Origin of the sequence: Xanthobacter sp. NM-59 (assembly GCF_021401125.1) — a bacterium.
Taxonomy (GTDB): domain Bacteria; phylum Pseudomonadota; class Alphaproteobacteria; order Rhizobiales; family Xanthobacteraceae; genus Xanthobacter.
The window spans coordinates 173,015-228,812 of sequence record NZ_JACBFQ010000007.1; the positions used below are offsets into that span (position 1 = coordinate 173,015).

Below are 55,798 nucleotides of genomic sequence, written 5' to 3' on the forward strand. Positions count from 1 at the left end.
GCTCGGAGAACCGGCTGTTTTCCCTGTCCGGCTCCTCCACCATTGTCGCACCCTATCGCGACGGCCAGGGCCGGGTGCTCGGCGTGCTGGGCGTGATCGGGCCGACCCGGCTCAATTACGGGCGCATCGTGCCCATGGTGGACTTCACCGCGCGGCTCGTGAGCCGGGTGCTCGGCGCGCCCGGAAGCGTGGACGCAGCCTGAGATTGCGCCGCGCCCGCCTGTGCGGACTTGATTTTTGCCGGCAGGGCTCCGATATCCCGTGTAACTCACGGAAGGTCCAAGAGGACCCAGATCCAGCCAAAAGGAAAGACCGGATGAGCGAGCAGACGCGCGCGCCCGAGACCGGCGACGGTGTCAAGGACCCCGAATTCAACGCCACGGCCTCCGCCGAGGCGGACGCCGCCGCCCAGGCCTCGCCAGAGGCCGACAAGGAGCGCATGGAAGCGGAGATCGCCGCGCTGAAGGACAAGTATCTGCGCGCCTTCGCGGAAGCCGAGAACATCCGCCGCCGCGCCGACAAGGAAGTGGCCGACGCCAAAGTCTACGGCATCGCCTCCTTCGCCCGCGACATGCTGACCGTCGCCGACGATCTCAACCGCGCCCTGGCGACGGTGGACGACGAGGTGAAGGCCCAGGCGGAAGGCCCGGTGAAGGCGCTGCTGGAAGGCATCGAGATCACTGAACGCGCTCTCGCCCAGGCGCTCGAGAAGCACAAGATCCGCAAGATCGAGCCGCGCGGCGAGAAGTTTGATCCCAACCTGCATCAGGCCATGTTCGAGGTGCCGGACCCGTCCGTGCCCAATGGCACGGTGGTTCAGGTGGTGCAGGCCGGCTACGTCATCGGCGAGCGCGTGCTGCGCCCGGCCATGGTGGGCGTCGCCCGCGGCGGCCCAAAGGCCGATGCCCCGGCCGAGGCCAAGCCCCAAGGCGAGGCCTGATCCTCCACCGCGAGAATGGGCGTGCCACGGCGCGCCCATTTTTCCGTGCCCGGGAAACCGAAACCTGCCGATGCGCCGTGAACGGAGCCGAGGGGTTTCGCATTGCATGGCCCTGCCCTGCCGCCGACCGCGAACGGGTCGCAATGTTTGCGGACAGGCACACCGGCCGCGGTGCGCGCACCTTAGACGTGTGAAGCGCGACAGGCCCCCGGCCCTTGCGATCCCTCAGCAGCTGTCTTGAGGCCGCATTCGCCGGACGTGTTGAGGGGCCGCCTCGTGCGAACCCGCGAACGTGCGCACCTTCAAGCCGGCGGAAGTTCGGCGCGCGCGAAAAGTACATGTTAAATCAATAATCTAGATGACCCTTCACTTCCGCGAAGCCCGCCAGTGCTCCAGCTGCATGCGTGGAGCGGAAGCACGCGCGGGGTGCAGCCCCTGCGGGGGATGATGACTTTCCGTTGGGCACCCCCGCAAGGCGTGGCGCGCTGCTGATGAGGCCCATGCGCGCAGAACGCGATTTCCGCTTTGGCGGGGCCTGAAAAGCCGATCTCTTTTATGGCGCTGGAGTGCCTTTGCGCGCACCGGGCTTCGCGCAACTCAAAAACGCTCGCAATCCGGCCCGAGAGCATTCCCAGACGGCTCAGGCGCGTGGAACGCACCAAGGCCGGCCTCTTCCCGCCTGCCAACCCGGCGCATCAAAATCACGACATTCCCGGCTCCCGAGCCGCCCGCACCGGCGGCGCGGCGCGGCGCGCGCGTCCATCGCGCCCAGTTTTGCGGTGGGCAACGTCGGGCCGCCCTGCCCCGCCGGCCATCACGACGCTGGCCAACGCGGCGATGATCATGGCTCCGGTGAAAGGCTTGGCCACGCGGGGCCGATCCGCAAACCGGCGCGGGACGGGCTCAGGGCTCGTGAAAGCGGAGCAGAAAACGAAGGGCACGCCCCGCGCGGCCAGAATGGCGGCGGCGGGAAACACGCAGTCCCGCCCCAGGCTCACATCCAGAAGGGCGGCATCCAGCCCCTCGTTACGCGCGACATCCAGGGCCACGGAGAGATTGGCGACCGGCCCCACCACATCGCAGCCCAGGGCACGCAATTCACCTTCAAGGCCGAGAGCGACCAGGAACTCGTCCTCTACGACGAGAATGCGCAATCCCGCGAAGTTCATGTTCCGCGCCTTTCGCCCGCCCCTCGGAAGCGCGCGCGCATTCCGAACGGCCCCGCGGCCCATCCGCCCGCCCACCATCCGCCCGGCAAAGCGCCGGAACGGACGGAACGAGGCAGACTTCGGCTGCTTACCGCTCAACGGGCGGCGCGGGCGAAAGTTCCCCTGCCGCGGCTCCACCCGTGTCCGGGGAGATGCCGCGAAAACGCCCGCGACGCGGTGCGGGCGCGGTGACGGCCCCTCGGCAGGAGCCGCGGGACATCAGTCCTTGGCGCGCTCCACATAGGAGCCGTCGGCGGTCATGATGACCACGCGGGTCCCGGCGGAGATGTGGGGCGGCACCATGGTGCGCACACCGTTCGAGAGCACGGCCGGCTTGTAGGAGGAAGACGCGGTCTGGCCCTTCACGGTGGGCTCGGTGTCCACGATCTCCAGCACCACGCGGGCCGGCAGCTCAATGGCGATGGGATTGCCGTTGTGCGTGGAAAGCATGCACTCCATGCCTTCCTGCAGATACACGGCGGAATCGCCCATCACTTCCTTGGAGACGGTCACCTGATCGAAGTTATCAGGGTTCATGAAGGTGTAGCCGTCCGAATCCTCATAGAGGAAGGTGTGGGGGCGATCCTCCACGAAGGCGCGCTCCACCTGCTCGGTGGTACGATAGCGCTCGGAGATCTTCACACCGTCCGAGATGCGGCGCATGTCGAGCTGCGTGACCGGCGTGCCCTTGCCGGGGTGAATGTTCTCGGCGGTGAGCACCACATAGAGCTTGTCGTCGATATCGACCACATTGCCTTTACGCAGGGAGCTGGCGATGACCTTGACCACGTCGCGTCTTCCTTGAACTTTTCGCGGCGTCGTGCCGCTCGTCTTCGTTGGCGGGCAACATACCCATCTTCGCGCCGAGCGCCACCCTCGCGGCGGTGTTTCAGGCGCCCAAAGCGGCTTGTGAAGGACGTTTCCCCGTGAAATTGGTATCAGGATCCGGTCAAAGCCCGTGGTGGGACCGGGACGTGCACGCTGACCGCCGCCCCTTCCTGCTGGCACGCGGTCGCATCACGGCGATGGTGCGGGCGTGGTTCCTGGAGCAGGACTTCGTTGAGGTGGAAACCCCCATCCTCCAGCTCTCGCCCGGCAACGAGGCGCACCTGCACGCCTTCGCCACGGACCTTATCGCGCCCGACGGCGCGCGCCACACCCTGCATCTTCGCACCTCGCCGGAATTCACCGCGAAGAAGCTGCTGGCGGCAGGCGAGCCCCGCATTTTCGAGCTGGCGCGGGTGTTCCGCAATCGCGAGCGCGGCATGGCGCACCATCCGGAATTCACCATGCTTGAATGGTACCGGGCCGGCGCGCCGTACAGCCAGCTGATGGAGGATTGCACCGCGCTGCTGCGGCTCGCAGCCCGCATCGGCGGCGCTTCCCGCTTCACCTACCGGGGCGCGGAGTGCGACCCCTTCGCGGAGCCCGAGCGCCTCACCCTCACCGCGGCCTTCGCGCGGCATGCGGGCATCGACCTTCCCGCCGTGGTGCCCGCCCCCGGAGCGCCGGCCGATCCGGCACCACTGGCAGCGGCCGCGCGCGCGGCGGGCATCCGCGTGGCCGAGGACGACAGCTGGGCGGACATTTTCTCGAAGGTGCTGGTGGAGCGCATCGAGCCTCACCTGGGCATGGGCCGCCCCACCCTCCTGTGCGACTACCCGCTGAGCGAGGCGGCATTGGCGCGGCCGAAGCCTGAAGACCCGCGCTTTGCCGAGCGGTTCGAGTTCTATGCCTGCGGGCTGGAGCTGGCCAACGCGTTCGGCGAGCTCACCGATGCCGACGAGCAGCGCCGCCGTTTCACCCACGAGATGGAGCTGAAAAGCCGCCTTTACGGTGAGCGCTATCCCCTCGACGAGGACTTCCTGGCCGCCCTGCACCAGATGCCCGAGGCTGCCGGCTGCGCCCTGGGCTTCGACCGGCTGGTGCTGCTGGCCACGGGCGCGCGGCGCATCGAGGACGTGCTGTGGGCACCTGTGGCGGCGCCCTGAGACGGGTTGTCGCCGGGAGCGCCGGCCTCAGGAGATCTCGAACAGGGTCGAGAATCCGGAAATGTCGAACACCTCGCGGATCTGCGGCTGCAGGGAGGTGAGGGAGAGGCGGCGCTTGGAATTGCGCATGGCCTTGCCGGCCACCAGCAGCGCGCGCAGGCCGGAGGAGGAGACATAATCCACCCCGGCCAGATTGATGATGATCGGGCCGTCTGTCATGGACAGCACGTCCATGAGGCTGGTCTCGAACGGCTTAGCGTTGGGCGTGTCGAGTCGCCCGGCCACCTTCAGCAGCACCGCGCCGTCCGCCTGTTCACGCTCAATGTGCATGGACGTCATTCCGCTCCGCCGACATCAATCCGTCACTGGGATTATCGTCATTCGTCGCAGGGCGCAACGCCACCGCGGTCCGACGAATCAACCAGATGGCGCGCTCGAACAGGCTGGTGGCCAAGAGCAGGCGGCGCGCATCCTCCCCCGCCCCAAGGGAAGCGCCCACCAGGCTCCGGCGGATATCGTTGAGCAGCTTGCTGCGATCGGCGGTCAGGGCGGCGATCACGTCATAATCCTCCGCGCTCGATGCGTCGGCCAGCAGCAGCACGTTCACCCGCAGCGATTCGGAAAGGTTGAAGGCCAGCTGCGGCGGCCGCTCATAGCTTTCCACCACCTCGGCGAAATCGTGCAGCGTGTCCTGCAACACACAGATCATTTCCAGCAGGGATTGCTGGCTCAGCGCGATATCGAGGCTCTCGCGCTCCGGAGCGCGGCCGATGAGATCGGTCAGGAAATGCTCGGTGCTCCGCGCGATGCTGGCCGCGCCGCGCCACAAGGCCAGGCGCTCGCCGGCGCCCGCGCTCTCCGCCACGTCGAGGTCGGGCAGCAACGTGGGCAGGAGCTGGATCAGCCGCTGGATCTCCCTTTCCGAAAGGTCGAGCGCGGTGGCCGGCGCCTCCATGGCCCGATCATGGATATAGCGCGGCCGCGAGGCGCCATCCTCCAGCGTCGGCGGGCTGAGGCGGATGGCGATCGTCTCGGTGACGCCGCGCCCGAACGCCACCGGAACGGCACCGGCGAGCTGCAGCGCGAGGAACAGCAGCGAGAGCGAAACGGCGGGCTGCCCGCCGCCCACCGCGGACAGCCATTGGGCGGGATCGGCCCCGGCACTCCCCACCGCCAGCCACAGTGCGAACACGGCCGCGCAGCCGATGGCCTTCACCAGGATATGCACATAGCAGAGCTGCCGCCCCGTGCCCTCAAGCCCGCCGGCGGCGATCAGCGTCGCCAGACCGGAGCCGAGATTGGCGCCCAGCACCACATAGAACGCGCCGTCGAGCCCCATGACCGAGGATTGCAGCAGCGCCAGAACCAGGATGGTTGGCGTGGAGGACGACTGGCTGAGCGCCGCCGCCGCCAGCCCTGCCGCGAAGCCCAGCAGCGGCGAAAAGCCGGCATCGAGCGCCGCCCCCAGCACCGCCGGATCGATGGCTCGCGGCCCCTGCTTGATGAAATCGAGCCCCAGCAGTGCCAAGGCGAGGCCGAGCGCCACCCCCATCCATTCGCGCCACGACGGCTGGCGGTCCAGCCGGAGCTGGAAGCCGAACCCCACCAGCGCCACCAGATAGAGAACCACCAGCCGGAAATCGATGGCGGCCACGAACACCAGCGCCGCCGTTCCCACATTGCCGCCGGCCACCACCGGAATGGCATCACGCGTGGTGAGCACGCCGCCGCGCACCAGGTTGCCGCAGATGATGGCGACCGCGTTGCTCGACTGGGTGGCCGCGCCGGCCAGGGTGCCGGAAAGAAGGCCCGTCAGCGGCGAGCGGGTGGCGCTGCGCAGCATCCGGCGCACGCCCCGACCCGTGGCCTGCTGGAGGTGGGAGGAGAGGGACTTGAGCCCCACGAACAGAAGGCCCAGCCCCGCGAGGATTTCCGCCAGAATGGTCATGCGCGCATCGCGGGCTCCCCGGCCCAGAACTCCGGCCACCACAGCCGGACGACTTCAACAGGCCCACCTCAACACGCAGTGTCGCCCAAGCCTCAGGCGGCGGCCTCACGCGATGAGCCCACCCGGTCAGCCTTGCACCGGCGCCAGGGCCGCAGTCGCGACGTGGCCTCAAAGATTTAAAACGGAAGCGATAGCGAGCCGATGTGTCAGTGATGCGACAGCATTGCCCCCCTATCGCGGAACTCCGGACACCACGGACCGCCGCCCGCGCGCCCGCCTTCGCACGCTGGCGCAACGATCATTCCCGTGGCCGGAGCCTCGTGAACCTGTTCGCCGTAAGGGGCACGCGCCTTCCCCGTGGCGCGGCACCTCTCCCGCGCGCCAGGGCGGACTGTGGAGGGGAAACGTTGGGGCCCCCTTTCTCCACAGCGAGAGGAAGGGCAGTGCCTTGAAAGCGCGGCATCCGCGCCGCAACCGCTCCCGGCTCTCCCCCACCCAAATGCGCGAGCGGGAAGGCGCCCATGGGCACCCTGTCTCTTGAATGCTGGTCAACCCGCGGCGCGGGCGGGCGCGGCCACCAGGGTCAGGTGGTTCTCGTCCCCCTCGCGGCGATAGGTGAGGCTCTCCAGGAAATGGCGCATCAGCTGCACCCCGTGCCCACCGATCCGCGCATCCTCGATGGAATCGACGGCCTCCGGCTCGGCCAGGGTGGTCGGGTCGAAGGCGACACCGTTGTCGATGAGATGGACCGCGATGCGCCCCCCCTCCAGGCCATGCACCTCGACGCGAATCAGCGGCTCGCGCGGGGACTGGGCAAAGCCGTAGGAGATGACATTGGTCAGCGCCTCCTCGACACTGAGCTCAAGGCCGAAGCGCATGGCCGGCGGCCAGTCATGTTCATCGGCCAGGTCGCCGAGCCAGGATGTCACCTGCGCGATGGAGGCGATGTCGGCGCCGACCCGCAGCGCAGAAATCAGGGTGTCGGCGGCGGGCGGCATGGTCATGGCCCGCGGCTTAGGTGGTCGCGCAGCAGAAGATTGCATCGCGCCCCAAGCGGGCCGCGCCCGATGCCGGCCGGCGGTGCTGATGGACGCTGACCGCGATGCGCGGCGCCCGGGATGGGATCTCGATCTTCATGTCCGCCGTACTTTCGGAGAGGGACCCCGCGCGCGCAAGGGGCATCGCGACACCCTCAGCGCTCGACTGCCGCCAATCTAGAGCATTTCCCCGGCGCGTTGAATCGCAAAAATGCTCTATGCCGTTGCTTTGGCGGGCCTTCTTCAGGCGTCCCTAAAACGTGGGCGGGCGAACATCACCCCCGGCTCGCCGCCGGGCAGGCGCCGGCGCTCATAGCCCCGCCAGCCTTCGGCGAACAGGGCGCGCTGGCGGTCGAAATCCCGCGGGTCCACCACCACCACCTGCTCGGGATCGTAGGACGAGCCGTCGCGCAGCATCACGTAGCGCGCATAGCCGCCGAAGAAGAATTCGATGCCGACAATGGGAAAGCCGCCGGCCAGCAGGTTCGACCAGCTCGGCGTATTGATGGGCGCGGCGGTGGAGAACAGCACCATGCCGGCCGGGGCCGAGGCCACACGCTCCGCGATCACCGCGCGCTGGAAGCCGCGACCGCGATGGTCAGGGTGCACGGAAGCCCCGGCGAGCCGGCCAATCGAGGTTTCCGGCGGCAGGTTCAAGAGCCGGTGCGGCCCGTCGGCGGGGGTGTGCTCGTGCTGGAGGATGCCATAGGCAACGAGGGCTTCCCCGTCGAAGATCCCCACGGCGGAGCCGCGCCCTTCGGCAACGACGCTCTGGAAATAGCTGCGGCTTTCCGGCTTCACCACCTCGGGGCGGGTGACCGGGCCGATGGCGACACGATGGAGCGCCTCGATGGCATCCACATCGTCCGCACCCAGCGGGCGGGCGTGAACCGACATTGCCGCGGGCGCGGCGCTGCGAGCCGTGGTCACGTGATCACCTCAGCATAATTAAGCATGGCGATGGGCGGATAGACGCCGAGCTGCTTGGCCACCGACATGTTGATGATGAGCGCGAAGCGCTTCAGCGTCTCAATCGGGATATTCTGCGGCGGCACATGATCCACCAGGATCTCGACCGCCTTGGAGCCGGCCAGCTGGCCTACGGAATAATAGCGGCTCACCAGCCCCACCAGGCCCAGCCCCTCCCGCAGGAAGAACTCGGTGGCGCCGAAGGTGGGCAGCTTGGCCTGAAGGGCCGCCGGGCCGACGCGGTCGAAGATGGAGGCGAGGAAGGTATCCGCCGGCAGATACAGCCAGTCGGCCCCCTTCTCCTTCAGGTCACGCACGAACCCCTCGACCCCGTCGCCGGTGGCGCGGGTGCCGTCCATCTTGAGCGGCTGCGCCAGCACCTCCACCCCGATGCCGGCGCAGAAGGCGCGCATCTCCTCGATGATGACCAGTGAGTTCTTCTCGTTGGGCGAATAGATCACGCCCACTTTCTGGAACGGGCGATAGCTCTGCATGGCGCGCATCTGCACGTCGGTGGGCACCACATGCACGGCGCCGGTGACGTTGCGGCCGGAAGAGGAGAGCGAGGGCGCGATCTTCACCTGCACCGGCGCCGCCACCAGCGCGAACACCACGGGAATGTCGTGCACGAACGGCGCCGCGGGTGGCGCGTCATAGGGCCCCACCACCGCCAGGGTGTTGGGCGTGCCGTAGGTGTAGATGAGGTCCGGCTTGAAGGTGGGCAGCACCTCCGCCAGGATGGGCTTCACCTTGGCCGCATCGCGCTCCACATCGCGGGTGAGGAAGTCCACCGCGATCTCATTGGCGGCGAAATAGTCGCGGAAGCCGCGCTCCACATCGGTCTCGCCCCGGAAGGTGAGCATCAGGATGCGGAACGGGCGGGCTTGGCTGTTGGCGGAAGCGGCCTGCCCGAGCAGGCTCGCGGCCCCGGCGCCCAGGCCCAGGGAAAGAAGCGTACGTCGGTCCATCACACAGGGCTCCCTTCCGAGGAGGCCGCGCGGGTGGCGCGGCGTGAAGCAGACGGCGCGGAAAAGCTGCGTCCCGATAGCGCAAACACCACCGCTCCCGCCACAACCACCGCGCCCATCATGGCGGTTGTAAGCGAAAATCCCACCGCTGCCAGCAGCGCGCCCGCCCCCGCCGGCCCCGCCGCATTGCCGGAACGCTCCACCAGACGGAACAGGCCCAGCACCCCGGCGGAGGAAAAGCCGGAATTGGCGGCCGTATCCGCCACCAGGGCGGACTGGGAGGCGATGGAGAGCGCCTGCCCCAGCCCCAGCATGGCCAGAGCGAACACGATCAGCATCACCGAAGGATGGAGCGGCACCGTCAGCGCCCCCAGCCCCGAAACCAGCCCGCCCGCCACCACGAATGTGGCGCGGGCGTTCCAGCGGTCGGCCAATGCCGCGAAGATGGGCACCGCCACCACCATCAGCAACGGATAGATCATCTGGAAACGGCCGATGGCGGCGGAGGAATAGCCCTGCCGCTGCAATTCCAGCGGCACCAGCAGCAGGCAGAGGGCCGCGAACAGCAGCTTGGCGGGAAAGGCGCAGCCCACCAGCAGCGCCATCAGGCGCGGCGCGCGGGTGGCCTTCACCAGATCGCCCACCCCGATGCTCACATGGGCGGCGCGGCGCGGCGCGCGCGGCACCACCATCAGCACCACGCCCATGGCGATGACCGCCACCACCCCCGAGGCCCCCAAGGCGGCGGAGGTTCCCAGCCGGTCGGCGATGACGCCGCCGATGGGCGGCCCGCACAGGCACGCCACCATGATGGCCCGCACGAACACTGCCAGCGCCGCGCTACGCCCCGCCCCCTGGGAATGATCCACCACATGCCCCTGGGCCGAGACGAACACCAGCGCATAGCCCGCCCCGGACACGATGCGCGCGGCGAGAAACAGCAGGTAATGCTCGCTCACCGCCGCCAGCCCATAGCCGGCGGCCGCCGCCAGCGCGCCGAGCACGAAGCCTGAGCGCCGCCCCAGGCGCTCGGACAGGCCGGCGAACGGAATCTGGCACAGGGCCACCACGGCCATGAAGGCGACGATGGGAAGGCTCGCCGCCGTGTCCGGGCTGATGACGCCATCGGAGGGGGCGAGCGACTGGGCGAGGCGCGGCAGGAACGGCCGCGTCAGCTCTTCCGAGAGCATGAACAGGAACAACGCCGGCCGGATGGCCGCCGCCAGCCCGCTCTCGCCCGCCTCGGTCTCACCAATTCCAGTGCGCTGGGAGAGCGCGTCGAGGCGCGCCAACACTGCGGCGTCGCCGCTGGCGCGGGCACGTTCGCGCATGGCTTCGTGCCGTGTGCTCAGGCGCGCCACCTGCGCGTCCACGGGGTCGACAAGGCCCTCTGCCTCGGTCCCGGCGCCACTGCGGTACAGCGCAAGGCGCCCGCGCGCCAGGGCGCGCACCCGCTGCTCCACCGCGGCCACCGCCTCGATGCCGCGGGTGCCGACCACCAGGGCCACCAGCTCCAGCGCCACCAGCAGCGCCACCACACCGATGAAGGCCACGTCCACCAGCACCGCCGCCACCTGCTGCCACACCACCGAGGGGTCGATGGTGATGGCGATCTCGCCCACGGTCGCGCCCTCGCGCAGCACCGGCACCCGCACCACGGTGGGAGCGTCGAGCCCTTGCACGGAGCCGGAAGAGGCGCCCGCGCCGGAGGGCAGCAGCAGCCGGATCTGCGCGAACTCCCCGTTGGCGGCCCGCAGCTCGTCGAAATAGCCGCTCACGCCCACCAATTGGTCCAGCGGAATGCCGGTGGCGTCGGCCCGTTCCACCAGGGCCGCGGCGGAGCGGCCGACGCTTTCCGCCTTCACCAGGATGGCGGGAACAATGGTGTGCTCCGCCGCCCGGTGGGCCCCCCAGGCGATGAGCGCCAGCGCCGCGCACAAGATGAATGCGATGGCAACCGTGATCCCTGCCCGAAGCCCCATCATCGGCCGATCTTTCCTGATGCGCCGGCCAGGGTCGGCGATCCGTGCCCACCCGCGCCGCGCGCGGCAGCCTGCCCCACCAGTTCCTGCCCCGCCAGTTCCTGCCCCGCCAGTTCCTGCTCGACCCTGGCATGGGCGCTCTGGGCCTCAGCCAGGGCCGCGCGCGCCGCCGGTGGCCAGCGCGCGGGATCGGCCGCCTTCAGGGCCGCGCGGCGCAGAGCCACCGCCAGGAGCAGGCCGATGGCGATGGTGGCGAGGCACGCCCCCGCCAGGGCCGGCCAGGCGATTCGCCACAGGTCCCGTTGCAGCGCGCCCTCCCCCTCCGCCAGCACCTGCGGGTCATAGCGCAGCACCACCTGCCCGATGGGCGCGTCAAAATCGTTGAGGACCACGCGGCGCACCGAATGGGGCGGCTTCTTCTCCGACGCCGCGCCCACGCGGGAAGCGACGCTGGAGAAGACCACCACGCCGCGCTCGTCCACCAGGTCGATGGACTGCAGCGCCGGCTCGATCCGCGCCTCGCGTTCCAGCAATGCGGGAAGGGTCGCCTGGGCCGGCAGGGCGATGCCGAGGGAGGAGGCCCGCTCCACCACCGCGGCAAGGCGCGATGCCGTCACCGCGAATCGCGCTTCCACCGCGGAGCGGTAGGCATTCACCAGCGTGACGGACGAGAAATAGGCGCCAAAGGCGACGCAGGCGGCCGCGATCAGCGCAAACACGCCAATGAGCCACAGCGCTGTGCGCGTCATCCGGGGATTCCTCCAAATGGAGTACACGACACCATGTCAGGCTCGCAGAATGATGAAAAGCATCCTGAGATTGCAGGTTTTTTTAAACCTTGCGCGGTTTTTTTCTGGTTTGGTCCGGCTGGGGCGGTTAACGTCCCGCCCGTCCGCACAGCAAAGCATATTCCATGACGTTCGTAAGCCGGCTGGCATTTGTCGTGATCTTCGCGGTGATCGCTACGGTGGTGGCGGTCGCCGTGATCTGCTTCGCCGCCAGCGAGCGTGTCAATTTCCAGATCGAGCGCGCGCGGGTCGCCAATCTGCTCACCAACCTGCGCACGGCCACCGAGGCCAACCTGTCCATCGGCCTCGCCCTCGACCAGGTCTCGCCGCTCCAGGAGCGCATTGAGCGTGAGAAGGCGAGCGACCCTTCCGTGCTCGCCATCGACATCTTCAATTCGGCAGGCCGCGCCTTCTATTCCACCGACCGCAGCGTCATCGGCGAAAGCGTGCCCACCGACTGGGTGCGGCGGCTGGCCGACGCCGGGATCTGGCAGACGGTGGAGCGGGGAGACACCGTGTTCGGCACCCATTTCGAGAACGACCTCGGCGTTGCCGGCGGCATTTCCGTCACCACCTCCGATCGTGGCCGCATCGCCCGCTCCGACTCGCTCGGCCTCAGCCTCACCAGCCTCGTCGTCCTGCTGGCGGCGGTGGGCGGGGCGACCGCCGCCCTCGCCGCCGGCATCTTCAACCATGTCATGTCGCGCCCGTTCGAGCGGGTGGCGCGAATCCTGTCCGGCGAGGCCGTCAGCACCAGCGGGGATGTGGGCCTGCCACGCCTGGCCACGGCCGCGCAGCACAGCTGGACCCAGGCGGCGGCCCGGGTCGACCGGGGCCTGAGCCAGCTCGGAGCACTCGACGATGCGGCCTGATCCCGGGCGGGCGCGCCTCATCACCAGCCTCGCCGCCTTTCTCGTCACCCTGATCGTGGGCGGCATCGCCGCGGCCATTCTCACCACCAGCTATCGGGCGCGGGTGGAAGACGGTGCCCGGCGCGATGCGCTCGTGATCGGCACCTCGGTGGCGCGCACGCTGGCCCAGCAGTTCGAGAAGGCCGAGCGGTTCGGCGTCCCGCTCAAGCTTCTGCCCGGGGTGGAAGACCACCTGAAGGCGACCCTGGCGGGCACACCCGCCATCACGCAGATCATCCTGCGCGGGCCCGATGGCCGCGAGATCCGCAGCGCCACGGGCGACCAGCCCAGCGTCGATTCCACCAGCGCCCCGGTGGTGGTGAGCGGCAACACGGTCGCCACCGTGGAGGTCGCGACCAATCCGGTGGCCCTCACCGACCAGTTCGGCGGCGTGGGCGTTCAGGCGGCGCTGGCGGTGTTCATCTTCGCGGCGCTGGCGGCGCTGGCGGCTGGCGTCACCGCCGGCCTCACCCTGGACCGCAGCGAGGCACGCCTCACGGCGGCGCTGGCGCGGGCCGCCGCGGGCGATTTCGAGCCCGAGCCGGGCAGCTCCGGCCGCCCTGAGCGCGCACGCGGGGCCATCGGCCGCGCCTTCCGCGCCCTGGCCCAGGGCAACCGGCACATCCGCGAACGCCGCGCCGTGTTTGACGCCTATGCGGAGGAACTGCTGGCGGTGGATTTCGACGGCAGCATCCGGCCCGACGTGGAACGCCTGCGGCGCGAGGTGCTTCAAACACCTCCGGCCGCCGACAAGGACGGGGCCCGCCATCAGGAGCGGGGCGAGTGATGCTTCTGCGCACCCGGATCACCCTCATCGTCGCCCTCGGCTTCAGCGTTCTCATGCTCGGCATCTGGGGTGCCACCGTGCTGCGTGACCGCGTGGCGGAAGCGCGCGAAGGCGAAGTCGCCATTGCCGGCCAGAGCGTGCTGTGGCGCGAGATCGTGGCGTTCCAGACCTCGAACCTCTCGCGCATCCTGGAGCGGGTGGACCGCTCGGCCCCCTTCCGCACAGCCCTCGTCGCCGCCGACCGCCCCGGCATCGCCTCCGCATTGAGTGACCTGGGCGTGGATGTTTCCGACCCGGACACCGCGCTTGAAGTGGTGGGCGCCGACCGCGAGCTGATCTACAGCGCCGGCGGCGCGAGCCCCACCCGCAGCGTGCTCGACGCCGGCAGCCTCGACCGGGCCCTGAAGGGAGAGGCCATCCTCGGCCTGCGGCAGGTGGCGGGCAATCGCATCCTGGTGCTCGCCACCCGCACCATCGAGCTGCCGGGCAAGGGCACCGTGGTGATCGTGCTCGGGCGTGACGCCAGCATCGGCATGGACCGCTTCGCCCGCGGCATCGGCGCCTCCACCACCCTCGTCACCGTGCGCGGGCGGGTGGTGGCCTCCACCGACATGCGCCTGTGGGAGCGGGCCAAGCTCGACATCGCCCCGCGCCATGCCCTGTCCCGGCGCATCGAGCTCGACGGGCATGATTGCAGCGTCACCTCCATCCCCGTGGAGGACATCAACGGCAGCACCATTGCCGCGCTGGTGAGCCTCATCGACAATACCGAGACCCTCCAGGCCACCAGCCTCATTCGCCGGTCCGCCATCATCGGCGCCATCCTGATGGCTGTGCTGGGCGTGATCGGCCTCAACATGTTCCTCTGGTACAGCTTCCGCCCGCTGGAGGAGGCCATCGACGTGCTGCAGGCCCTGGCGCGCGGCGACACTTCGGTGACCGTGGAGCATACGGGCTCCGACGAGATCGGGCGCATCGCATCGGCGGTGCTGGCCCTGCGCGGCAATGTCCAGGCCCTGGCCGAGGCCCGCCGCCAGCGCGAGCGGGTGCGCCGCCGGCAGGGCATCGTGATTTCCGGTGAGCTCAAGTCGCTGGCCGATTCCATCGACCCCACCGACCGCGAGGAGGTGCTGGCGCTGCTGGCCAACAGCTCCCGCCTGGAGAAGGACGACGAGCTGAAGCGCGTGGCGCGGGTGCTGCACGACCTCTCCCGCCGCATCATCGAGCAGCATACGCGCCTGAGCTCCATGGTGGTGGAGCTGCGCGAGGCCCTCATCACCAAGACCAAGCTCGCCGGCCTGCAGCAGGAGCTGGAGATTGCCCGCCAGGTGCAGCTCGCCATCCTGCCCAAGGAATTCCCGCCCGACGCGCGCGTGGCCGTGCACGGCCAGATGACGCCGGCCCGCGAGGTGGGCGGCGACTTCTACGACTACTTCATGATCGACGAGCGCACCCTCGGCTTCGTGGTGGCGGACGTGTCGGGCAAGGGCGTGCCGGCGGCCCTCTTCATGGCCATTTCGCGCACCCTGCTGCGCTCCACCGCGCTATTCGAACGGTCCCCCGCCGGCTGCATCCGCCGTCTCAACGACCTTCTGGCCGTGGAAAACGAGCAGATGCTGTTCGTCACCCTGGTCTATGGCGTGATCAACCTGGATACCGGCCAGGTGACCTATGTGAATGCCGGCCACAACCTGCCTTACATTGTCCACCGCGGCGGCGAAGTCATCACCCTGCCCAGCACCAAGGGCATGGCGGTGGCGGTGATGGATGGCTTCATCTACACCGAAGGCACCTTCAAGCTGGAACCCGGCGACACGCTCTTCCTCTATACGGACGGCGTGACCGAGGCCTTCGACGTGGACGAGAACGCCTATGGCGAACGCCGGCTGGAAACGCTGCTGGCCACCGGCGCGGCGGACTGGTCGGTACCGGAGCTTTCGGAACGGGTGCTGGCCTCGGTCCACATCTTCGAGCGCGGCGCTCCCCAGGCGGACGACATCACCTGCCTGACCCTGCGCTATTTTGGCAGCAAGAGCGCCCGCCACAGCACCTGAGCATGCGCCGCGGAACGCCCGGCGCCGGGGCGAACATGCGGAGAGCGCGCGGAGATAGAGTCCACGCAAGTCTTTTCGCGCATCGCGGGCACCCGCTTATGCAAAAAAGATGCGCCAATTCAATGAATAAGGCCACTTCTGCGAGGCGATGACGCACACAGAGACACGGGGAGGCCTCCGAGCAAGGCGGGACCGGGCCGACCTAAACTAAACGAATGGGAACAAAGGATAGAGTGCGTCGCAGTTTCCAAGACGCGCCGCGGCAGCCCAACTCAATCCGAAAGAGCCTTGCTCCGTCGCCGTGGAACGGGACCGGACCGGGCGGCGCCCTTCGCAACAACTCAAAAGCACCACGCCACATCCGGCGCCCATAAGGCCTGGAAATGCGAAACGGCGAGCCGAGGCCCGCCGCTATCGCTTTTCATCCTGCCGACCGCTGCGCCCCTCACTCCGGAGGCAGCACCTTGCCGGGGTTCATGAGGTCGGCCGGATCCAGCGCCTTCTTCAGGGCGGCCATCAGCTCGATGGCGACCGGATCCTTGTAGAGCCGCAGTTCCTCGCGCTTCAACAGGCCGATGCCATGCTCCGCCGAGATGGAACCGCCCATGCTCGCCACCAGATCGTGGACGAGGCGGTTGAACTCCTCCCAGGTGTCGAGATAGGCCTGCTTGTCCATCCCCACGGGCTGGCTGATGTTGAAGTGGATGTTGCCGTCGCCCATATGGCCGAACGGACAGGGGCGCAGGCCCGGCATGTGGTCCACGCACAGGCGGCTCGCCTCCTCCACGAATTTCGGCACCAGCGACACCGGCACTGAGACGTCGTGCTTGATGGAGCCGCCCTCGAACTTCTGCGCCTCCGAAAGGGACTCGCGCAGCTTCCACAGGGCCTGGGACTGTGCCTCGCTGGAGGCGATCACCGCATCCTCGATCTCGCCGGCCTCGAACGCCTCGCCCAGCACGCCTTCCGCCAAGGCCGCCAGGTCGTCGTCACGGCGGGTGGAGGTCAGCTCTGCCAGCACATAGAAAGCGTGCTCGCCGGCGAACGGGCGCGTGGTGCCGGGCACATGCTTCAGCACCGTGGCCAGCCCGAACTCGGAGAGGAACTCGAAGCCGGTGAGCGCGTCCCCGGCCACGTTCCGCAACCGGTTGAGCAGCGCCAGCGCCATATGGACATCGGCCAGGCCCACGAAGGTGGTGGTGCGCTGGCGCGGCGCCGGGAAAAGGCGCAGCGAGGCGGCGGTGATGATGCCCAGCGTGCCCTCGGCGCCGATGAACACGTCCTTCAGGTCGTAGCCCGTATTGTCCTTCCTCAGGCGGGAAAGGCCGTTCCAGATCCGCCCGTCGGGCAGCACCACTTCCAGGCCGAAGGCCAATTCGCGCATGTTGCCATAGCGCAGCACGGCAGTGCCGCCGGCATTGCTGGAGAGGTTGCCGCCAATCTGGCAGGTGCCCTCCGAGGCGATGGAGAGCGGGAACAGGCAGCCCTTTTCGGCCGCAGCCTGCTGCACCTGAAACAGGGTGCAGCCCGCCTCCGCCACCACGGTGAGGTCGGTGGCATCCAGGCTGCGGATACGGTTGAGCCGCGCCAGAGACAGCAGCACCGCGCCGAACGGGGTCTGACCACCGACGAGCCCGGTATTGCCGCCCTGCGGCACCAGGGCCACGCCCGCCGCCGCGCATTCGGAAACGATGAAGGCCACCTCCGCCGTATCCGCCGGCTTCAGCATGGCGGGCGTGGTGCCGTGATAGAGGCCTCGCCCCTCCACCAGATGGGGGGCGAGCTCGGCGGCGTCGGTCACGACATTGCGCGCGCCGATGCGGGCGGCGATACGATCGAGCAGCGCCTCGAGGCGGCTGGCATCGAAGAGAAGGGGTGCGGGAGCAGCGGTAGACATGGCGGCAAAGTGCCCGAGCCCTCGCGCCTCCGCAAGGGCGGACAATGCCGCGGCGCAAGATCTCTCCCACCGGCGCAACCGGCCCCGCCCCAGCGCGCGGGGGAGCCGCCGCGGCCGCCCCGCCACACCTGCGGGCTTTCATTTTTCCGCGTGTTGGGGAAGAACAAGCGCCTGTTTCATTGCATCGGAGATCCCCGTGACCGAACGCATCCTCGTCGCCCGCATTGGCGCTCCCCACGGCGTGAGGGGCGAGGTGCGGCTGTTCATCTTCACCGAGGACCCCGGGGCGGTGCTGGATTACGAGCCGCTCACCGATGCTGAAGGGCGGCGGAAATTCGCCATCACCACACTACGCCCGGCCAAGGACCACTTCGTGGCGCGGCTGGCCGGCGTGGATGATCGCAACGCCGCCGAGGCCCTCACCAATGTGGACCTCTACGTCCCGCGCGATGCCCTGCCCCCCGCCGAGGACGACGACACCTTCTACCATGCCGACCTTCTGGGCCTGCGGGTGGAGAACGAGGCCGGCGAGCCCATCGGCACCGTCATGGCCCTGCATGATTTCGGCGCGGGCGACGTGCTGGAATATGCACCCGCCGGCACCGGGCGCGGGCGCACGCTGATGGTGCCCTTCACCCGCCTCGCCGTGCCGGTGGTGGACGTGCCCGGCGGCCGGGTGGTGCTGGCGGCGGACTTCATCGACAAGGGCAACGAGCAGCCCGAGCCCGGCGAAGATACCGCCGACGGCTGACGGCGCATGCCGCCCCATCGGGCCGGCACGCCCTGACAGACCAGGAGCGGCCCAAATGAAAACGCCGGCCCGAAGGCCGGCGTTCGCATGTCTGGGATCGGGTGCGATCAGTAGCGATACTGGTCGCCCTTGAAGGGGCCGGCCTGCGGCACGCCGATATAGTTGGCCTGCTGCTCGGAGAGCTGGGTCAGCTTCACGCCGATCTTCTCCAGGTGCAGCGAAGCCACCTTCTCGTCGAGGTGCTTGGGCAGGGTGTACACCTTCTTGTCGTAGGCGCCGGGCTTGGTGAAGAGCTCGATCTGCGCCAGCGTCTGGTTGGTGAAGGAGGCGCTCATCACGAAGCTCGGATGGCCGGTGGCGTTGCCGAGATTCACCAGGCGGCCTTCGGAGAGCAGGATGATGCGGCGGCCGGTGGGGAACTCCACCTCATCCACCTGCGGCTTCACATTGTGCCACTTGAAGTTCTTGAGGCCTGCGACCTGGATCTCGCTGTCGAAGTGGCCGATGTTGCACACGATGGCGCGATCCTTCATCTCGCGCATGTGCTCCACGGTGATCACGTCCACATTGCCGGTGCAGGTCACGAAGATGTCGGCGCGGGGCGCGGCATCTTCCATGGTGGTGACCTCATAGCCTTCCATGGCGGCCTGCAGGGCGCAGATGGGATCCACCTCGGACACCATCACCCGGCAGCCCGCATTGCGCAGCGAAGCGGCCGAGCCCTTGCCCACGTCACCGAAGCCGGCGACCATGGCGACCTTGCCGGCCATCATCACGTCGGTGCCGCGGCGGATGCCGTCCACCAGCGACTCGCGGCAGCCATAGAGATTGTCGAACTTCGACTTGGTGACGCTATCGTTCACGTTGATGGCGGGCCACAGCAGCGTGCCCTTCTTCTGCATCTCGTAAAGACGATGCACGCCCGTGGTGGTCTCTTCCGTCACGCCGCGGATGGAGGCGGCGAGCTGGCTGTACCAGCCGTGCTTGTGCTTCAGGCGGCGCTTGATGGCCGCGAACAGCACTTCCTCTTCCTCATTGGTGGCGCCGTCGAGGAAGGCGGTATCGCCTTCTTCCGCGCGCTTGCCCAGATGGACGAGCAAAGTGGCATCGCCGCCGTCGTCCAGGATCATGTTGGGCAGGCCGCCGTCACCCCATTCGAAGATGCGGTGGGTGTATTCCCAGTAGTCTTCCAGGCTCTCGCCCTTCACGGCGAACACCGGGGTGCCGGCCGCAGCGATGGCGGCAGCGGCATGATCCTGGGTGGAATAGATGTTGCACGACGCCCAGCGGACATCCGCGCCCAGCGCCTTCAGCGTCTCGATGAGGACGCCGGTCTGGATGGTCATGTGCAGCGAGCCGGCGATGCGGGCGCCCTTCAGGGGCTGCGCGGGACCGTATTCGGCGCGGGTGGACATGAGGCCGGGCATCTCGATCTCGGCGATGTCCAGTTCCTTGCGGCCCCAGTCGGCAAGGTTGATGTCTTTGACGACGTAATCGTTGCTCATGGCTTACTCCGCTGGAAATCGGCCGGGCCGAACGGGCGCGAGGCAAGGATCGGTCGCGGCATCAAGTTCGGCCCGCGGGCCATTAGCACGGAGAGAGGACGGCAGCAATCAAGACATAAAGAAATGTTTATATGGCCGACATGAAAAGCCCTTTCGGGGTCTGAGTTCCGCAGCGCACACAACGCAGGCTGGTCGGAAGCCCGACAAGCGCGCTTTGATTCTTACAAAAATTGTGATATACGGCACTTTACAGTCGATTGCTTCCACCAATGCTGCAAGCGCGTACACCTTCGCGCAGTCTGGGAATACCCCTCTTTCGGCACACAGGCTTTTCGAGATCACAGGAGCCTCTGGAGCACCGAGGTGAGATTTGCGTGTCAACCGCCGCATCGTAGGCGTCGGCGGCGTGACGCGGCAGCTTGTTATGGCCATCGGCTGGCAGAGCGGGTCGTCGGGCGTCCGGCCGCGACCCATGTCCACAGCGCACGGCGCCCCGCGCCCCGGTGACCGGACCGGGACGTGACACGCGCCAACAGATCCGGCCTCCGGGGCGGATCGGGAGTGGTCAAGAGCATGTCGACCAAGAAGAACGCGCAGACCCGTCTCGGCTTCAAGACGGGTGAGCACATTGTCTACCCGTCGCATGGCGTCGGCCGAATCATGGCCATTGAGGAACAGGAAGTCGCCGGTTTCAAGCTCGAACTTTTCGTGATCTCGTTCGAGAAGGATAAAATGACGCTGCGGGTGCCCGTGCCCAAGATCGCCAGCGTCGGCATGCGCAAGCTTTCCGAGACCAATATCGTCGAAAAGTCGCTCGAGACCCTGCAGGGCCGCGCCCGCATCAAGCGCACCATGTGGAGCCGCCGCGCCCAGGAATACGAAGCCAAGATCAATTCCGGTGATCTTGTCGCCATCTCCGAGGTGGTCCGCGACCTCTACCGCTCCGACACCCAGCCCGAGCAGTCCTATTCGGAGCGCCAGCTCTATGAGGCCGCTCTCGACCGCATGGCCCGTGAGCTCTCGGCGGTGCAGAACATCACCGAGACCGAATCGGTGAAGCTCATCGAGCAGAACCTGCTCAAGGGTCCGCGCCGCGGTGCCGCCAAGGCCGCCGACGAAGCGGAAGTCGACACCGACATGGACGCCGAAGAGGCGGCCTGATCTCGGCCCGGTTGCTTCACGTGTGCTGCAAGGCCCGGCAATGCCGGGCCTTTTGGCGTTCTACCCCCTTCCGGCGCCGGATCTGACCGGAAGGGGAACCCGCCCGCCCCACCGGCGTTGTGGCGTGGGGCTCGAGCGGGAGAAGTGAAGATGACCAGCCGCGATCAGGACCAGCGCGCGTCGCAGTCCAACCCCAACCAGAAGTCCCAGCCGCAGGGCGGACAACGGGGTGCCGAGCGCCAGCAGCAGCAGGCGCAGATGCCTGGCCAGAAGGGCGGGCAACCTCAGCAGGGCGGGCAACAGACCCCCCAGCGCAAGAATGAGGAACACCGCGGCCAGCGCTGACGCACCGCTCTTCACGGGCAAAGTGCGCGCGGGGCCGCAAAGCGCCGTTACATGCGCATCGCCCGCGCACCTTGAATTCAGCGTGCGCCTTGCATGAGACGCCCCGGCGGCGGCGCCGGAGACCCGGCGCCGCCGCCAACGTGGGAAAACCCGCAGCGCGGCAACCCGCGTCGTTTCTGAGCGGAAGCGCCGAACGGAGCCGACATCAGATGCCCGCAGCGCCACCATCGGCACGCGGGTCGTGCGCGCCCTCAAGTCCACCGCGAGCATGCAGCACCACGGCGCCCGCATGGCCCATGGTGTCCGAATACGCCTCCGGCAGCACCACCAGATCGTGCCCCGCCGCCTCCAGGCGTTCCACGAGTCCCTCTTCGAACCGCGATTCGAGGCGCAGCCGCGTTTCGGGCGCGCCCCAGGTGCGCCCCAGCAGCCAGCGTGGCCGAGCGATGGCTTCTCCCAGCGGAACCCCGAACTGGACATGGCGCGTGAACACCGCGGCCTGGGTCTGTGGCTGCCCTTCCCCGCCCATGGTGCCGTAGCCGATGACACGCCCGTCCTTCAGCACCGCCAGCGCCGGATTGAGAGTGTGGAACGGGCGCCGCCCCGGCGCCAGCGCGTTGAGTGCCCGGGAATCCAGAGAGAAGCTGGCTCCGCGATTCTGCATGAGCACCCCGGTGGAGGGCAGCACGCAGCCCGAGCCGAACTCGAAGAAGATGGATTGGATGTAGGACACCACCAGCCCCGAGGCATCCGCCGCGCCCAGCCAGATCGTGTCTCCGGCCTGAGAGGGATGCGGCCAGCGCAGGGCGCGCCGGGGGTCGATCCGCGCGGCACGCGCCTCCAGATCCGCGTCCGAGAGCAGCCGCCCCAGGTCCATGGTGACCCGCTCCGGGTCGCACACCACCTTGTCGCGCACCAGGAAGGCCTGCTTGGTGGCTTCCACCAGTCCGTGCACATGGCTGAATGTTTCCGCCCCCTCGCTCTGCAGACGCGAGAACAGGCCAAGGATCATCAGCGACGCCAGCCCCTGGGTGGGGGGCGGGGCGTTGAACACATCGCCCTGGGGCAGTTTCACCCGCAGGGGCTCACGCTCGCGGGCGGAGAAGGCGGCCAGATCCTCCCGTCGCACGGGGCTGCCCATGTGCTCCAGATCGGCGGCCATCTCCCGCGCCACGTCGCCCTGATAGAAGTCGCCGAGCCCGGCGCGCGAGAGGTGCTCCAGCGTGTCGGCCAGGCGCTCCTGGCGCAGCGTTTCCCCCGCCTGCGGCGCTTGGCCGCCCGGCAGGAACACCGCCGCAAAGCCCGGCAGGCCCTTCAGCTCATCCAGCTTCTCCTGCGTCAGCCGCGCCTGGGAGGCGGTGACGGGCATTCCCTGGCGCGCATAACGGATCGCTTCTTCCATCAGGCGCGAGAGCGGCATGCGACCGCCATGGCCGCGCGCAGCCTCAAGCGCCAGGCGCCAGCCCCCGACGGCGCCGGGAACCGTCAGCGCCGCCAGCGGGCCGCGCGGTGGAATGCTCTCCAGGCCCAGATCGCGGTAATGGGCAATGGTGGCCTCACGGCCCGCAAAGCCGCAGGCTTCCAGGTAACGCACACGGCCGGAAGGCTCCCGCACCAGCCAGAATCCATCGCCCCCAACATGGTTCATATGGGGGTAGACCACCGCGATGGTGGCAGCCGCGGCCACCGCCGCCTCGATGGCATTTCCCCCCTCCGCCAGCACCTGGCGTCCCGCTTCCACCGCCAAGCGATGGGGCGCGGCGACGATGCCGCTGCGGGCGTGGACACTCTCATGGGCGGCGGCGGGCAGCATGGAACACACTCCACGGAAGGGAAGGACCGGGAAACGCCGGGCGCAAGCCTTGACCCCGCCCCCCCGGTCGGGCCAAGGTCCGCCCCCCATAAAGCGTTTTCGCAGGGTTTGGGTAGCGCTCGCGCGAAAGTGCCTGATCGCGCCGCCCCACAGCGAAAGGCGGATCCATGGCGCGCAAGCATTCGCCAGGGATGACGAGGAGAGAGTGATGACGCAGCCGGCGGTTCCTGGCTCGGTGAATTGGACCAACGTGCTCACCGTGGGCAGCGCGGCGATTCTCATCGCCACCCAGGCCATCGCCACCGCCATCGCGGCCGGCTGGGCGGTCGCCGGCCTGTTCTCTTTGGGTGATGTCGGCGAATACGCCCTCATGGGCCTGTTCGCCCTTTTGGGCATCTATGTCTCGGTGCTCTATTTCCGCCGGGCCGCCAAAGCGGAACCCCTGCGCCACTGAGCGTTCCGCCGCCGGCTAGGGCGCAAAACGCGTCACGATTTGGTCAAGGGCCGGGCGTGGACGATCCGCAACGCGCTCCGCCGGACGCCCGATGTGGAAGAAGCCGGCCACCTGTTCACCGGCGCCCACGCCCAGCAGCGCGGCGGCATCGGCATCCCGCCCCGGCCACTTCAGCAGCCACAGCGCCGAGAATCCCAGCGCCTCCGCCGCCAGCATAAGATTCATGCCGGCCGCGCCGACGGACAGCAGCTGGTTGAACACCGGAATTTTCGCCTGCGGATCAGGCCGGCTCACCAGCACCACCGTCACCGGCGCCCGCAGGAGATAGTCCCGCCACATGTGCCCCTTCTCCGCCGGAAGCTCTCCCATCTGCCGCACATAAAGCGCATCCAGCCGATCACCGGCGACGGCCCGCGCCTCGCCCTCGAGCACGATGAACCGCCACGGCACGAGGCGGCCATGGTCCGGCACCCGCGCAGCAATGGTCAGCATGCGGTCCAGCGTCCCCCCATCGGGCCCCGGCCCCACCAGAGACCGCAACGGTAATGAGCGCCGATGCTCCAGGAGTCCAAGGGCCTCCGGGAGGGGCTCCGTCGGCAGCGGCGTGCCATCATGGCTGGGCGCCGAACCGTGATGGCCCTTCGGCTGTTGCTGTGTATTCATAACGATACCTCTCAAGCGTCCCGCACCCCGGACCGGGCGCCGCCGAGCGGACCGCCCTCCGGCGCGCCTCACCCGTGTTCAACTTTTTGTGATCAGATGAACACGAGTATCTCCCAGCCTATCCTTCGCTGCGCTGTGGCCCGACATGATTACCGCCAGCAGTCCGGGCTATGCCCCCTGCCCCCGACGCGGACGCCTGCCTTGCCGCAGCGCCCCCACCACCGCGCCGCCCGCGCGCGAGTGCGACCAGAGCGCGAAACGAAGCGGCCCCGCACCGTATTTTTCTGCCGGATCATCGTCTTGCATGAGCGTGCCCAGCGTAAAGCCCATCCGGCATGCGGCGAAACGACCGCGCGCGCTCCCGCACTGCGGGGCGTTCGCGCGATATCCTTCGCCGGTGCAGAAATCCTGACGCGGCAGCGCGCGGCGCGCTGCCCATGGGGCGTGCAAGACTTCAACATTCATGTACCAAATGGAACCAAATGTGTGTTAGTGTCCTTCTTGGCCGGCAAGCGCGTGCTCCGCAGAATTGTTTGGACGCGATTTTTCGGCCTTGTCCATTAGGCTACGAGGCAAGAAGCGGGTGGCTGGGTTGAACGTCGTGCGAAGGCGGAGGTCAAATCGCCCGGGACGTGCAAGTTAATCTGCACATGAGACGCGTTTGAATTCAGCAGTGGTGGATGGCCCTAAGCCCAAATTGGCGACTGACCTCAACGGAAATACACATGAGCCGTAACCGAGACTTCCGAGAGCCGCGCCGCCGTGGCTTTGACGACGACTTTGCGCCGCCGCGTGATCGCGGCTTCGGAGGGGACCGTCCGTTTTCATCGCCGAGCAGCTTCAGCGCCCCCGCTCCCTCCGGCCCGCCCATCGACGCGACCGTGAAGTGGTTCAACCCTGAAAAGGGTTTCGGCTTCGTGGAGCTGTCCGACGGTTCGGGCGACGTCTTCCTGCACGCCCGCGCCCTTGAGGCCGCCGGCCAGGAGAGCGTGCCTCCCGGCTCCAAGCTCTCCGTCCGCGTGGGCCAGGGCCAGAAGGGCCGCCAGGTGACCGAGGTGCTCGAAGTCGACACCTCGACCGCTGAGGCCGCTCCCCCGCGTCGCACCAGCTTCGGCGGCGCTGCCCCGCGCATGGGCGGTGGCGCCGGCGGGCCGCGCGCTGCGTCCGGCCCCACCGAGGAGCGCGTGGGCACCGTGAAGTGGTACAACCCCGACAAGGGGTTTGGCTTCATCGCGGTGGAAGGTGGCGGCAAGGACGTGTTCGTGCACGTCACCGTGATCTCCCGCTCGGGCCTCACCGACCTTGCCGAAGGGCAGCGGGTCGTGGTGCAGGTGGGCCAGGGTCCGAAGGGCCCCGAGGCTCGCGGCATCGAGCTGGCCGACTGATCCTGGATCAAGTTTTGCGCGCACCATCGGAAACGGTGGTGCGCGCAAGCGTTTTAAGGTCTCGTCAGCGCCGGGCGCCACGCGGGTGAAACCCTGCTTCCCCCAAGTGGGCGGCGCCCGTTTGCCCCGCCATGAGCCCCATCAGATCGGGTTATGCGCCATGCGGCCGATCCAGGTCCTGAACCGAGATCCCCCATGCCAGACTTGGTCGCTCGCGGCGTTTGGCGAGAGAACCGGCGATTGCTGAGCAGGGTGCGCACGGGCGTTCTCTCCCTGCCCGGCTCGTGTCGCCCATGAGCCAGATTCGCGACGTGGATCGACGCGTTAGAGTGACAGATTTCCTGGCGACACCGACAGCGGGCGGCTGAAACGGGCGCCTTATTCAGTTCTTTGGAGTACCAGAATAAAATGACGCAAACGGTAGAGGCCGACCTCTCGAGCCTCCTCGAACGTCTCAAAACGGCCCAGCGTGACCTCCTGCTGACCGCCGCCAAGGGCACGACCCTTCCGTCGGATGGAATGCTGCGCAAGATCTCGGAGCTGGAAGGCGCCATCGCCGCCACCGAAGCGCTCATTCAAGAGGAGCGCGACGGGCACTGAGCCGGGAGACGGCTGGGCATGCGGCAGTATGATCCGCAATCCCAGCCTTCCCGATTAGAAGTCCGCAGCCGACGTGCTCGCCCGTTCCGATTTCTGCAGGCTGCCCAGTTTCACTCGACAGCGCTCGCGCCATGGCCGCGATGCCGGGCGACACCCATTCCCCGGAACCGAAGCGCACCCGGCCTCATCTGACAGCGACACCGTCACGCGCCCTCCGGGGAGTGGATGCGGGCTCAAAGGCCCGCCCCCTTGCGAGGCTGCGCTGCGCTCGGCTTAGGCCTGCGCAGAACCGGTTGAGTCTTCGCCCCAGCGCCTCAGCTGCGTTCAGCCACAAGCCTCGCAATTGCGGCGCGGAGCTCGGCGAAGCCCTCACCCGTATTGCTGGACGTGGGAAAAACCTCCGGATACGCCGCCGGCCGCTTGCGGATCTGCTCCTGAACCGCTGCGATCACATGGGGACGCGCGGTGGGCTTCACCTGGTCAATCTTGGTGAGCACCAGGGCGTAGGACACCGCGGCCTTGTCCAGCAGGTCCAGAATCTCCTCGTCCACCGGCTTGATACCGTGGCGCGAGTCGATGAGCACGAACACACGGCCGAGATTGACCCGCCCCCGCAGATACGCACGGATGGTGCGCGTCCAGGCATCCACCTTGTCCTTCGGCGCCTTGGCGAAACCATAGCCGGGCATGTCCACCAGCGTCAGCTCGGGCTCCGCGCGAAAGAAGATGAGCTCCTGCGTGCGGCCTGGGGTGACCGAGGTGCGCGCCAAGGCCTTGCGCCCGGTCAAGGCATTCACCAGAGAGGATTTGCCGACATTGGAGCGCCCCGCCAGCGCCACCTCCACCCCCAGCATGGGCGGCAGAACCTCGATGGTGGGCGCGGCGGCAATGAACTGCCAGTCGGCGGCGAACATGAGTCGCCCCGTTTCCAGGAAGGGGTCGGCTGCGGGCGTATTGGAAGCGCGTTCGGTCATGCAGCCTTATCTCCAAGGCGGCCCTTCGGCGCAAGCGCTCGCCGACAGACGGAGCAAAACGTCCCGCTCTTCGCGTCTGAGCGCGGCGGTCTGAACCCAAACCGCCGCAGCTCCGTGACAGGGTGAGCGCTCCGCTCAGGCCACCTTCAGATCGGCGATGAAGCGGCGCACCTTGTCCTGCAGGGTGGCCGATTCAGAGCCGATGGTGGTGGAAGACGTCAGCAGGCTGCGCGCCACGCTCTCCGTTTCGCCGGCAGCCTGGGACACATTCGAGATGTTCTCGGTCACCACATGGGTGCCATCGGACACCTGGCTGATGGAGCGCACGATCTCGCGGGTCGCGGTGCCCTGCTCTTCCACCGCCGAGGCGATGGAGGTGATGGCGTCGTTGACCTGTCCGATGGTCTTCAGAATCCCCTCGATGGCGGCGGCTGCGCGGGTGGTGGAATTCTGGATGGCCGTGACCTTGGTGGAAATCTCGGAGGTGGCCGAGGCCGTCTGGGAGGCGAGCTGCTTCACCTCGCTCGCCACCACGGCGAAGCCCTTGCCGCTTTCCCCCGCCCGGGCCGCCTCAATGGTGGCGTTAAGAGCGAGGAGGTTGGTCTGCCCGGCAAGGCCGGAGATCAGCTCGACCACGTTGCCGATGCCGGCGGCAACGGTGCTCAGCTCAGCCATGATGCTGGCGGTGGCCTTCGCCTCCGTCACCGATCCCTTGGACAGTTCCGCGGAAAGCTCTACCTGGCGGCCGATCTCGTCCACCGAGGCGCCCAGCTCCTCGGACGACGAGGCGACGGCGGAGATGTTGGCCGCCGACTCCTCCACGGTGGACACCACGACCACCGATTCGTCGGACGTCTTCTTGGCCGCGCCGGCGAGCTGCTTGGCGGCGGCCTGCAGATCCTGCGAGGTGGTCTGGAAGGTGTTGATGAGCGAGAAAACCTCAGTCTCGAAGCGGGCGGTGAGCTGCTCGATCATCTGCACGCGCTTGGTGGCCGCCTGCTCGGCTAGAACGCTCTCATGGATATCCACCAGCGAGCCGCAGGCGCGCACGGCCTTGCCGCTCGCATCATGCACCACGCCGCCGGTGGCGCGGAACCAGCGATAGGCGCCGTCCTTCATCTTGAGGCGGTAGGTGATGTTGTAGGCGGAGCCCTTGCCCGACTTCTTCAGCGCGGCGCCAAAGGCGGCAAAGGTCGGTCCGGCATCCTCGGGGTGCAGCTTGTCGGCCCAGGAACCGACCACGTTTGGAAAGTCGTATTCCCCGTTGTAGCCCAGGAGACGACGAAACTCGTTGGTCCAGGTCCACTTGCTCTGCGGGTTCATGGCGTCCTCATTGACGAGGACGGCATCCCACAGGCCAACACCGCAGTGATTGCCCAGGACCGAAATCAGTTCATCGCTCTTCGTCTTCTGCCCGAACATGGTGTGTTTCCCAGATATGGAAAGCTACGCGACAGGGGGAGTTGTCTGGAAAAGGCCGAATGCCGGGTCTCATGCGGGCTCATCGGATGCGCCGCCTCATCCCTGGAAATCACCGCTTCAATCCCGCCACCGGCGGGTAGCATATTCATGGGGCATTTGAACGCGAAGCGAATTTTCGGCGACAGAACCGGCGCGGAGGGGCTGTATCCACAGCTGTCCACAGGGCCGGCGCCGCTGCGAAATCTGACGGAGCGTCACCGACAGCCCCCATGCCCGCAGCCCTCCCGCCGCCGTTCTATGCGGCCAGGAACATCGCACGCGCCTTGTGCACCTCGGCGGCGATGAAGTCCGCCGCAACGCGGATGCGCGCAAGGTCGCGCATGTCAGTGTGGCTGATGAGCCAAAAGGTGCGGGTGATGCTCACCTCGTGTTGCAGCACCGGCATCAGTGCATCCGCGCCCTCCCCCGCGAAAAGGTCACCCATGAAGCACGGCAGCACGCACACGCCCGCCCCGCCCCGGGTGGCCGTGAGCTGGGCCACCAGGCTGGAACTTTTCACCTTCACGCGTAGGTCCTTCCCCACCAGGGGCGCATAGTCCAGCTCCGGCGTGTAGATCAGATCGTCGACATAGCCCACGAAAGCGTGCCGGGAGAGGGCCGAGCGGCTCTCGATGGGCCCGTGCCGATCGAGATAGGCGCGCGCGGCGTAAAGGCGAAGGCGGTAGTCCGTGAGCTTGCGGGCCGCCAGCCGCCCCTCCTTCGGCCGGCTGAGGGAGATGGCAATATCCGCCTCCCGCTTTGAGAGCGAGAACACACGCGGCATGGCCAGAAGCTGAATGTCGAGATCCGGGTGCATCTGCGCCAGCGCGGCGATGCGCGGGGCGAGGAAAAAGGTGCCGAACCCGTCGGGCGCGCCGATGCGCACCGTGCCGGCCACGCCCAGGTCCGCCCCCGCAATGGTGCCCTGGGCCGAGAGGGCGAGGCTCTCCATGCCCTCCGCCGCCACCATCAGCCGCTCGCCGGCGGCCGTGAGCGCATAGCCCTGGGGCTGCCGATCGAACAGCTTGGCCCCGAGCGTCGCCTCCAGCGCGCCGAGCCGGCGACTGACCGTGGAATGCTCCACCCCCAGCCGCGCCGCCGCCGCCGTGAGCCGGCCCGCCCGGGCCACGGCCAGGAAAAAGCGTAGGTCCGACCACTCGAAATCCGCCATCGGCCGCTTTGCTTTCTTATCGATTTTCGCACATTGAGCGTGCGAAGATTGCCCTTTATGTGCACAAAAGGATAGGGCATTGTGCCGGCCAACAAAGGCTGGACACGCCGGCCGCAAGATTTTTTGGAAACGCATCCACCCGGGAAGGACACGCACCATGCGCGATATTGGCCATTTCATCGGCGGCAAGCACGTGCCGGGCACTTCGGGCCGCAAGGCTGACGTGTTCCAGCCCATGACCGGCGAGGTCATCGCCTCCGTCGCCCTCGCCAGCAAGGCCGAGATGCGCGCGGCGGTGGAGAATGCCAAGGCGGCGCAGCCGGCCTGGGCCGCCACCAATCCGCAGCGCCGCGCCCGCGTGATGATGAAGTTCCTGGAACTGGTGCAGCGCGATTACGATTCCCTGGCCGAGCTGCTCGCCCGCGAGCATGGCAAGACCATTCCCGACGCCCGCGGCGACATCCAGCGCGGCCTTGAGGTGATCGAGTTTTCCTGCGGCGTCCCGCACCTCATGAAGGGCGAGTATACGGACGGCGCCGGCCCGGGCATCGACCTTTATTCCATGCGCCAGCCTTTGGGCGTGGTGGCGGGCATCACCCCGTTCAACTTCCCCGCCATGATCCCCATGTGGAAGTTCGGCCCCGCCATCGCCTGCGGCAACGCCTTCATCCTGAAGCCGTCCGAGCGCGACCCCGGCGTGCCCATGCACCTGGCCGAGCTGATGCTGGAAGCGGGCCTGCCGGCCGGCATCCTCAATGTGGTGAACGGCGACAAGGAAGCCGTGGACGCCATTCTGGATGATCCGGACATCCACGCCATCGGCTTCGTGGGCTCATCCTCCATCGCCCAGTACATCTATTCGCGCGGTGCGGCCAACGGGAAGCGCGTGCAGGGCTTCGGCGGCGCCAAGAACCACATGATCATCATGCCGGATGCCGATCTCGACCAGGCGGTCGACGCGCTGATCGGCGCCGGCTACGGCTCGGCCGGCGAGCGCTGCATGGCGATTTCCGTGGCGGTGCCGGTGGGCGAAGCCACCGCTGACCGGCTCATCGAGAAGCTGGTGCCGCGCGTGGAGAGCCTGAAGATCGGCCCCTCCACCGACCCCACCGCCGATTTCGGCCCCCTCGTCACGCGCGAGGCCGTGGAGCGGGTGAAGGGCTATGTGGACATCGGCGTGCAGGAAGGCGCCAAGCTGCTGGTGGACGGGCGCGACTTTTCCCTCCAGGGCTATGAGAACGGCTTCTATATGGGCGGCTGCCTGTTCGACAATGTGACGCCCGACATGCGCATCTATAAGGAAGAGATCTTCGGGCCCGTCCTCTGTGTGGTGCGCGCGCCGGATTATCACGAGGCCCTGCGCCTGCCGACCGAGCACGAATATGGCAATGGCGTCGCCATCTATACCCGCGACGGCGACGCGGCCCGCGACTTCGCCTCCAAGGTGAATGTGGGCATGGTGGGCATCAACGTGCCGATCCCGGTGCCGCTCGCCTACCACACCTTCGGCGGCTGGAAGCGTTCGGGCTTCGGCGATCTCAACCAGCACGGGCCGGATTCCATCCGCTTCTACACCAAGACCAAGACGGTCACCTCCCGCTGGCCCTCGGGCATCAAGGACGGCGCCGACTTCGTCATCCCCACCATGGGCTGAGGCGGTCACCCGCCCATCGAGCCGGCCGCCGCGCGCGGCCGGCATCGCCGGCTCTTCCGCCAACGCGACGGGGGCGGCCGCCCCCGCTTACCCCACGACCCCGGGCGCGAGCGACATGTTCACCCTTTCCGACGACCAGATCGCCATTCGCGACATGGCCCGCGACTTCGCGGAAGCCGAGATCGCCCCCCATGCGGTGGAGTGGGACGAGAAGAAGTTCTTCCCCATGGAGACCCTGCGGGCCGCCGCGGCGCTGGGCATGGGCGGCATCTACGTGCGGGAGGATGTGGGCGGCTCCGGCCTCTCGCGGCTCGACGCCGCGCTCATCTTCGAGGCGCTGGCCACGGGTTGCCCCGGCACCGCCGCCTATCTCTCCATTCACAACATGGCCACCTGGATGATCGACCGCTTCGGCGATGACGATCAGCGCGCCAAATGGGTGCCCAGGCTCGCCAGCATGGAGCATTTCGCCTCCTACTGCCTCACCGAGCCCGGTGCCGGCTCCGACGCCGCGGCGCTGAAGACGCGCGCGGTGCGCGACGGCGATTATTATGTGCTCGACGGGCAGAAGCAGTTCATCTCCGGCGCCGGCGCCTCCGACATCTATGTGGTGATGGTGCGCACCGGCGGCGATGGGCCCAAGGGCATCTCGACCCTGGTGGTGCCCGCCGACACCGCCGGCCTCTCCTTCGGCGCCAATGAGAAGAAGATGGGCTGGAACGTGCAGCCCACCCGCGCCGTCATCTTCGAGGGCGCGCGCGTGCCCGTGGCCAATCGCCTGGGAGCGGAGGGCGAGGGCTTCAAGATCGCCATGGCCGGGCTCGATGGCGGGCGGCTGAATATCGGCGCGTGCTCCCTGGGCGGCGCCCAGGCGGCGCTCGACAAAACCCTGGCCTACATGCGAGAGCGCAAGGCCTTCGGCAAACGGCTGGACGAATTCCAGGCGCTGCAATTCCGCCTCGCCGACATGGCTACCGAGCTGGAGGTGGCGCGCACCTTCCTGTGGCGCGCGGCGGCGGCGCTCGACGCCAAGACGCCGGACGCTACCAAGCTGTGCGCCATGGCCAAGCGCTTTGCCACCGATGGCGGCTTCAACGTGGCCAATGAAGCCCTGCAGCTCCATGGCGGCTACGGCTATCTGGCTGATTACGGCATCGAGAAGATCGTGCGCGACCTGCGGGTGCACCAGATCCTGGAAGGCACCAACGAGATCATGCGGCTCATCGTGGCCCGCACGCTGATGGGCTGAGGCCGGAGCGCGGAGTGCGACCGCCCCCCGCCTCGAAACGCTCCGCAGCGGCGCAGGCGTGCGACCGCTGGCGCATGAACGCGCTCCGATCAACAGGACGCGCGCACCACCGAAATCGGGAACGCCGCAACGAGCGTTCAGCAGGGAGGAACCACATGGCCAGCATTGCATTCATCGGCCTCGGCAATATGGGCGTGCCCATGGCCGCCAATCTCGTCAAGGCGGGCCACACCGTCACCGGCTTCGACCTGGTGCCGGCCGCGCTCGAAGCCGCCAAGGCGCGAGGCATCGCCGTGGCCGACAGCGCCAAGGCCGCCGTGGCCGGGGCCGAGGTGGTGGTGACCATGCTGCCGTCCGGCAAGCATGTGGTGGGTGCCACCACCGGTGCCGACGGGCTGTTCGCGGCGGCCAAGCCCGGCACGCTCTTCATCGATTCGTCCACCATCGACGTCGCCTCCGCCCGCGCCTTCCATGAGGCAGCCAAGGCGGCGGGCCACGAGAGCGTGGATGCGCCCGTCTCCGGCGGCGTGGGTGGCGCGGAAGGCGCGACCCTCACCTTCATGGTGGGCGGCACCGACGGCGCCTTCGCCCATGCCCGGCCCTATCTGGAGGCCATGGGCAAGAAGATCGTCCATTGCGGTGGCGCCGGCGCGGGACAGGCGGCGAAGATCTGCAACAACATGATCCTCGGCATCTCCATGATCGCCGTTTCGGAAGCCTTCGTGCTGGGCGAGAAGCTTGGCCTCTCCCATGAAGCGCTCTACGAGGTGGCCTCCACCTCCTCCGGCCAGTGCTGGTCACTCAACACTTATTGCCCGGTGCCGGGCCCGGTGCCCACCAGCCCCGCCAATCGCGGCTACCAGCCGGGCTTCGCCGCCGCTCTGATGCTGAAGGATCTGCGCCTGTCGCAGGAAGCCGCCGGCACGGCCGGCGCGGCCACCGCCCTGGGCGCCGCCGCCACCGCCCTCTATACGGCGTTCGCGGAAGCCGGGAACGAAGGCAAGGACTTCTCCGGCATCGTGGAATGGATCCGCGAGCGCGACGACACCTGAGGGCGCGGACCTTCGCTGACCCATAAAAAAGGGGCGGACGACCACGGTCGTCCGCCCCTTTTCTATTCCCTCGGCCTGCCGATCTCAGACCGGCGGCAGCAGCGGGTAAGGCGCGGAGCCAAAGGCATTGTCACGCGGCTCGGACGGCTGCACCCACCAGAACAGCAGCACGAGGAAGCCAATCAGCGGAATGAACATGATGAGCAGCCACCAGCCGCTGCGCCCCACATCATGCAACCGCCGCACGCCCACGGCCAGATTCGGCAGGAACAGAGCGAGGGACACGAGGTGCGGCAGGAAGCCGAAGCCATAGCTGCCCCACATGGCCATGCCCCAGCCATGGCCCATAGGCCCGAACGTCTCGGTCTGCATGCCCCCCACCATCGGCCCCATGAACAGGGCGACAATGATGGAGACCGCAATGGGCAGCAGCAGGACGAACAGCTCAAACCACCAGAACTCGCTCCGCGTGGCGCGGCCGTCGAACGCCACATATTTCGACAGGCAGGTTTTGACCGCAGTCGAGAAATTCATTGCCCCATCTCCATTTCCGCTGCGACGGTAAAGGTTCCAAGCGCAGGCGGAAAGGGCCTTTGTCGGCTGCGAGTGCCGTCATGCGCCCGGACGCGACAATGCAGGGGCCGAGCCGGCCGACGCTCTCGCCTTAGTCCTGGCGCTCGACTTGGCGCTCCACTTGGCGCTCCACTTGGCGCTCCACTTGGCGCTCGACCTCGAGATCGAGCCACCGGGAGATAGGCCTCGGCAGAAGGGTGTGGTTTTCTCGCGCGAAGGCGATCAGGGCATCCTTCTCGATGATGGTCACGTTACCGGGGCGCGCCTCGCCATAATTTCCGCTCGCCGCGAAGAGAAACACGGTGTCCACCTGTCCGTCGCCCGCATAGATGGCCGGATCCAGGACGCGCCATCCGATCTGCTTGACTTGAACTCCAGCGGTGCGCCCGTCCGCCCGCACCAGCGTGCATTCATAGCGCGGCGTGCTGCGAGCGTGGCTGCTCAGCACCACGCGCCATCCCTGCTCCTGCAGAAAAAGCGCAACCAGATCCTCAAGCTCGGATGAGCTCAAAGCCGAGATGAAGCACCCCAGCGGCGGCAATTCGGCGGCCTCACCGCATTTCGTTTTGAACAGCCACGGCGTATAGGCACCCACGAACGGATCCGGAATCCTTTGGATCGCGCCACCACGCCCTGCAAAGCTGGCCTTTACGGCGCCCGGCACCTCCACGTCCGCGATATCAACTCCGCTGTCACCGCCGATGATGTGGGCCGGCACCACATGAAACAGGTCCTGCAACTCGATCCAGCGTTCCTGGTCCGTCGCGCCCGTGCCATATCGGCGATAGCCGCGCCCCGTCACCTTCCCCAGCAGGTAACGGCCAAGCTGATCCCTGGACCAGATGAAGTCTCCTGGCGCCACGTTCAGCATGATGGCGCGAACAGCGCGCTCTCGATACCCGATGTTGTCGCAATGTCGCTCGAGGTATTGCTCCGCCGGCTCATTCTCAATTTTAAGCAAATTACTGCCAGGCCAGCCCAGGCCGAGCACTTTATGCTCAAGACAATGTGCCACCACCTCTCCCGCATCGAGGACAGTGGGACGCAGGTGGAGACGCCAGACCGTCATGCGGGCTCCCTAACGCTCAAGGCACCACTCGCGCGAAGCATCCACAGTGGCACGATGCCTCAACACACTGCGTAGCCCTAGCGAAAGCGTGGCGCGCGCACGACGTGCGGGACCCGGAAAGCACCGCGCAGGCGGGCCAGATCACTCTGACAAAGTTCAGGGTTCGGGGAAATGGTAGCAGCGGGCGGACTTGAACCGCCGACCTCCGGGTTATGAATCCGGCGCTTCACTGTTTTCCGGGATTGGATCGGGTTAGATCGGATTGGCTAGAGCGTTTACTTTCAATGGCTTATTGTTTGTCCGGATTGGATCAGCGTGGATCCGGTTTGCCTCAATTTCCCGACTCGTGCTGACTTGCTGCTGACTTGGGATGGAGAAGTCAGCATGCCGAAGCTCACGAAGAGGGTGGTGGACGCCACCGAGCCGGACCCCGCCCGCAAGGTGATGGTGTGGGATGCGGAGATGAAAGGCTTCGGCCTGCGGGTGACGCCAGCCGGGGTGAAGTCCTACGTGGTGAGCTATCGGACACCGGAGGGTCGCCAGCGCGAATTCACCATCGGCAAGCACGGTTCGCCCTGGACCTGCGAGATGGCACGGGAGAAGGCGCGCGAGGTGCTACACGGGCTCACCCAAGGGGTGGACCCGCTGGAAGCCAAGATCGCCGCGCGCGCGGTGCTCACGGTGAAGGCATTGGCCGACCTCTACATTGAGGAAGGCCCTGCCGAACGCCCATCAAAGAAGCCGCGCGGCTGGAAGGATGACCGATCCCTCTTTGACCGGCATATCATTCCGCTCATCGGCGCGAAGCCCATAACCGGCCTAAAGCCATCCGACATCGCAAAGATGCAGGCCGACATTGCTGCGGGTAAGACGGCCGCCGACATCAAGACGGGCTTCCGGGGCCGCGCCATTGTCACAGGGGGTGAGGGCAGCGCCTCCCATGCAGTGGTGTGCCTGAAAGCGGCCCTGCAATTCGCGGTGCGACGTGAGCTGATCGAGAAAAACCCGGCGGCGGGCGTGCAGCTCTACAAGGGCAAGAAGATGGAACGCTTCCTGAGCTTAGAGGAAGCCGGCCTGATCGGAGAAGCTGCGCAGGCCCTCTTGGACGATGGCACCATCAACGAAGCGTGGGTGTCCGCTGTTCGCCTGCTGATGCTCACCGCATGCCGCAAGAGCGAAGTCCTTGGCCTCGAATGGTCAAGGATCGACATGCAGCGTGGCCTCATCAACTTTCCCGATTCGAAGACGGGCGCCAAGGCAACGCCGCTGCCCCCGGCCGCAATCGAGACGCTCCGCGGACTGCCACGCAAGCCCGGCTCACCCCACGTGTTCCCCGCCCTACGAGGCGACAACGGGCACATGGTCGCTTTGCAAAAGCCCTGGACCGCCGTCCGGGTGAAGGCGACAGCGCTGGCGCGCGAGCGTGCCGTGAAGGCGGGGACTGATCCTGACGCGGCCCCCAACCTGACGGCCGTTCGCCTTCACGATCTGCGGCACAGCTTCGCTTCGTTCGCCGTGGAGGCCGGCGCTTCCCTATTCATGGTGGGCAAGGTGCTCGGGCATCGGCAGGCAGCCACGACCGAACGCTATGCCCATTTGCGGGACGACCCCCTCAAGGCGCTGTCGAACAGCACCGCCTCGATGATCGACGCGGCCATGAAGGGCGGGAAGAAGCGCGAGCCTGAAGGCTGATTTCATCTCCGGCATCGTTGTTTTCGCGGGGAACATGGGGAACAAGGGGTACAGCGTTGATTTCTCAGGGGCTATTCCTGTTCCCCAGCTTGGGGAACAGTGGGGAACAGTGGGGAACAGGCCCCCTCAGCACACCAGCGTTCCGCCGTTGTCCTGCACCTGGGCTTTCAGCTTATCCTTGATGGCCCCATCCACCGCGCCGGCAAACACCCGGTTTGCATAGGTGAGCCCCAAGGCATGGAGCTTCTTGCGGACGGCCCCGCTCGCGCTCTGCGAGAGGCGCACAGCGATGTTCACCTTGCCTGTGGGCGCCGGCGGAAGGCTCTCCAAGGCGGCATGAAGGGCTTCGGCCTTCGCCTCCACCTTGAACAGGGAGGCACCCGCCGTGCGCTGCGCCACGCTCACCAGCACGTCGGCAAGGCTTTCCCCAACGCGCGTGCGGCTGGCGATTTCCTTCAGCACCGCATGCACGGGCTCGGGCGCCGTGACGTTCAGTTGCTTCAGGCCAGCATCCGCGAGCTTGGCCTTATGGCGGGCCTGACGGGTAGCGTTGGCGTTTTCTGCAGTGGGCATGGCGTCTCCCTGGCGTTACTAGAACGCGTTACTAGAGACGGACATAGGGAGAGGTGAGCCCTGCGCAAGGCCAGCGGGAGATTGCCCGCCGCCGATATCTATCGTCGCCGCATCACCCAAATGGGCAAGATCAGCTCCATCCGCCCAGATTCCGCAAGATACGAAGCTATTTCGAAGCGTTTATGTCCTTCCACAAGAAGGAACGCTGCTGGATAGAAACCGTCTGGCATATTATCGCGAACATGCAGATCGAAATTATCTACTACAATTGGAGGAGTAGGGAACGTCTTGTATTTCAGCATATATTCAGTAAGCCATAGGCCCCACATAGGGTGATGCTCTTCTACAAGATACCGGCCCTGCGCGATGACATCCGATCGATCTGGAGAAAAATTATTTCCATTCCATCTGATCCGGGCAATCTCTGAAAGGCTCCATCTTTCCAGCGCAAATGTGTGCTCTCCGGACTTTAGGAAAGCAAACGGCGAGTGTCGCCAGTGGCGGTGTAGCCATTCTCGCGCGACCTCTTCCGGGACACTTGGAAACGCGTACCGAACTCGACCCCACCATTCATTGAACGGTGTAACAACGCCGCCGCCTTCATCGAATTCCGGTGCCAAGTGATCCGGATAATCATCCATGACGACCCTCCTCTGCGGCTGTCTGTTCTGCAAGCAACAACTTGTCGCTTGCGCCCCCTAGCGCCCTTGTCCGAGTTTCACCGCTTACGGACTGCCTTGTAGGGGTTCATCCCTGACAAGAGGCGCTGCCTGAGAACCTCAAGTTCAGCAATTGTCGCCGCCGCATCTGTGCGCACGCCACGCCCAACCTCCACTCCATCTCTGAAGGGCGCCATGTGTTCTCCATCCACCCGCCATTCGATCTTGTCGTCGGGGATGAAGTCGAACGTCTTCTCAACATAAGCTGGAGCAGGCGTGACACAGAAAAAATGGCCATCCTTCTCGACAACCGAATGTAGAACGTAATTGCCGTCCTGCACCCACCAGCCGGTGACGTGCCGCATGAGCCCCTCTGGATCATGAACCTGCAAGAAGTGCGCATTCTCGTGGCATTGCTTCGCAGGCATACGCATATACTCAAGATCGCGATCGGGTCGGCGCGTGACAATAACGACCGGCAGCGCCTGGATTTCCGCGACGGTGCGCGTCTCCCAATCCGACGGCGGAAACATCCACTCGCCCAGGTCTGCGAGAAATGTGTGGCGCACCTGCTCCAATTTGCGCTTCGCCTCTCCCATCCTTGTCTCCTCAGTTTGAAGCCGCGGAAGCACGCTGCAAACGCCAGCCCCTTAGCGTTGCCCCCGCATCTTCAGCCTCACCCCGGCCCCTCGCTGTTCTCCAGGGTTCGGGCCACGGCCTTCGCATCACCGCTGGACCGCGCTAATTCTCGTCAGGCACATTCCGGTCACCACGAACGACTGATGGGATATCGATAAGCTCGCGAATCTCTGCCAACCACGGGCTAGGTGCATGTACTGCGGGACCAAAGGACCCTATGGGCACGAGCAATCCGGTGCGCGCTAAGCTAGCACAGATCGCATGAAGGTCACCCAGGGCAAACCCTGCCTTTCCCGCCATCGTGTTTAGTCGCCGCCAAAACTCCGCGGCACGCTCTTCGTCCCCTTGAGCAGATACATCGGCTTCACATAAACAGGAAAATCCAAGTATAAGTAATTCATCGCGCGTTAAATCCTCTAGTATTTTAGCCCACTTCAAAAATGCGTCTTCCGATAATGCCCTTTTCGTTTTAAGTCCGGCTATAACTTGTGAAAGGAGGCGGATATTTTGAATTGATGTTCCATCTGAAATCGCGCGCGATATGCGCAGAACCATTGCAACAACAGGTTCTACATCCGTATCCTCAAATTTAATTTGGCCATGAATGCCATGCGACAACTCGTCAATTAGAATTTCTACACTCTTTCTTCTTCGATCATCAATTACTTTTTGAAAAATATGGCTAATTGTACCGCTTCCTGGCAGTATCAATGCGCACAAATCGCTGGCAATTACCGCGCCAAGCCTGGCTAGCTCAAAGTCACTCATGCCCGGCCCCTCAGCCTCACGCCCGGCCCGTTGCCATTCTGCTCAATGAATAGCACGCCGGCAGCTTCAAGGGCGGCTACGATCTTAGACACCGTGTCAGCCCGCCCGCCAAGGGGGCCATCCACGGACTCCAAACGCGCTATTGTCGGTTCGGAAACCCCTGATGCCTTAGCGAGATCGCCCTGCGACCATGCGAGCATTGCCCGCGCCGCCTTCACCTGCCGAACGGAGATCACTGGAGCCTCATTGATAGAATTTCTATTGACCGATCCAATGTGGCGGATTAATAGTTTTTCTATCATTAACGCGCTCCCGGAGCAACCTAATGCCCAAGCCCACCGCTGCGGCAAACGTAACCCCCATGCCTGAAGCCCGCCTGCTCACCGACGCGGAGAAGCTCGCCCGTCTCCACGACCTGGAGAGCGAAGCCTATGAGGTCGCCAATATGGCCGGTGTCGTCTGGGACTTGATGGAGAGCCTGTTCGACGGGAGCCAGAGCCCCGGCGTGACTGGTGACCGGACCGACCTGCACTCGCTCGACCCTGGCAAAGTGGAGCGTCTGCACTTCGCTGCGGCGCACTCCATGGAACTCACTGGCCGGTTCAAGGACCGGTTCATGGAGGGCCTGGGCTACGGCGGCTCCTGATCTTCCAGGCTTTTTCGCCATAACCTGTTCCACAGTCAGGTTATGGGCCTGCTCCCCTGGGCTTCGTTCGTTTGGCGAAATGGGCGGTGCGGATGGCGCGGAGTGGATAGCTGGAAATGTCTGGCGTTAGTTGGCGGATGAAAACTTGCGCTTGCCAACTCATCCCATCTTAGGATACATCGAAGTAGGCACCCGCACACTTCGGATGACAATATGAGCATTTTCAATGCCGAATTCACAACCGGACAGGTGATCGCCGCCGCCGACGTGACCAACTCCGCCCTTCAGACGTGGATCAAGCGCGGCCTGATTGTCGGACACAAGAACCACCAAATCGACATGCCAGGAACCCCTGGCATCAAGCGCAAATTCTCTTTTTTCAACGTCATGGAAATCGCCATCGCCAAGGGGCTCATTGACCTGGGCGTAGAACTCACCGACGCGTTCCGCCACGCATCGCTGTTTGCGCACACGGGTGACGAAGAGCGGCATCCGTCTCTGCTGTTCCGCGATCCGGGCTTCACTCTTCTTTGTGTCGCCGGTCCGAAAGCAACGGAAGTCCTTTGGATGCCGGGCACAGATGTTACCGCAACGATCCGAACGAACCTTCATCATCCGCTTGGGTGGGTCACTCTTGAGGTGAACAATGTATTCGACCGGGTGACCACCTCCCTGGGGTATCACCCGGAAGCCGTCCTTACTGAGTGTTATGGGGAGAACAACTGATCCATGGACGCGATCAACCTTCCGCCTCGCCTCCGCAAGCCCCGTCTCAGCCGCAAGGAAGCCTGCGAATACCTTGAGATGGTTCACGGCATCACCCGCGCCGTGAGCACCCTCGCGAAGCTGGCTCACACGGGCGGTGGCCCTGCCATCGAATATGTCGGCAAGCGTGATCTGCGCTACCCGCGCACGGGCCTCGATGCGTGGGCCGAACGCCTCATCTCCCCTCCCGTCTACTCCACCGCAGAAAGGAAGTGATCCTATGGCCAAAAAGAGAACCGCCGCGTCGGGTGTAGGACCCCGGCACGGCGGCAAAAGCACTCAGAAAAAGTCAACGAGCACTTTCAACCACGCGACGGCCTCGGCCGCAAGCCTTTTCGTCCCGTTCTTTGACGACGGCCGATACATGGGCATGCGCTACTTCGAGAACCGTGCCGCTGCCCGTGCTGCCATGCGCCAGGGAGCACTTGGATGAACCTCACTCGGGATGCCATGCACACCTCGACGGTGCGCACCGTCGCGGCGGACTTCGCCTTCTTCGACCGTCGTCCGGATCGCACGTTCCGCGTGCGCCTCGCCTCCGCTGCGGAGAGCGCCTTGATCCGTCGCAAGGCCGGAACGTCGTTCCAGCCAGCGCCCAGCCGGCGATTGATCGTTGGCGTTCATATCGTGCGCGATTGGCTTTTCGTCGCCTGGGGCACTGCGGACGCGGATGCCGCGGCCGATCTGGACGCCCTCGACGAGGCTAGCGCCGGCGCGATGGCGGATGCGATGTTGGGTCAGGGGCGCATGCTCTGGGCCCGGTGCTTCGGTGTCCCGCCGGACGCAAGGCGAGGCCTCGCCGGATGATCGACTTCGCCGCCATCAACGGGGCCGCTCTGGCGGCCCTGCCTTCCATCCTCGCCCGCTGGCTCCCTGGAGGCCGGCGGCAGGGGGCTGAATACGTGGTGCGCAACCCGAAGCGCGCGGACGGGCGGCCCGGCTCCTTCTCCATCAACCTGCGCTCGGGCCGGTGGAGCGACTTCGCAACCGGCGATGCGGGCGGCGATCCCGTGTCCCTTGCCGCTTACCTCTTCGACCTCACCCAGGCGGACGCCGCGCGCCGTCTCGCTGCCATGCTCAACGTGAAAGGGGGGGCTTGATGCACGCTGCCCTTGATGACGCTTTCGCCCCCCTCTCGCCGGAAGAGGCGTCCGCCTCCGAGCGGGCGGCTCCGAAGCGCGAGGAAGAGACACCCATTGTTCCGGTTCCTGCCGATGCGCCGGCCATGTCGTTCAAGCTCTCGAAGCATGGGGCGCCGTCCCGCGTGTGGCCCTATCACGACGCCGAAGGTCGGCTCATGGGCTATGTCTGCCGCTGGGACTTCACTGATGCCGAGGGCAACCCGGCAAAGCAGGTGCGCCCCGTCACCTATTGCGACCTGGGAAACGACAAGAGAGCCTGGCGCGCGAAGGGCATCCCCTCTCCTCGTCCGCTTTTCGGCTTGCCGGACATTCTAGCCAGCACTGACGCCATGGTGATCGTGACGGAAGGCGAGAAGGCACGCGATGCCGCCGCCGCGCTGTTCCCCGACATGGTTGCGACAACGCCCGCCCATGGTGCCAAGAGCCCGCACCTCACGGACTTCAGCCCGCTCGCCGGCCGAACGGTGGTGATCGCGACTGACAATGACGACGCCGGCCAAGCCTATGGCGACAAGGTGTGCGAGCTGGCGCGCGCTGCTGGCGCTGCGCAAGTGCTCCATTTGCCGCCGGATCGCCTGGGCGCCTGGCTCTGGCAGGGCGAAGAGAAGACGTTGCGCGGCGAAACCTTGCCGGCCGGGTGGGACATTGCCGACGCACTCGAAGAGGGATGGACGGCGGAACGCGTTGCCGAGATGCGCGGCGATCCCGCTTTCCTGCCTCTCTATCGCGATGCCGAAGAGCGCGAGACGCTGCGGCGGATCGAGGCCGGCGAGCCCGAGGAACTCACCAAGTGGCCGTTCCGCGTCGTCTCCAATGGAGTCGAAAAGCGGATCGAGAAGGCCGACAAGGAAACCGGGATCGTCACCATCGAATGGCGGTGGTTCTGTTCGCTCCTTGAGGTGTCGGCGAAAACGCGAAGCGCGGACGGCGAGGAATGGGGCCGGCTGCTGAAGATCACAGACGACGACAAGCGCGTGAAGTATTGGGCCATGCCCATGGAGATGCTGGCTGGCGACGGCATCGACTATCGCAAACGGCTGAATTCCCTCGGGCTCACCATGGCACCGAGCACCTTCGCTCGAAACGCCCTGCACGAATACATTTCGACCGCACGCCCCGATACCAAGGCCCGATGCGTCGGGCGGATCGGCTGGCATGGCAAGGTCTATGTCCTGCCATCTGATACCATCACCGCCGTCGAATCAGAAGAGAGGACCCTTCTCCAGACTGTCGGCGAGGCCGATCATGCCTTCCGAGAGGCTGGCACCCTGGAAGGCTGGCAGAATGGCATTGCGCGCCTTGCGGTGGGCAATTCCCGGCTGGCCTTTGCCATGTCCGTTGCCTTCGCGGCGCCGCTGCTCTATCCGGCCGGCGCGGAGGGCGGAGGCTTTCACTTCCGGGGCGCCTCTTCCACGGGGAAAAGCACGGCGCTGGTGGTGGCGGGTTCGGCTTGGGGCGGCGGTGACATCCGGGGCTATGTGCGCACCTGGCGCGCCACCTCCAACGGGCTCGAAGGCGTAGCGGCCATGCACTGCGATGCCCCCATGCTTCTAGACGAAATGGGGGAGGTTGACGGACGGGAAGCCGGTGCGGTCGCGTACATGTTGGCCAATGGCGTGGGCAAGTCGCGGGCCGGTCGCAGCGGCGAAGCGCGCAAGGCGGCGGAATGGCGGCTACTGTTCCTTTCAAGTGGCGAATTGAGTCTTGATGCCAAGGTCGCGGAGGGTGGCCGGAAGGTCGCCGCCGGGCAACAGGTGCGGATCGTGGACATTCCGGCCGATGCCGGTGCGGGCCTTGGCCTGTTCGAGAACCTGCACGGCTTTCCTTCCGCCGATGCCTTCGCCCGGCACCTGAAGATGGCGGCCGGCGAGCACTACGGCACGCCCACCCGCGCCTTCCTGCAAACGCTGGTGGACAATTTCGACGCCATCGCGCCCACGGTGAAGGGCTATGTGGACGAGTTCATTGCCGAGAACTGCCCCAAGACCGCCGATGGGCAAGTGAGCCGCGTTGCCGCCCGCTTCGGACTGGTCGCCGCTGGCGGGGAGATGGCGACCGCTGCCGGTGTCCTGCCCTGGACCGAGGGTGAGGCGACACGCGCCGCTGCCCGGTGCTTCCGGGACTGGCTCGCTGCGCGCGGCGGCATCGAACCGGCGGAGGAGACGGAAGCCATCGCGGCCGTGCGCCGCTTCATTGAGCTTCACGGAAACTCGCGCTTCGAGGCCATGGGCGAACTGGCGCCGCGCGACGGCATCGGGGCGCCCATTGACCAGCGCATCACAAACCGCGTGGGCTTCCGGCGCCGGGCCGAAGGCGGCGGCATCGAATATCTAGTGCTGCCGGAATCGTGGAAAAGCGAGGTGTGCGCCGGTCTGGACGCGGGAGCGGTGGCGAAAGTGCTGAACGGGCGCGGGCTGCTGGTGGCGGGTGGGGATGGAAAGCCGCAGGTGAAGACGAGGCTTCCAAACTTCGCGAGCCCCGTCCGCTGCTACGTCATCGCGGCCGGCATTCTTGGCGATGCCGAGCCCGCGACCTATGCTGAGCGGGATTTTGGCTGATGCCCGACTTCAGCCGCTTCGCCGTCTTCGCGCGGAAAGGCAGCGCTGTTCCCCACTGTTCCCCACGTAGGGAACGGATTGGGGAACAGAAAAAGTCTATTACTCTCAACGCTGTACCCCATGTTCCCCTTGTTCCCCAGGAAAACGACATAGGTGTGGACAAAGCGAGGTGGCGCGACGCCTTCGAGGAGCGCGCGGCCATCCTCGAATATGACGGTGGCTTTTCGCGCTCCGAAGCCGAGCGGCTGGCGCGGATCGAGATTGAGGCGCTGCGCAAGACGAGCGGCATCTAAGCCAGTCCAATCAAAGCAAATCCAATCAAATTTACTTCGATCATCTTGACATTCTTGAGTTGACGAGACCCGCGCGCGTGCAATCCTCGCCGCATGTTCTCTCGCCTCCGCCACCTCTTCACGCCCGAGCGTAAATCCCTCGCCACGCCTGATGCGGCATTGCTGGCGCTTCTTGGCGCGGGCGGCCCGACTGCTGCGGGGGTGAATGTCGGATCTTCCAGCGCCCTCACGGTTCCGGCGGTGGCCTGCGCGGTGCGCGCCATCTCGGAAGCCCCCGCTACCCTCGACGTGAAGGTGATGCGCGGCACCGAAGAGGTGAGCGACCATCCCGTGGCGGGCCTGCTGCGCGGCGACGTGAACGACTGGACGGACGGCTTCAGCTTTCTCCGCGATCTGGTTGCCCAGGCTCTCACCCATGACGAAGGCGGGCTCGCGTGGGTGAACCGCGTGGCCGGCGCTCCGGTGGAGATCATCCACTATGAGGCCGGCGCGCTCACCGTCGAACGCGACATGAACGGCACGCGCGAGCCGAGCTATCGCCTGCACGGCGCACCCATCGATGCCCGCGACGTGATCCACCTTCAAAGCCCGTTCGGCCGCTCCCCCGTCTCCCTGGCGCGGGAGAGCATCGGCCTTGCCCTCACCCTCGACGCCCATGCGGCGCGGCTGTTCGGCAACGGTGCCCGCCCGTCCGGGATGATCACGCTGAAGGACAAGACCACCCCCGAGGCCCTGCGGCGGATCAAGGAAGCGTGGCAGCTTGCCCTCGGTGGCGGCAAGAGCGGCGGCACGGCCATTCTGGAAGGTGGAGCCGAATACGCACAGCTCGCCCTGTCGAGCGTGGATGCGCAATTCGTTGAGCTGCGGCAAGGGGTGATCCTCGACATTGCCCGCGCCTTCCGGGTGCCGCCGCAAATGCTCTACGACCTCACGCGCGCCACGTGGTCGAACGCGGAACAGATGGGGCGCGAGTTCCTCACCTACACGCTGGAACCGTGGCTGCGTGCGCTGGAAGGTGCCCTGCGCCGCGCCCTGTTCACGCCTGAGGAACGCGCCGCCGGCCTGCGCATCACCTTCGACCGGGACGACCTCACCCGCGCCGACATCGGCGCCCGGGCCACGGCCTATTCGTCGCTCATCGCCTCCCGCGTGCTCTCCCCCAACGAAGCGCGCGGCTGGGAGGGCCTGCCGCCCTATGCCGGCGGCGATGCCTTCGCCAATCCCAACACCGGCGCCAACCAGGCCGGCGCCCCCGCGCCGCAGGATGGAGCCGCCTGATGGAACACCTCACCCTTGAAGTGAAATTCGCCAGCGGAGAGGCCGGGCTCGTGTCGGGCTATGCCTCGCTGTTCGGTGGCCCGGCCGACCTGGTGCGCGACGTGGTGGCCCCCGGCGCCTTCGGCCGCGACCTTGCCGCCCATGCCGCCCTCGAAACCATGCCCGCCATGCTGTTCGAGCACAAAGGTGCGCCCATCGGCGCTTGGCTGGAGATCGAGGAAGACGAGCTGGGCCTGAAGGTCAAAGGCCAGATCGACCTTGCCACCCCCGCCGGACGGGACGCTTACGAGCTGGTGCGCAGCGGGGCGGTGGATGGGCTTTCCATCGGCTATCTGGCTGTGAAGTCCGAGCGCGCGCCGGACGGCATCCGCACCCTTCAGCACATCGAATTGCACGAGATCAGCCTCGTTCGGCGCCCTGCGTCGAGCCGGGCCCGCGTGCTCAGCGTGAAATCGGCCGCAGGCGCGGCGAGCAACGGGAAGACCCCCATGGAAAACGATACCAACACCGCCGACGCCCCCACCATCGACACCCGCGTGGCGGGCCTTGAAGAGAGCGTGGCCGGCATCGACAGCCGGCTGAAGGCCGTGGAAGACAAGGTGGGCAGCGTGAAGAGCGTGGCCGACCGGATCGAGGCCAAGCTGAACCGGCCGGGCATCGCCACCAAGAGCGAGGAAGGAGCGCTGGAGACGAAGGCGTTCACCTCCTATGTGCGCCGGGGCGATGCGGCCACCGGCCTGGAGATGAAGAACCTCACCCAGGCCAGCAATGGCGGCGGCTATCTCGCGCCCACCGAGTTCATCAAGGAGATTGTGAAGGGGCTGGTGGAGGTGTCGCCCATCCGTTCCTATGCCCGCATTCTCTCCATCTCTGCGGCCGAGGCCAAGATGCCCAAGCGCACCGGCACCATGACGGCCGCGTGGGTGTCCGAAACCGGCGCCCGCCCCTCGACCGAACCGACCTATGGCGAGGTGACGCTGACCCCGCACGAAGCAGCCTGTTATGTGGACGTGTCCAACGCCCTGCTGGAAGACAACGCCTACAACCTTGTCGGGGAGCTGTCGGCGGACTTCGCGGAGGAGTTCGGCCGGCTGGAAGGCGCGGCCTTCGTCTCCGGTGACGGTACAGGCAAGCCGGCGGGCATCCTGGCTGACACCACCATCACGAAGGTGACCAGCGCGGCCACGGCCCTCACGGCTGACGACCTCATCGACCTGTTCCACGCGCTGCCGGGCTTCTATGCGGCGAACGGCGTGTGGGGCATGAACCGCACGACCATCGGCGCGGTGCGCAAGATGAAGACCACGGTCGGCGACTACCTGTGGCGCGACGCCATGTCGGAGGGCAACCCGGCCACCATTCTCGGGCGCCCGGTGGTGGAACTGCCGGACATGCCGGACGTGGCGGCCGATGCCCTGCCCATCCTCTTCGGTGACCTGAAGCAGGGCTACCGGATCGTTGACCGCCTCTCCCTGTCGGTGCTGCGCGATCCCTACACCCAGGCCCCCAATGGCCAGACCCGCTTCCATGCCCGGCGCCGCGTCGGCGGTGGCGTGGTGAAGGCGGAGGCCCTGCGCCTGCTGAAGGTGAAGGCGGCCTGATCCCCTTAGGGGCGCCGTTCATTGAGGGCCTGTAGCGGCCGGCCCGACAACGAAAAGCCCACCTCCCTGGCGCCCCCCCGGTTTCGGCCGGCAAATTCAAGGGTCAAGGCGGGCAAGGTCGCGAGTACCGGCGGTGCGTCCTACGCCGCGAAGGGCTCACCGGGAGGGGCGCGCGCGATGCAGCCCCTCCCACCTGTTCCCCGTGTTCCCCAAGCGAGGGAACGGTGGGGAACAGAAATATGCCAAGTGAAATCAAGCCTGTACCCCACGTTCCCCGTGTTCCCCTCAGAGACGAGGCACCTGCACTCGGAAAGACACCATGGCCGACACCCTCGATATTCTCCCCCTTGCCGACCTCAAGGCCCATCTGCGGATCGACCATGCCGACGAAGACGTCAGTCTTTCCGACCTGATCGAGACGGCGCGGGGCGTCGTGGAAGGCTGGTGCGGCCCGCTGGACGATTTCACCGGTGACGTTCCCGCGCCCCTGGTGCACGCCATGAAGCTCTATGCCGGGCACCTCTATGAGAACCGCGAGGCGACCATGGCGGGCGACCTCGCTGAAGCGCCCCTGGGCTTCTTCGACCTGATCGACCCGTTTCGCCTGAGGGCCTGCTGATGCCCTGGGCACCGCCGAAGCACTGCCCGCGCGGCCACCCCTCCTTCACCGGCTCGCAATGCCCAGTGTGTGCTGCCGAGCGGAAGAAGGCGGCCGATGCCCGGCGCCCCTCCGCGTCCGCCCGTGGCTACTCAGAGAAGTGGCGCAAGGCGTCCCGCTCCTGGCTCGCCAGCCCCGGCCGTGAGCGCTGCGTGCACTGTGGTGGGCCTGCCGAGATGGTGGATCACCGCATCGCCCCCAAGGGCGACATGAAGCTGTTCTGGGACGTGAGCAACTGGCAGCCATCCTGCCGGGCCTGCAACACCCGCAAGGCGATCCGCGAGGAAGGCGGGTTCGGCAATGCGGTGTCGAGGTAGGGGGGGGGTGGATCGAGACTTGCGCCCCTGAGCTCGGGACCGGCGGGGTCGTCTTGCGCGCACTCTCGAGACAAATGGGGTTTTTGGAAAAGGAGTTTCCTCACCATGAAGGGCCGTAAGCCGAAGCTCCAGATCGTGGATGGCAGCAAGGGGGCTGGGCGCTGCCCGCCGCCTCCCGGATCGCTCTGCGCCCACGGGGCCGCGGAATGGAAGCGCACCGCACCGCTCCTTCATGAGCGCGGGCATCTCACCGACGACACCCTGGCGACGCTGGAAGGCTACTGCCGCGCTGTGGGCCTCTCGCGCACCTATACCGAGATGATGAACGCCGAAGGCCATGTGCTCCAGACCGACAAGGGGCCTGTGACGCACCCCGCCTTCAAGATGCTCATGGGCGCCATGCGGGAAGCGCGCCTGCTCGCGGCCGAACTCGCGCTGACGCCCCATCGGCGCGGCACCGCCGCCAAGGAAGGGGAAGCCGCCAATGGCTGGGACACCGATCTTCTCGCCTGAGCCTGGGCTCTATCCCGACCCCACCGGCCGGGCGGATCGCATGTGCCGCTTCGTGCGCCGTCTCCGGCTGTGGGAGGGACGCTTCGCGGGGCAGCCCTTCACCCTGCATCCGTTTCAGGAAGCCATCATCCGCCGCATCTATGGCCCCTCGACGGACACCGGGGCGCGGCTGGTGCGCACCGCCTGCATCTGGATTCCACGCGGCAACGCAAAGACCACGCTTGCTTCCGCCCTGGCGCTCGCGCACTTCATGGGGCCGGAGGCGGAGGCCGGCGGACAGGTGATCCAGGCGGCGGCCGACCGGGAGAATGCCGGCATCGCCTTCAAGCACTCGTTCGAGATGGTGAAGCAGGACGGCGCCTTGCTCTCCCGCGTCGCACCCATCGAAAGCCGCAAGACCCTCAACCATCCCGGCACTGCGAGCGTGCTGAAGGCCATCTCGACCGAGGCCTATTCCAAGCACGGCCTAAACGTCTCCTTCTTCCTGGCGGACGAGGTGCATGCGTGGCCGGCCTCGGAGGCGCGCAAGCTGTTCAAGGTGGTGACCGATTCCATGGTGAAGCGCGACCAGCCCTTGACCATCGTCATCTCGACGGCCGGCGAGGGCACGGGCGGGCTTGCCTCCGATTTGTGGGAGTACAGCCACAAGGTGGCCTCCGGCGAGATCGAAGACTCGACCTTCGCCCCCATCATCTTCGCCGCGCCAGCCGGTGCCGACTGGCGGGATGAAAGCGCCTGGCACAGCGCAAACCCCGCCATTGCCGCCGGCTTCTGCTCGCTGGAGGAACTGCGCATCAAGGCCCGGCGGATCGAGCATTTTCCGGCTGAGATTGCCGACTTCAAGCGCTTCCACCTCAATCTGTGGCAGGAGGGCGCGGCCGAACCCTGGCTTGCCCTGGAGGTGTACGACGCGGCCGAACCCATGGCGCCGGCGGAAGAGCTGGAAGGGCGCCCCTGTTGGGTGGGCGTGGACCTCTCCAGCGTGGAAGACCTCACCGCCGTGGTGGCCGTGTTCCCCTTCGCAGGCGAGGACGGGCACGCCCGCTATGACGTGCTGCCCATGTTCTTCCTGCCCGAGGCCGGCCTTGCCCGCAAAGCCGAGCGGGACCGGGCGGATTATCTGAAGTGGAAGGACGCGGGCTTTCTCACCGTGACCGCCGGCAACGTGGTGGATCACAGCGCCATCATTGAACACGTGGTGGCCTTGGGCGAACGCTACGGGGTGCAGGAAGTGGCCATCGACCGATGGAACTCCACCGCCGTGAACACGGCCCTTCAGGAGGAGGGCTTCACCATCAACCAGTTTGGCCAGGGCTTCGCCAGCATGGCCGCACCGGTCAAGGAGCTGAAGCGGGCCATCCTCGCCGGGCACTTCCGGCACGGCGGCAATCCCCTCCTGCGCATGTGCTTCGGCAATGTGGTGGCGGAGCGGGACGCGGCCGAGAACGAGAAGTTCACCAAGGAGAAGGCCCGCGAACGCGGTCGCATCGACGGCGCGGTTGCCGCCGCCATGGCCATCGGCCGCATCCTGGCAACTGACACCGGCACCAGCATCTACGACAGCGACGAGTGGACCCCCGACATGATGGTCATGTGAGGCGTGTTCCCCTTGTTCCCCAAGCCCGCAGGATGTGGGGAACACGACCACGACGCCGCAAACCATTGATATTACAGCACGATCTGAGCGCGTTCCCCTTGTTCCCCGCGTTCCCCTCGAAAACGATCAAGGTCGGGAACGAAATCGCTCCCCGCTGCGGTCCCCCTCAAGGAGGGAATCATAAGGGATAACTGGAACAAAACATGAACATACATAGAAAAGCAAAAGAGAGGGGCGATCCCGGCGGCAAGCTACGGCATTCGCTGCGGCTTCCCCGCTGCTGACTTCTTGCTGACTTGGGATTTTGCGCTGACTTGGCTTAAGGCTCTAAGTCTTTGATTTTATTGGTAGCAGCGGGCGGACTTGAACCGCCGACCTCCGGGTTATGAATCCGGCGCTCTCACCAACTGAGCTACGCTGCCACGGCCGATTCAACGCATCGGCTAGAGGCGGGGATATAGGGGCGCCGATACGCCCCTGTCAAGAAAGCCGAAGGAGTCTTGCACATCCCCGTGCCCCCCTTCGCACAGCCCTCAGGCGCGCGCGCGCTTCTTGATGCGCACCAGCTTGAAGAAGCCCACCGGGAACACCGGCGAAATTTCCACCACTTCCATGTCGGGATAGCGTGCGGCCCAGTTGCGCAGGCGCGAGGCCTTGAAGGCGATGGACCAGCCCACCTTTTTCACCAATGGGGCCAGCGCCTGCTCGATGTGCATCACCGGGCCCTCGTCGGCGCCCAGCTTGGAGGCCACCACGATCTCGCCGCCGGGCTTCAGCACCCGATACATCTCGTCGAGCGCCCCTTCCGGGTCCGGCACCAGAGTGATGACGAAGGGCACCGTGACGGCATCGAAGGTGTGGTCGGCAAAGCCGAGGTTGCAGGCATCCATGGCCGCGAGCAGGCCCACCTGGGTAAGGCCGCGCCCCACCTTCTTTTCCACCGCCTTGCCCAGCATTTCGGGCGAAAGGTCGATGCCGGTGACATTCACCGTCTTGGGGTAATAGGGCAGCACCAGTCCTGTGCCCACGCCCACTTCCAGAATGCGCGGGCCGCAGGCGGCGGCGGTGGTGGCCGCCTTGCGCTGCGCATCGGCCAGCAGCTTCACATAGACCTTGTCGTAGATCGGCGCCCACTTGGCATAGGCGCGCTTCTGACCCTCGAGATCGTATTGAACCGCCATCCTGGCCTTCTCCCAGCCTCGTCCCTCGGCCGCGCCGCCCGGCATCCCGGCGGGGCGGCGACAAACCCTTCGCCTCAAGCCACCATCGGCTCACGCCACCTGCGCCATGCTGCGCACGTCGCTCTGCGCCTTCACGATGGTGCCCCCGCCGAGCAAGCGCGCCCGGCTGTCCGCGCTATCGTAGAGCACGCAAGCCTGCCCCGGTGCAACGCCTTCCTCGCCGAGAGCGAGATGAACCAGCGGCGTTCCGTCCGCGGCGGTATCCAGATGGCCGGGAGCGGGCGCGCGCGTGGAGCGCACCTTCACCTGCACCTCGGCGCGACGGGCGCAGGCATCCTCGAACGATCCCTCGCCCAGCCAGTTCACATCGGCCATCTCCACGGTGCGCACCATCAGCGCCTCGCGCGGGCCAACCTTCACCTCCCGGCGCGCGGCGTCGATGCCCACCACATAGAGGGGCTCCGGGCTGGCAATGCCCAGCCCCTTGCGCTGGCCGATGGTGTAATGCATCACCCCGCGATGGCGCCCGAGAATGCGGCCATCCAGATGCACAATGTCGCCGGGCTCGGCGGCCTCGGGGCGCAGGCGCTCCACCACCTCGGCATAATTGCCGCCGGGCACGAAGCAGATGTCCTGGCTGTCGGGCTTGTCAGCCACCTGAAGGCCGAAGCGGTTGGCCAGGGCCCGCACCTCGCTCTTCATCATGTCACCCAGGGGGAAGCGCAGGCGCTGCAGCTGCGCGGCCGTGGTGGCATAGAGGAAATAGCTCTGGTCCCGCCCTTCCTCCGCCGCCCGGTAAAGGGCGCGGCGGCCGTCGGGCAGCCCGCGGCTGGACACATAATGGCCGGTGGCGAGCACCTGGGCGCCCAGCTCCTCCGCGGTGGCGAGCAGGTCCCGGAACTTGACGGTGCGGTTGCAGTCCACACACGGAATGGGCGTGACGCCGGAAGCGTAGCTCGCCGCGAAGCGGTCGATCACCTCTTCACGGAAGCGGCTTTCATAGTCGAGCACATAATGGGGGATGCCCAGGGTGCGGGCCACCTCGCTCGCATCATAGATGTCCTGCCCCGCGCAGCAGGCGCCGCGACGATGGGCCGCTTCCCCATGATCGTAAAGCTGAAGGGTGACACCCACCACATCATAGCCGGCATGGGCGAGAAGCGCCGCCGTCACCGACGAATCAACGCCGCCCGACATGGCCACCACCACGCGGATGGAAGCCGGGTCGCCCGGAATGTCGAGAAGGTTCGGACTGCTGTTCATGCCGGATCTTGATGCCGCAAGAAAATGCCAAGGGCTTTCGGGCGCCCCCGATGGGCCGGCCCGAACCAAGCTGCAACTTGCTCGCACCTTTCAGGCCATGGGAGCAAGGCGAAAATAGGCCAATGCGCGTGGGGGCCGGATCGCGCCCCCGCCCCGCGCGACCATTCCCCACCAGAAAACGAAAGCAGCGCCAAAGGGATAGATCCCGCGCGAGGAAGCCGGCGCGGGATGAACCGTGATCGCCGCTAAAATGACGAGATGCTTCGTGATCCGGCGGCGCCCCGCCCGATCACGCCCGCGCCGCCCGGCGCGGGGCCTCCTCGTCGTCGATGGCGCCCTCAAACACCGCCATCAGCGCGCGGCGGATGGCCGACTGGCGGGCCGCCGCCGTGATCTTCGCGCCCATGAGGTCGGTCACGTAGAACACGTCCACCGCCCGCTCGCCAAAAGTGGCGACGTGGGCGGAGGCGATGTTGAGGTTGAGCCGCGACAGGGTGTTGGTGAGCGCGAACAGCAGGCCCGGCCGGTCGAGGCCGGAAACCTCCACCACCGTGTGGCGGTTGGACCAGGAATTGTTTACCGTCACCTCGGGCTCGATCGAGAAGGTGCGGCGGCCCTTGGGCAGCTTCCGGGCCATCACTTCCGGCAGGCGCACCTCGCCCTTCAAGGCCTGTTCCACCGCCTCGCGGACGCGGCCGGCCCGACGCTCCTCGTCATCGTCGCGCTCGAAGGCACGGCGAATGGCGATGGTGTCCAGCGCCAGCCCGTCGGTGGTGGTGGAAATGTGGGCGTCCATGATGTTGGCGCCCGCCGCCGCGCAGGCCCCGGCTACGATGGACAGCAGCTTGGGATGGTCCGGCGCCAGCACGGTCAGCGTCGTCACGCCCCGGCCCGGCTCCATGGTGATCTGGGTGGCGATGCTCTCGCCCGCAGCCTCGGTGGCATCGATGAAGCGGGCGTGGCGCAGCTTGGCGTCCAGGTCCATGCGCAGCCAGTAGGACGGATAGTGTCGCGCCAGATAGGTTTCCACCTTCTCCGACGGCCAATCGGAAAGCGCATGGCGCAGCTGCGACTGGGCGGCGGTGACGCGCTTGCCGCGATCCACCTCCGAGAAGCCGCCGGTAAGCACTGGCTCGGTCTCGTAATAGAGGGTGCGCAGCAGCTGCGCCTTCCAGCTGTTCCAGGTGCCCGGCCCCACCGCGCGGATGTCCGCCGTGGTGAGGATGGTGAGCAGCTTCAGCCGCTCCAGATTCTGCACCACCGCGGCGAAATTCTCGATGGTCTTGCGATCCGACAGATCACGCGACTGGGCGACGGTGGACATCACCAGATGCTGTTCCACCAGCCACGCCACCGTGTCCGTCTCCATGGGCGTCATGCCGAGGCGGGGGCACAGGCGCCGGGCAATGCGCGCGCCGGCGGTGGAATGATCCTCCGGACGACCCTTGGCGATGTCGTGCAGCAGCATCGCCACATAGAGCAGATTGCGATTCTTCACCGTCGCCATCAGCTCGTTGGCCAGCCCGTTCTCCGGATTGTTCTTGTGCTCGATCTCCGAGATGATGCCAATGCAGCGCAGGAGATGCTCGTCCACCGTATAGTGGTGGTACATGTTGAACTGCATCATGGCCACGATCTTCCCGAATTCGGGAAGGAAGCGACCCAGCACCCCGGCCTCGTTCATCCGCCGCAGCACGGTTTCCGGCGCGGTCTTGGAGGCGAGGATTTCCAAAAACAGGCGGTTGGCTTCCGGATTGTCGCGCACCTTGGCGTCGATGAGCGGGAGCGAGCGCGCCATCAGCCGCATGGCGTCGGGATGCAGCGCGAGGTTGCGCTTGTCCGCCACATGGAAGATGCGGATGAGATTGACCGGGTCCCGCTTGAACGCCTCCGCGTCCGCCACGTTGAGGCGATCGTGGTCGAGGATGAAATCGGGGCTGTCCTTCAGCGCCGCCCGGCGGTGACCGGAGCGGAAGCGCTCCACCATGCCGCGCAGGCCGGGCACGGGCTTGGCCTGGTGCTCCTCCAAGGCGGCGGAGAGAATGGCGGTGAGATCCCCCACATCCTTCGCCACCAGGAAGTAGTGCTTCATGAAGCGTTCCACGTCGCGCTGGCCGGGATGCTCCGTATAGCCCAGGCGCTGGGCCATCTCCCGCTGCACGTCGAAGGAGAGGCGATCCTCGGCCCGCCCGGTGAGGAAGTGGAGGTGGCAGCGCACCGACCACAGGAAATCCTCGCAGCGGGTGAACAGCCGGGCTTCCTCGCGGGTGAACACTTCCTTGGCCACGAGCTGGC

At 66.5% G+C, this 55,798-nt stretch carries 55 protein-coding genes and 1 tRNA gene (2 of these 56 cut by a window edge); 29 read left to right on the plus strand and 27 right to left on the minus strand.

The features are described 5' to 3' along the window. Together hrcA and grpE are read left to right on the plus strand one after the other, a co-directional pair. Positions 1-203, plus strand: the 3' end of a protein-coding gene (hrcA, locus tag L0966_RS14025) for a heat-inducible transcriptional repressor HrcA (RefSeq protein ID WP_234052565.1). Its footprint begins 901 nt before the window's first position; the window shows 203 of its 1,104 coding nt (coding positions 902-1,104); its start codon lies off the left edge, out of view; it ends in the stop codon at positions 201-203. A 113-nt stretch (positions 204-316) separates the two neighbouring features. Next, positions 317-940, plus strand: a complete 624-nt coding sequence (gene grpE / locus L0966_RS14030; RefSeq protein WP_234052566.1) for a nucleotide exchange factor GrpE — start codon at positions 317-319, stop codon at positions 938-940. A gap of 701 nt (positions 941-1,641) precedes the next feature. Here grpE and L0966_RS14035 read toward each other — a convergent pair. Together L0966_RS14035 and efp are read right to left on the minus strand one after the other, a co-directional pair. Next, positions 1,642-2,109, minus strand: a complete 468-nt coding sequence (locus L0966_RS14035) for a response regulator (protein WP_234052567.1) — start codon at positions 2,107-2,109, stop codon at positions 1,642-1,644. 258 nt (positions 2,110-2,367) lie between these two features. Further along, positions 2,368-2,937: an elongation factor P gene (efp, locus tag L0966_RS14040; protein ID WP_234052568.1), complete on the minus strand. Its 570-nt coding sequence runs from the start codon at positions 2,935-2,937 to the stop codon at positions 2,368-2,370. A gap of 185 nt (positions 2,938-3,122) precedes the next feature. Here efp and epmA point away from each other — a divergent pair, with 185 nt between their 5' ends. Further along, entirely contained in the window at positions 3,123-4,139 is a 1,017-nt protein-coding gene (gene epmA, locus L0966_RS14045; RefSeq protein WP_234052569.1) for an EF-P lysine aminoacylase EpmA, read from the plus strand. A 27-nt stretch (positions 4,140-4,166) separates the two neighbouring features. Here the strand turns inward: epmA and L0966_RS14050 are convergent, their stop codons facing one another. The 7 genes from L0966_RS14050 to L0966_RS14080 form a co-directional block, all read right to left on the minus strand. Then, the gene (locus L0966_RS14050; protein WP_234052570.1) at positions 4,167-4,469 is read right to left on the minus strand and encodes an STAS domain-containing protein; all 303 of its coding nucleotides are present in this window, start codon (positions 4,467-4,469) and stop codon (positions 4,167-4,169) included. Further along, complete coding sequence (locus L0966_RS14055; protein ID WP_234052571.1) at positions 4,459-6,087, minus strand: Na/Pi symporter; 1,629 nt, start codon at positions 6,085-6,087, stop codon at positions 4,459-4,461. Before L0966_RS14055 ends, L0966_RS14050 begins: the two co-directional genes overlap by 11 nt. 548 nt (positions 6,088-6,635) lie before the next feature. Continuing rightward, complete coding sequence (locus L0966_RS14060) at positions 6,636-7,091, minus strand: ATP-binding protein (protein WP_234052572.1); 456 nt, start codon at positions 7,089-7,091, stop codon at positions 6,636-6,638. 276 nt (positions 7,092-7,367) lie between these two features. After that, positions 7,368-8,054 carry a GNAT family N-acetyltransferase gene (locus L0966_RS14065; protein ID WP_234052573.1) on the minus strand — a complete coding sequence of 229 codons (687 nt, stop codon included), beginning with the start codon at positions 8,052-8,054 and terminating at the stop codon, positions 7,368-7,370. Then, complete coding sequence (locus tag L0966_RS14070; RefSeq protein WP_234052574.1) at positions 8,051-9,061, minus strand: ABC transporter substrate-binding protein; 1,011 nt, start codon at positions 9,059-9,061, stop codon at positions 8,051-8,053. Before L0966_RS14070 ends, L0966_RS14065 begins: the two co-directional genes overlap by 4 nt. Further along, a complete protein-coding gene (locus L0966_RS14075; RefSeq protein WP_234052575.1) occupies positions 9,061-11,046 on the minus strand; it encodes an MFS transporter in 1,986 nt (661 codons plus the stop codon). The genes L0966_RS14070 and L0966_RS14075 overlap by 1 nt, the downstream gene beginning before the upstream one ends. Beyond that, positions 11,043-11,792 carry a hypothetical protein gene (locus L0966_RS14080; protein ID WP_234052576.1) on the minus strand — a complete coding sequence of 250 codons (750 nt, stop codon included), beginning with the start codon at positions 11,790-11,792 and terminating at the stop codon, positions 11,043-11,045. The genes L0966_RS14075 and L0966_RS14080 overlap by 4 nt, the downstream gene beginning before the upstream one ends. Positions 11,793-11,956: 164 nt before the next feature. On the opposite strand from L0966_RS14080, the gene L0966_RS14085 reads away from it, so the two are divergent. The 3 genes from L0966_RS14085 to L0966_RS14095 are packed head-to-tail and all read left to right on the plus strand — an operon-like array spanning position 11,957 to position 15,583. Then, positions 11,957-12,703 carry a hypothetical protein gene (locus tag L0966_RS14085; RefSeq protein ID WP_234052577.1) on the plus strand — a complete coding sequence of 249 codons (747 nt, stop codon included), beginning with the start codon at positions 11,957-11,959 and terminating at the stop codon, positions 12,701-12,703. Further along, complete coding sequence (locus tag L0966_RS14090; RefSeq protein ID WP_234052578.1) at positions 12,693-13,529, plus strand: hypothetical protein; 837 nt, start codon at positions 12,693-12,695, stop codon at positions 13,527-13,529. The genes L0966_RS14085 and L0966_RS14090 overlap by 11 nt, the downstream gene beginning before the upstream one ends. Next, a complete protein-coding gene (locus L0966_RS14095) occupies positions 13,529-15,583 on the plus strand; it encodes a SpoIIE family protein phosphatase (RefSeq protein WP_234052579.1) in 2,055 nt (684 codons plus the stop codon). Before L0966_RS14090 ends, L0966_RS14095 begins: the two co-directional genes overlap by 1 nt. Before the next feature lie 445 nt (positions 15,584-16,028). Here the strand turns inward: L0966_RS14095 and L0966_RS14100 are convergent, their stop codons facing one another. Next, a complete protein-coding gene (locus L0966_RS14100; RefSeq protein ID WP_234052580.1) occupies positions 16,029-17,480 on the minus strand; it encodes an FAD-binding oxidoreductase in 1,452 nt (483 codons plus the stop codon). Between the two features lie 196 nt (positions 17,481-17,676). Here L0966_RS14100 and rimM point away from each other — a divergent pair, with 196 nt between their 5' ends. After that, positions 17,677-18,231: a ribosome maturation factor RimM gene (gene rimM / locus L0966_RS14105; RefSeq protein ID WP_234052581.1), complete on the plus strand. Its 555-nt coding sequence runs from the start codon at positions 17,677-17,679 to the stop codon at positions 18,229-18,231. 107 nt (positions 18,232-18,338) lie between these two features. On the opposite strand, the gene ahcY is transcribed toward rimM, so the two are convergent. Further along, a complete protein-coding gene (gene ahcY, locus L0966_RS14110; RefSeq protein ID WP_234052582.1) occupies positions 18,339-19,736 on the minus strand; it encodes an adenosylhomocysteinase in 1,398 nt (465 codons plus the stop codon). Between the two features lie 573 nt (positions 19,737-20,309). On the opposite strand from ahcY, the gene L0966_RS14115 reads away from it, so the two are divergent. Next, positions 20,310-20,897: a CarD family transcriptional regulator gene (locus tag L0966_RS14115; RefSeq protein ID WP_234052583.1), complete on the plus strand. Its 588-nt coding sequence runs from the start codon at positions 20,310-20,312 to the stop codon at positions 20,895-20,897. Positions 20,898-21,047: 150 nt separating this feature from the next. Then, complete coding sequence (locus tag L0966_RS14120; protein ID WP_234052584.1) at positions 21,048-21,242, plus strand: hypothetical protein; 195 nt, start codon at positions 21,048-21,050, stop codon at positions 21,240-21,242. A gap of 205 nt (positions 21,243-21,447) precedes the next feature. On the opposite strand, the gene L0966_RS14125 is transcribed toward L0966_RS14120, so the two are convergent. Beyond that, positions 21,448-23,055 (minus strand): gamma-glutamyltransferase family protein, encoded by a 1,608-nt coding sequence (locus L0966_RS14125; protein WP_234052585.1) that lies wholly within the window; start codon positions 23,053-23,055, stop codon positions 21,448-21,450. Between the two features lie 208 nt (positions 23,056-23,263). Between L0966_RS14125 and L0966_RS14130 the strand changes: the two genes are divergently transcribed. After that, complete coding sequence (locus tag L0966_RS14130) at positions 23,264-23,509, plus strand: hypothetical protein (RefSeq protein WP_234052586.1); 246 nt, start codon at positions 23,264-23,266, stop codon at positions 23,507-23,509. A 15-nt stretch (positions 23,510-23,524) separates the two neighbouring features. Here L0966_RS14130 and L0966_RS14135 read toward each other — a convergent pair whose 3' ends face one another. Further along, on the minus strand, positions 23,525-24,172 hold the full coding sequence (locus L0966_RS14135; RefSeq protein WP_255684017.1) for a nitroreductase: 648 nt from the start codon (positions 24,170-24,172) through the stop codon (positions 23,525-23,527). Between the two features lie 725 nt (positions 24,173-24,897). Between L0966_RS14135 and L0966_RS22380 the strand changes: the two genes are divergently transcribed. Both L0966_RS22380 and L0966_RS14150 read left to right on the plus strand, forming a co-directional pair. Next, entirely contained in the window at positions 24,898-25,557 is a 660-nt protein-coding gene (locus L0966_RS22380; RefSeq protein ID WP_304945416.1) for a cold-shock protein, read from the plus strand. 408 nt (positions 25,558-25,965) lie between these two features. Next, complete coding sequence (locus L0966_RS14150; RefSeq protein WP_234052588.1) at positions 25,966-26,157, plus strand: hypothetical protein; 192 nt, start codon at positions 25,966-25,968, stop codon at positions 26,155-26,157. A gap of 314 nt (positions 26,158-26,471) precedes the next feature. Here the strand turns inward: L0966_RS14150 and yihA are convergent, their stop codons facing one another. The 3 genes from yihA to L0966_RS14165 all read right to left on the minus strand — a co-directional run bounded on the left by yihA (position 26,472) and on the right by L0966_RS14165 (position 29,763). After that, positions 26,472-27,131, minus strand: a complete 660-nt coding sequence (yihA, locus tag L0966_RS14155) for a ribosome biogenesis GTP-binding protein YihA/YsxC (protein WP_234052589.1) — start codon at positions 27,129-27,131, stop codon at positions 26,472-26,474. A gap of 135 nt (positions 27,132-27,266) precedes the next feature. Continuing rightward, a complete protein-coding gene (locus L0966_RS14160) occupies positions 27,267-28,553 on the minus strand; it encodes a PAS domain-containing methyl-accepting chemotaxis protein (RefSeq protein ID WP_234052590.1) in 1,287 nt (428 codons plus the stop codon). A 295-nt stretch (positions 28,554-28,848) separates the two neighbouring features. Beyond that, positions 28,849-29,763, minus strand: a complete 915-nt coding sequence (locus tag L0966_RS14165) for a LysR family transcriptional regulator (protein ID WP_234052591.1) — start codon at positions 29,761-29,763, stop codon at positions 28,849-28,851. 157 nt (positions 29,764-29,920) lie between these two features. Here L0966_RS14165 and L0966_RS14170 point away from each other — a divergent pair, with 157 nt between their 5' ends. The 3 genes from L0966_RS14170 (at position 29,921) to mmsB (ending at position 33,718) form a co-directional block, all read left to right on the plus strand. Continuing rightward, entirely contained in the window at positions 29,921-31,417 is a 1,497-nt protein-coding gene (locus tag L0966_RS14170) for a CoA-acylating methylmalonate-semialdehyde dehydrogenase (RefSeq protein ID WP_234052592.1), read from the plus strand. Between the two features lie 115 nt (positions 31,418-31,532). Further along, positions 31,533-32,666: an isobutyryl-CoA dehydrogenase gene (locus L0966_RS14175; RefSeq protein ID WP_234052593.1), complete on the plus strand. Its 1,134-nt coding sequence runs from the start codon at positions 31,533-31,535 to the stop codon at positions 32,664-32,666. Positions 32,667-32,821: 155 nt separating this feature from the next. Then, positions 32,822-33,718 (plus strand): 3-hydroxyisobutyrate dehydrogenase, encoded by an 897-nt coding sequence (gene mmsB, locus L0966_RS14180; protein ID WP_234052594.1) that lies wholly within the window; start codon positions 32,822-32,824, stop codon positions 33,716-33,718. A gap of 84 nt (positions 33,719-33,802) precedes the next feature. Here mmsB and L0966_RS14185 read toward each other — a convergent pair whose 3' ends face one another. After that, entirely contained in the window at positions 33,803-34,252 is a 450-nt protein-coding gene (locus tag L0966_RS14185) for a DUF805 domain-containing protein (protein ID WP_234052595.1), read from the minus strand. 130 nt (positions 34,253-34,382) lie between these two features. Then, positions 34,383-35,360, minus strand: coding sequence for a hypothetical protein (locus L0966_RS14190; RefSeq protein WP_234052596.1), 978 nt, complete (start codon positions 35,358-35,360; stop codon positions 34,383-34,385). A 384-nt stretch (positions 35,361-35,744) separates the two neighbouring features. On the opposite strand from L0966_RS14190, the gene L0966_RS14195 reads away from it, so the two are divergent. Continuing rightward, positions 35,745-37,052, plus strand: a complete 1,308-nt coding sequence (locus L0966_RS14195) for a site-specific integrase (RefSeq protein ID WP_255684020.1) — start codon at positions 35,745-35,747, stop codon at positions 37,050-37,052. A 126-nt stretch (positions 37,053-37,178) separates the two neighbouring features. On the opposite strand, the gene L0966_RS14200 is transcribed toward L0966_RS14195, so the two are convergent. The 5 genes from L0966_RS14200 to L0966_RS14220 form a co-directional block, all read right to left on the minus strand. Continuing rightward, a complete protein-coding gene (locus tag L0966_RS14200; RefSeq protein ID WP_234052598.1) occupies positions 37,179-37,625 on the minus strand; it encodes a hypothetical protein in 447 nt (148 codons plus the stop codon). 98 nt (positions 37,626-37,723) lie between these two features. After that, positions 37,724-38,266, minus strand: a complete 543-nt coding sequence (locus L0966_RS14205) for a hypothetical protein (protein WP_234052599.1) — start codon at positions 38,264-38,266, stop codon at positions 37,724-37,726. A 77-nt stretch (positions 38,267-38,343) separates the two neighbouring features. Further along, on the minus strand, positions 38,344-38,883 hold the full coding sequence (locus L0966_RS14210) for a hypothetical protein (protein ID WP_234052600.1): 540 nt from the start codon (positions 38,881-38,883) through the stop codon (positions 38,344-38,346). A 142-nt stretch (positions 38,884-39,025) separates the two neighbouring features. Continuing rightward, a complete protein-coding gene (locus L0966_RS14215; protein WP_234052601.1) occupies positions 39,026-39,691 on the minus strand; it encodes a hypothetical protein in 666 nt (221 codons plus the stop codon). After that, positions 39,688-39,993, minus strand: a complete 306-nt coding sequence (locus L0966_RS14220) for a helix-turn-helix domain-containing protein (RefSeq protein WP_370640744.1) — start codon at positions 39,991-39,993, stop codon at positions 39,688-39,690. The genes L0966_RS14215 and L0966_RS14220 overlap by 4 nt, the downstream gene beginning before the upstream one ends. 59 nt (positions 39,994-40,052) lie before the next feature. Between L0966_RS14220 and L0966_RS14225 the strand changes: the two genes are divergently transcribed. From L0966_RS14225 to L0966_RS14285, 13 genes are all read left to right on the plus strand, one after another. Next, the gene (locus tag L0966_RS14225; RefSeq protein WP_234052602.1) at positions 40,053-40,337 is read left to right on the plus strand and encodes a hypothetical protein; all 285 of its coding nucleotides are present in this window, start codon (positions 40,053-40,055) and stop codon (positions 40,335-40,337) included. 213 nt (positions 40,338-40,550) lie between these two features. Beyond that, complete coding sequence (locus tag L0966_RS14230; RefSeq protein ID WP_234052603.1) at positions 40,551-41,063, plus strand: hypothetical protein; 513 nt, start codon at positions 40,551-40,553, stop codon at positions 41,061-41,063. A gap of 3 nt (positions 41,064-41,066) precedes the next feature. Further along, positions 41,067-41,318: a hypothetical protein gene (locus L0966_RS14235; protein WP_234052604.1), complete on the plus strand. Its 252-nt coding sequence runs from the start codon at positions 41,067-41,069 to the stop codon at positions 41,316-41,318. Between the two features lie 234 nt (positions 41,319-41,552). Next, positions 41,553-41,909: a hypothetical protein gene (locus L0966_RS14240; protein ID WP_234052605.1), complete on the plus strand. Its 357-nt coding sequence runs from the start codon at positions 41,553-41,555 to the stop codon at positions 41,907-41,909. Continuing rightward, complete coding sequence (locus tag L0966_RS14245; RefSeq protein WP_234052606.1) at positions 41,906-42,202, plus strand: hypothetical protein; 297 nt, start codon at positions 41,906-41,908, stop codon at positions 42,200-42,202. The genes L0966_RS14240 and L0966_RS14245 overlap by 4 nt, the downstream gene beginning before the upstream one ends. Then, the gene (locus tag L0966_RS14250) at positions 42,202-44,802 is read left to right on the plus strand and encodes a DUF927 domain-containing protein (protein WP_234052607.1); all 2,601 of its coding nucleotides are present in this window, start codon (positions 42,202-42,204) and stop codon (positions 44,800-44,802) included. Before L0966_RS14245 ends, L0966_RS14250 begins: the two co-directional genes overlap by 1 nt. Beyond that, positions 44,802-45,095, plus strand: a complete 294-nt coding sequence (locus L0966_RS14255) for a hypothetical protein (RefSeq protein WP_234052608.1) — start codon at positions 44,802-44,804, stop codon at positions 45,093-45,095. The genes L0966_RS14250 and L0966_RS14255 overlap by 1 nt, the downstream gene beginning before the upstream one ends. Positions 45,096-45,188: 93 nt before the next feature. Beyond that, a complete protein-coding gene (locus L0966_RS14260; protein ID WP_234052609.1) occupies positions 45,189-46,373 on the plus strand; it encodes a phage portal protein in 1,185 nt (394 codons plus the stop codon). Beyond that, the gene (locus L0966_RS14265) at positions 46,373-47,974 is read left to right on the plus strand and encodes a phage major capsid protein (RefSeq protein ID WP_234052610.1); all 1,602 of its coding nucleotides are present in this window, start codon (positions 46,373-46,375) and stop codon (positions 47,972-47,974) included. The genes L0966_RS14260 and L0966_RS14265 overlap by 1 nt, the downstream gene beginning before the upstream one ends. 319 nt (positions 47,975-48,293) lie before the next feature. Beyond that, entirely contained in the window at positions 48,294-48,593 is a 300-nt protein-coding gene (locus L0966_RS14270) for a head-tail connector protein (RefSeq protein WP_234052611.1), read from the plus strand. Beyond that, the gene (locus L0966_RS14275; RefSeq protein ID WP_234052612.1) at positions 48,593-48,949 is read left to right on the plus strand and encodes an HNH endonuclease; all 357 of its coding nucleotides are present in this window, start codon (positions 48,593-48,595) and stop codon (positions 48,947-48,949) included. Before L0966_RS14270 ends, L0966_RS14275 begins: the two co-directional genes overlap by 1 nt. 105 nt (positions 48,950-49,054) lie before the next feature. Continuing rightward, on the plus strand, positions 49,055-49,462 hold the full coding sequence (locus L0966_RS14280) for a P27 family phage terminase small subunit (protein WP_234052613.1): 408 nt from the start codon (positions 49,055-49,057) through the stop codon (positions 49,460-49,462). Next, a complete protein-coding gene (locus tag L0966_RS14285) occupies positions 49,434-51,059 on the plus strand; it encodes a terminase large subunit (RefSeq protein WP_234052614.1) in 1,626 nt (541 codons plus the stop codon). The genes L0966_RS14280 and L0966_RS14285 overlap by 29 nt, the downstream gene beginning before the upstream one ends. Before the next feature lie 345 nt (positions 51,060-51,404). On the opposite strand, the gene L0966_RS14290 is transcribed toward L0966_RS14285, so the two are convergent. The 4 genes from L0966_RS14290 to L0966_RS14305 all read right to left on the minus strand — a co-directional run. Further along, positions 51,405-51,481 (minus strand) — tRNA-Met (locus L0966_RS14290). A 111-nt stretch (positions 51,482-51,592) separates the two neighbouring features. Continuing rightward, the gene (locus L0966_RS14295) at positions 51,593-52,240 is read right to left on the minus strand and encodes a class I SAM-dependent methyltransferase (protein WP_234052615.1); all 648 of its coding nucleotides are present in this window, start codon (positions 52,238-52,240) and stop codon (positions 51,593-51,595) included. Between the two features lie 90 nt (positions 52,241-52,330). Further along, positions 52,331-53,503 (minus strand): tRNA 2-thiouridine(34) synthase MnmA, encoded by a 1,173-nt coding sequence (gene mnmA, locus L0966_RS14300; protein ID WP_234052616.1) that lies wholly within the window; start codon positions 53,501-53,503, stop codon positions 52,331-52,333. Positions 53,504-53,792: 289 nt separating this feature from the next. Continuing rightward, a protein-coding gene (locus L0966_RS14305) for a [protein-PII] uridylyltransferase (RefSeq protein WP_234052617.1) crosses the window boundary here: on the minus strand, positions 53,793-55,798 show its 3' portion. It continues 799 nt past the right edge of the window; only the last 2,006 of its 2,805 coding nucleotides appear in the window; the start codon falls outside the window, past its right edge; the stop codon is at positions 53,793-53,795.

Excerpts from the sequence above, each read along its gene's own strand:
- L0966_RS14205 (WP_234052599.1), bottom strand. The coding sequence starts at position 38,266 with ATGGATGATTATCCGGATCACTTGGCACCGGAATTCGATGAAGGCGGC.
- L0966_RS14195 (WP_255684020.1), top strand. The coding sequence starts at position 35,745 with ATGCCGAAGCTCACGAAGAGGGTGGTGGACGCCACCGAGCCGGACCCC.
- L0966_RS14280 (WP_234052613.1), top strand. The coding sequence starts at position 49,055 with ATGAAGGGCCGTAAGCCGAAGCTCCAGATCGTGGATGGCAGCAAGGGG.
- L0966_RS14095 (WP_234052579.1), top strand. The coding sequence starts at position 13,529 with ATGCTTCTGCGCACCCGGATCACCCTCATCGTCGCCCTCGGCTTCAGC.
- ahcY (WP_234052582.1), bottom strand. The coding sequence starts at position 19,736 with ATGAGCAACGATTACGTCGTCAAAGACATCAACCTTGCCGACTGGGGC.
- L0966_RS14050 (WP_234052570.1), bottom strand. The coding sequence starts at position 4,469 with ATGCACATTGAGCGTGAACAGGCGGACGGCGCGGTGCTGCTGAAGGTG.
- L0966_RS14080 (WP_234052576.1), bottom strand. The coding sequence starts at position 11,792 with ATGACGCGCACAGCGCTGTGGCTCATTGGCGTGTTTGCGCTGATCGCG.
- L0966_RS14255 (WP_234052608.1), top strand. The coding sequence starts at position 44,802 with ATGCCCGACTTCAGCCGCTTCGCCGTCTTCGCGCGGAAAGGCAGCGCT.
- L0966_RS14245 (WP_234052606.1), top strand. The coding sequence starts at position 41,906 with ATGATCGACTTCGCCGCCATCAACGGGGCCGCTCTGGCGGCCCTGCCT.
- mmsB (WP_234052594.1), top strand. The coding sequence starts at position 32,822 with ATGGCCAGCATTGCATTCATCGGCCTCGGCAATATGGGCGTGCCCATG.
- L0966_RS14120 (WP_234052584.1), top strand. The coding sequence starts at position 21,048 with ATGACCAGCCGCGATCAGGACCAGCGCGCGTCGCAGTCCAACCCCAAC.
- mnmA (WP_234052616.1), bottom strand. The coding sequence starts at position 53,503 with ATGAACAGCAGTCCGAACCTTCTCGACATTCCGGGCGACCCGGCTTCC.
- L0966_RS14130 (WP_234052586.1), top strand. The coding sequence starts at position 23,264 with ATGACGCAGCCGGCGGTTCCTGGCTCGGTGAATTGGACCAACGTGCTC.
- L0966_RS14220 (WP_370640744.1), bottom strand. The coding sequence starts at position 39,993 with ATGATAGAAAAACTATTAATCCGCCACATTGGATCGGTCAATAGAAAT.
- grpE (WP_234052566.1), top strand. The coding sequence starts at position 317 with ATGAGCGAGCAGACGCGCGCGCCCGAGACCGGCGACGGTGTCAAGGAC.
- L0966_RS14240 (WP_234052605.1), top strand. The coding sequence starts at position 41,553 with ATGCACACCTCGACGGTGCGCACCGTCGCGGCGGACTTCGCCTTCTTC.
- L0966_RS14125 (WP_234052585.1), bottom strand. The coding sequence starts at position 23,055 with ATGCTGCCCGCCGCCGCCCATGAGAGTGTCCACGCCCGCAGCGGCATC.
- L0966_RS14185 (WP_234052595.1), bottom strand. The coding sequence starts at position 34,252 with ATGAATTTCTCGACTGCGGTCAAAACCTGCCTGTCGAAATATGTGGCG.
- L0966_RS14215 (WP_234052601.1), bottom strand. The coding sequence starts at position 39,691 with ATGAGTGACTTTGAGCTAGCCAGGCTTGGCGCGGTAATTGCCAGCGAT.
- L0966_RS14230 (WP_234052603.1), top strand. The coding sequence starts at position 40,551 with ATGAGCATTTTCAATGCCGAATTCACAACCGGACAGGTGATCGCCGCC.
- L0966_RS14135 (WP_255684017.1), bottom strand. The coding sequence starts at position 24,172 with ATGAATACACAGCAACAGCCGAAGGGCCATCACGGTTCGGCGCCCAGC.
- L0966_RS14160 (WP_234052590.1), bottom strand. The coding sequence starts at position 28,553 with ATGTTCGGGCAGAAGACGAAGAGCGATGAACTGATTTCGGTCCTGGGC.
- L0966_RS14275 (WP_234052612.1), top strand. The coding sequence starts at position 48,593 with ATGCCCTGGGCACCGCCGAAGCACTGCCCGCGCGGCCACCCCTCCTTC.
- L0966_RS14165 (WP_234052591.1), bottom strand. The coding sequence starts at position 29,763 with ATGGCGGATTTCGAGTGGTCGGACCTACGCTTTTTCCTGGCCGTGGCC.
- L0966_RS14090 (WP_234052578.1), top strand. The coding sequence starts at position 12,693 with ATGCGGCCTGATCCCGGGCGGGCGCGCCTCATCACCAGCCTCGCCGCC.
- L0966_RS14060 (WP_234052572.1), bottom strand. The coding sequence starts at position 7,091 with ATGACCATGCCGCCCGCCGCCGACACCCTGATTTCTGCGCTGCGGGTC.
- L0966_RS14250 (WP_234052607.1), top strand. The coding sequence starts at position 42,202 with ATGCACGCTGCCCTTGATGACGCTTTCGCCCCCCTCTCGCCGGAAGAG.
- L0966_RS14210 (WP_234052600.1), bottom strand. The coding sequence starts at position 38,883 with ATGGGAGAGGCGAAGCGCAAATTGGAGCAGGTGCGCCACACATTTCTC.
- L0966_RS14075 (WP_234052575.1), bottom strand. The coding sequence starts at position 11,046 with ATGATGGGGCTTCGGGCAGGGATCACGGTTGCCATCGCATTCATCTTG.
- L0966_RS14070 (WP_234052574.1), bottom strand. The coding sequence starts at position 9,061 with ATGGACCGACGTACGCTTCTTTCCCTGGGCCTGGGCGCCGGGGCCGCG.
- L0966_RS14235 (WP_234052604.1), top strand. The coding sequence starts at position 41,067 with ATGGACGCGATCAACCTTCCGCCTCGCCTCCGCAAGCCCCGTCTCAGC.
- L0966_RS14170 (WP_234052592.1), top strand. The coding sequence starts at position 29,921 with ATGCGCGATATTGGCCATTTCATCGGCGGCAAGCACGTGCCGGGCACT.
- L0966_RS14035 (WP_234052567.1), bottom strand. The coding sequence starts at position 2,109 with ATGAACTTCGCGGGATTGCGCATTCTCGTCGTAGAGGACGAGTTCCTG.
- L0966_RS14175 (WP_234052593.1), top strand. The coding sequence starts at position 31,533 with ATGTTCACCCTTTCCGACGACCAGATCGCCATTCGCGACATGGCCCGC.
- L0966_RS22380 (WP_304945416.1), top strand. The coding sequence starts at position 24,898 with ATGAGCCGTAACCGAGACTTCCGAGAGCCGCGCCGCCGTGGCTTTGAC.
- L0966_RS14285 (WP_234052614.1), top strand. The coding sequence starts at position 49,434 with ATGGCTGGGACACCGATCTTCTCGCCTGAGCCTGGGCTCTATCCCGAC.
- L0966_RS14085 (WP_234052577.1), top strand. The coding sequence starts at position 11,957 with ATGACGTTCGTAAGCCGGCTGGCATTTGTCGTGATCTTCGCGGTGATC.
- L0966_RS14100 (WP_234052580.1), bottom strand. The coding sequence starts at position 17,480 with ATGTCTACCGCTGCTCCCGCACCCCTTCTCTTCGATGCCAGCCGCCTC.
- yihA (WP_234052589.1), bottom strand. The coding sequence starts at position 27,131 with ATGACCGAACGCGCTTCCAATACGCCCGCAGCCGACCCCTTCCTGGAA.
- L0966_RS14115 (WP_234052583.1), top strand. The coding sequence starts at position 20,310 with ATGTCGACCAAGAAGAACGCGCAGACCCGTCTCGGCTTCAAGACGGGT.
- L0966_RS14265 (WP_234052610.1), top strand. The coding sequence starts at position 46,373 with ATGGAACACCTCACCCTTGAAGTGAAATTCGCCAGCGGAGAGGCCGGG.
- L0966_RS14150 (WP_234052588.1), top strand. The coding sequence starts at position 25,966 with ATGACGCAAACGGTAGAGGCCGACCTCTCGAGCCTCCTCGAACGTCTC.
- L0966_RS14270 (WP_234052611.1), top strand. The coding sequence starts at position 48,294 with ATGGCCGACACCCTCGATATTCTCCCCCTTGCCGACCTCAAGGCCCAT.
- L0966_RS14260 (WP_234052609.1), top strand. The coding sequence starts at position 45,189 with ATGTTCTCTCGCCTCCGCCACCTCTTCACGCCCGAGCGTAAATCCCTC.
- L0966_RS14295 (WP_234052615.1), bottom strand. The coding sequence starts at position 52,240 with ATGGCGGTTCAATACGATCTCGAGGGTCAGAAGCGCGCCTATGCCAAG.
- L0966_RS14190 (WP_234052596.1), bottom strand. The coding sequence starts at position 35,360 with ATGACGGTCTGGCGTCTCCACCTGCGTCCCACTGTCCTCGATGCGGGA.
- L0966_RS14225 (WP_234052602.1), top strand. The coding sequence starts at position 40,053 with ATGCCTGAAGCCCGCCTGCTCACCGACGCGGAGAAGCTCGCCCGTCTC.
- L0966_RS14200 (WP_234052598.1), bottom strand. The coding sequence starts at position 37,625 with ATGCCCACTGCAGAAAACGCCAACGCTACCCGTCAGGCCCGCCATAAG.
- L0966_RS14055 (WP_234052571.1), bottom strand. The coding sequence starts at position 6,087 with ATGACCATTCTGGCGGAAATCCTCGCGGGGCTGGGCCTTCTGTTCGTG.